Origin of the sequence: Chryseobacterium sp. ERMR1:04, from assembly GCF_001297705.1 — a bacterium.
GTDB lineage: Bacteria > Bacteroidota > Bacteroidia > Flavobacteriales > Weeksellaceae > Chryseobacterium.
Genome location: NZ_LIRF01000005.1, coordinates 57,672 through 115,342 on the forward strand (window position 1 = coordinate 57,672; position 57,671 = coordinate 115,342).

The 57,671-nt window shown below is 33.2% G+C and carries 52 protein-coding genes and 1 pseudogene (2 of these 53 cut by a window edge); 24 read left to right on the forward strand and 29 right to left on the reverse strand.

The genetic code is table 11. The features are described from left to right. Positions 1 to 193 carry the beginning of a choice-of-anchor J domain-containing protein gene (locus AMQ68_RS10755; RefSeq protein WP_054510647.1) on the reverse strand. Its footprint begins 629 nt before the window's first position, so 193 of the gene's 822 nt are visible here — the first part of the coding sequence; its start codon is at positions 191 to 193; its stop codon lies off the left edge, out of view. A 94-nt stretch (positions 194 to 287) separates the two neighbouring features. Here AMQ68_RS10755 and AMQ68_RS10760 point away from each other — a divergent pair, with 94 nt between their 5' ends. The 9 genes from AMQ68_RS10760 (at position 288) to def (ending at position 9,985) form a co-directional block, all read left to right on the forward strand. After that, positions 288 to 2,420 (forward strand): TonB-dependent siderophore receptor, encoded by a 2,133-nt coding sequence (locus tag AMQ68_RS10760; protein ID WP_054510648.1) that lies wholly within the window; start codon positions 288 to 290, stop codon positions 2,418 to 2,420. A gap of 10 nt (positions 2,421 to 2,430) precedes the next feature. Beyond that, a complete protein-coding gene (locus tag AMQ68_RS10765; protein ID WP_054510649.1) occupies positions 2,431 to 3,561 on the forward strand; it encodes an HmuY family protein in 1,131 nt (376 codons plus the stop codon). A gap of 24 nt (positions 3,562 to 3,585) precedes the next feature. Then, a complete protein-coding gene (locus AMQ68_RS10770; protein ID WP_054510650.1) occupies positions 3,586 to 4,464 on the forward strand; it encodes a hemin ABC transporter substrate-binding protein in 879 nt (292 codons plus the stop codon). Beyond that, positions 4,448 to 5,488 carry an iron ABC transporter permease gene (locus AMQ68_RS10775; RefSeq protein WP_054510651.1) on the forward strand — a complete coding sequence of 347 codons (1,041 nt, stop codon included), beginning with the start codon at positions 4,448 to 4,450 and terminating at the stop codon, positions 5,486 to 5,488. The genes AMQ68_RS10770 and AMQ68_RS10775 overlap by 17 nt, the downstream gene beginning before the upstream one ends. Continuing rightward, positions 5,488 to 6,258, forward strand: coding sequence for a heme ABC transporter ATP-binding protein (locus AMQ68_RS10780; protein ID WP_054510652.1), 771 nt, complete (start codon positions 5,488 to 5,490; stop codon positions 6,256 to 6,258). The genes AMQ68_RS10775 and AMQ68_RS10780 overlap by 1 nt, the downstream gene beginning before the upstream one ends. 2 nt (positions 6,259 to 6,260) lie before the next feature. After that, the gene (locus AMQ68_RS10785; RefSeq protein ID WP_054510653.1) at positions 6,261 to 6,911 is read left to right on the forward strand and encodes a class I SAM-dependent methyltransferase; all 651 of its coding nucleotides are present in this window, start codon (positions 6,261 to 6,263) and stop codon (positions 6,909 to 6,911) included. A gap of 5 nt (positions 6,912 to 6,916) precedes the next feature. After that, on the forward strand, positions 6,917 to 7,945 hold the full coding sequence (locus AMQ68_RS10790; protein WP_054510654.1) for a hemin-degrading factor: 1,029 nt from the start codon (positions 6,917 to 6,919) through the stop codon (positions 7,943 to 7,945). A gap of 294 nt (positions 7,946 to 8,239) precedes the next feature. Continuing rightward, a complete protein-coding gene (locus tag AMQ68_RS10795) occupies positions 8,240 to 9,112 on the forward strand; it encodes a ChaN family lipoprotein (protein ID WP_054510655.1) in 873 nt (290 codons plus the stop codon). Between the two features lie 243 nt (positions 9,113 to 9,355). After that, on the forward strand, positions 9,356 to 9,985 hold the full coding sequence (def, locus tag AMQ68_RS10800) for a peptide deformylase (RefSeq protein ID WP_054510656.1): 630 nt from the start codon (positions 9,356 to 9,358) through the stop codon (positions 9,983 to 9,985). Positions 9,986 to 9,988: 3 nt separating this feature from the next. Here def and AMQ68_RS10805 read toward each other — a convergent pair whose 3' ends face one another. The 6 genes from AMQ68_RS10805 to AMQ68_RS10835 all read right to left on the reverse strand — a co-directional run bounded on the left by AMQ68_RS10805 (position 9,989) and on the right by AMQ68_RS10835 (position 14,639). Further along, a complete protein-coding gene (locus tag AMQ68_RS10805; protein WP_123905670.1) occupies positions 9,989 to 10,615 on the reverse strand; it encodes a hypothetical protein in 627 nt (208 codons plus the stop codon). Positions 10,616 to 10,694: 79 nt separating this feature from the next. Next, positions 10,695 to 11,075 (reverse strand): hypothetical protein, encoded by a 381-nt coding sequence (locus tag AMQ68_RS10810; protein ID WP_123905671.1) that lies wholly within the window; start codon positions 11,073 to 11,075, stop codon positions 10,695 to 10,697. Positions 11,076 to 11,131: 56 nt separating this feature from the next. Further along, the gene (locus AMQ68_RS10815; RefSeq protein ID WP_071254779.1) at positions 11,132 to 12,253 is read right to left on the reverse strand and encodes a lactonase family protein; all 1,122 of its coding nucleotides are present in this window, start codon (positions 12,251 to 12,253) and stop codon (positions 11,132 to 11,134) included. A 42-nt stretch (positions 12,254 to 12,295) separates the two neighbouring features. Further along, entirely contained in the window at positions 12,296 to 12,922 is a 627-nt protein-coding gene (locus AMQ68_RS10820; protein ID WP_054510660.1) for a hypothetical protein, read from the reverse strand. Positions 12,923 to 13,098: 176 nt separating this feature from the next. Continuing rightward, entirely contained in the window at positions 13,099 to 13,518 is a 420-nt protein-coding gene (locus tag AMQ68_RS10825) for a hypothetical protein (RefSeq protein ID WP_123905672.1), read from the reverse strand. 515 nt (positions 13,519 to 14,033) lie between these two features. Then, positions 14,034 to 14,639, reverse strand: a complete 606-nt coding sequence (locus AMQ68_RS10835; protein ID WP_054510663.1) for a PDDEXK nuclease domain-containing protein — start codon at positions 14,637 to 14,639, stop codon at positions 14,034 to 14,036. Between the two features lie 262 nt (positions 14,640 to 14,901). Here AMQ68_RS10835 and AMQ68_RS10840 point away from each other — a divergent pair, with 262 nt between their 5' ends. Next, on the forward strand, positions 14,902 to 16,131 hold the full coding sequence (locus AMQ68_RS10840; protein WP_054510664.1) for a hypothetical protein: 1,230 nt from the start codon (positions 14,902 to 14,904) through the stop codon (positions 16,129 to 16,131). A 35-nt stretch (positions 16,132 to 16,166) separates the two neighbouring features. Here the strand turns inward: AMQ68_RS10840 and AMQ68_RS10845 are convergent, their stop codons facing one another. The 4 genes from AMQ68_RS10845 to AMQ68_RS10860 form a co-directional block, all read right to left on the reverse strand. Then, positions 16,167 to 16,796 carry a hypothetical protein gene (locus tag AMQ68_RS10845; protein ID WP_123905673.1) on the reverse strand — a complete coding sequence of 210 codons (630 nt, stop codon included), beginning with the start codon at positions 16,794 to 16,796 and terminating at the stop codon, positions 16,167 to 16,169. A gap of 447 nt (positions 16,797 to 17,243) precedes the next feature. Further along, positions 17,244 to 17,666, reverse strand: coding sequence for an organic hydroperoxide resistance protein (locus AMQ68_RS10850; protein ID WP_054510666.1), 423 nt, complete (start codon positions 17,664 to 17,666; stop codon positions 17,244 to 17,246). Between the two features lie 3 nt (positions 17,667 to 17,669). Next, positions 17,670 to 18,104: a MarR family winged helix-turn-helix transcriptional regulator gene (locus tag AMQ68_RS10855; RefSeq protein ID WP_054510667.1), complete on the reverse strand. Its 435-nt coding sequence runs from the start codon at positions 18,102 to 18,104 to the stop codon at positions 17,670 to 17,672. Between the two features lie 33 nt (positions 18,105 to 18,137). Further along, complete coding sequence (locus AMQ68_RS10860; protein ID WP_054510668.1) at positions 18,138 to 18,770, reverse strand: NAD(P)H-dependent oxidoreductase; 633 nt, start codon at positions 18,768 to 18,770, stop codon at positions 18,138 to 18,140. A 180-nt stretch (positions 18,771 to 18,950) separates the two neighbouring features. On the opposite strand from AMQ68_RS10860, the gene AMQ68_RS10865 reads away from it, so the two are divergent. Then, positions 18,951 to 20,171 (forward strand): MFS transporter, encoded by a 1,221-nt coding sequence (locus AMQ68_RS10865; RefSeq protein WP_054510669.1) that lies wholly within the window; start codon positions 18,951 to 18,953, stop codon positions 20,169 to 20,171. A gap of 279 nt (positions 20,172 to 20,450) precedes the next feature. On the opposite strand, the gene AMQ68_RS10870 is transcribed toward AMQ68_RS10865, so the two are convergent. The 16 genes and pseudogenes from AMQ68_RS10870 to AMQ68_RS25320 all read right to left on the reverse strand — a co-directional run bounded on the left by AMQ68_RS10870 (position 20,451) and on the right by AMQ68_RS25320 (position 33,476). Then, positions 20,451 to 21,092: a metalloregulator ArsR/SmtB family transcription factor gene (locus tag AMQ68_RS10870; RefSeq protein WP_054510670.1), complete on the reverse strand. Its 642-nt coding sequence runs from the start codon at positions 21,090 to 21,092 to the stop codon at positions 20,451 to 20,453. A gap of 498 nt (positions 21,093 to 21,590) precedes the next feature. Continuing rightward, a pseudogene (locus AMQ68_RS25930) lies at positions 21,591 to 22,630 on the reverse strand (serine hydrolase domain-containing protein). 102 nt (positions 22,631 to 22,732) lie between these two features. Continuing rightward, positions 22,733 to 23,032, reverse strand: a complete 300-nt coding sequence (locus AMQ68_RS10880) for a type II toxin-antitoxin system RelE/ParE family toxin (protein ID WP_054510671.1) — start codon at positions 23,030 to 23,032, stop codon at positions 22,733 to 22,735. Further along, on the reverse strand, positions 23,016 to 23,249 hold the full coding sequence (locus AMQ68_RS10885) for a hypothetical protein (RefSeq protein WP_054510672.1): 234 nt from the start codon (positions 23,247 to 23,249) through the stop codon (positions 23,016 to 23,018). The genes AMQ68_RS10880 and AMQ68_RS10885 overlap by 17 nt, the downstream gene beginning before the upstream one ends. Positions 23,250 to 23,290: 41 nt before the next feature. Next, complete coding sequence (gene lipB / locus AMQ68_RS10890) at positions 23,291 to 24,037, reverse strand: lipoyl(octanoyl) transferase LipB (RefSeq protein WP_054510673.1); 747 nt, start codon at positions 24,035 to 24,037, stop codon at positions 23,291 to 23,293. Positions 24,038 to 24,116: 79 nt separating this feature from the next. Then, positions 24,117 to 24,851 carry a tryptophan synthase subunit alpha gene (trpA, locus tag AMQ68_RS10895; protein ID WP_054510674.1) on the reverse strand — a complete coding sequence of 245 codons (735 nt, stop codon included), beginning with the start codon at positions 24,849 to 24,851 and terminating at the stop codon, positions 24,117 to 24,119. 179 nt (positions 24,852 to 25,030) lie between these two features. Continuing rightward, the gene (gene trpB, locus AMQ68_RS10900) at positions 25,031 to 26,209 is read right to left on the reverse strand and encodes a tryptophan synthase subunit beta (RefSeq protein ID WP_054510675.1); all 1,179 of its coding nucleotides are present in this window, start codon (positions 26,207 to 26,209) and stop codon (positions 25,031 to 25,033) included. Between the two features lie 15 nt (positions 26,210 to 26,224). Beyond that, positions 26,225 to 26,764, reverse strand: a complete 540-nt coding sequence (locus AMQ68_RS10905) for a GNAT family N-acetyltransferase (protein WP_054510676.1) — start codon at positions 26,762 to 26,764, stop codon at positions 26,225 to 26,227. Continuing rightward, positions 26,748 to 27,272: a hypothetical protein gene (locus AMQ68_RS10910; protein WP_054510677.1), complete on the reverse strand. Its 525-nt coding sequence runs from the start codon at positions 27,270 to 27,272 to the stop codon at positions 26,748 to 26,750. Before AMQ68_RS10910 ends, AMQ68_RS10905 begins: the two co-directional genes overlap by 17 nt. 160 nt (positions 27,273 to 27,432) lie before the next feature. After that, positions 27,433 to 27,864 carry an IS200/IS605 family transposase gene (gene tnpA / locus AMQ68_RS10915; protein WP_198408882.1) on the reverse strand — a complete coding sequence of 144 codons (432 nt, stop codon included), beginning with the start codon at positions 27,862 to 27,864 and terminating at the stop codon, positions 27,433 to 27,435. Between the two features lie 61 nt (positions 27,865 to 27,925). Continuing rightward, entirely contained in the window at positions 27,926 to 28,561 is a 636-nt protein-coding gene (locus tag AMQ68_RS10920; protein WP_054510678.1) for a phosphoribosylanthranilate isomerase, read from the reverse strand. A gap of 23 nt (positions 28,562 to 28,584) precedes the next feature. Continuing rightward, positions 28,585 to 29,364: an indole-3-glycerol phosphate synthase TrpC gene (gene trpC, locus AMQ68_RS10925; protein WP_054510679.1), complete on the reverse strand. Its 780-nt coding sequence runs from the start codon at positions 29,362 to 29,364 to the stop codon at positions 28,585 to 28,587. An 84-nt stretch (positions 29,365 to 29,448) separates the two neighbouring features. Continuing rightward, positions 29,449 to 30,435, reverse strand: coding sequence for an anthranilate phosphoribosyltransferase (trpD, locus tag AMQ68_RS10930; RefSeq protein WP_054511097.1), 987 nt, complete (start codon positions 30,433 to 30,435; stop codon positions 29,449 to 29,451). Between the two features lie 38 nt (positions 30,436 to 30,473). After that, positions 30,474 to 31,088: an aminodeoxychorismate/anthranilate synthase component II gene (locus AMQ68_RS10935; protein ID WP_054510680.1), complete on the reverse strand. Its 615-nt coding sequence runs from the start codon at positions 31,086 to 31,088 to the stop codon at positions 30,474 to 30,476. Between the two features lie 26 nt (positions 31,089 to 31,114). Continuing rightward, on the reverse strand, positions 31,115 to 32,542 hold the full coding sequence (locus tag AMQ68_RS10940) for an anthranilate synthase component I family protein (RefSeq protein WP_054510681.1): 1,428 nt from the start codon (positions 32,540 to 32,542) through the stop codon (positions 31,115 to 31,117). A gap of 481 nt (positions 32,543 to 33,023) precedes the next feature. Then, positions 33,024 to 33,476 carry a cupin domain-containing protein gene (locus AMQ68_RS25320; RefSeq protein WP_054510682.1) on the reverse strand — a complete coding sequence of 151 codons (453 nt, stop codon included), beginning with the start codon at positions 33,474 to 33,476 and terminating at the stop codon, positions 33,024 to 33,026. A 204-nt stretch (positions 33,477 to 33,680) separates the two neighbouring features. Between AMQ68_RS25320 and AMQ68_RS10950 the strand changes: the two genes are divergently transcribed. From AMQ68_RS10950 to AMQ68_RS10985, 7 genes are all read left to right on the forward strand, one after another. Continuing rightward, positions 33,681 to 33,905 (forward strand): hypothetical protein, encoded by a 225-nt coding sequence (locus AMQ68_RS10950; protein ID WP_054511098.1) that lies wholly within the window; start codon positions 33,681 to 33,683, stop codon positions 33,903 to 33,905. After that, positions 33,905 to 34,276 (forward strand): c-type cytochrome, encoded by a 372-nt coding sequence (locus AMQ68_RS10955; protein WP_054510683.1) that lies wholly within the window; start codon positions 33,905 to 33,907, stop codon positions 34,274 to 34,276. Before AMQ68_RS10950 ends, AMQ68_RS10955 begins: the two co-directional genes overlap by 1 nt. Before the next feature lie 2 nt (positions 34,277 to 34,278). Beyond that, positions 34,279 to 35,205, forward strand: a complete 927-nt coding sequence (gene rlmF, locus AMQ68_RS10960) for a 23S rRNA (adenine(1618)-N(6))-methyltransferase RlmF (RefSeq protein WP_054510684.1) — start codon at positions 34,279 to 34,281, stop codon at positions 35,203 to 35,205. Positions 35,206 to 35,326: 121 nt separating this feature from the next. After that, the gene (gene lysS / locus AMQ68_RS10965; RefSeq protein ID WP_054510685.1) at positions 35,327 to 37,027 is read left to right on the forward strand and encodes a lysine--tRNA ligase; all 1,701 of its coding nucleotides are present in this window, start codon (positions 35,327 to 35,329) and stop codon (positions 37,025 to 37,027) included. A gap of 115 nt (positions 37,028 to 37,142) precedes the next feature. Further along, on the forward strand, positions 37,143 to 37,967 hold the full coding sequence (locus AMQ68_RS10975; RefSeq protein WP_082384028.1) for an OmpA family protein: 825 nt from the start codon (positions 37,143 to 37,145) through the stop codon (positions 37,965 to 37,967). Between the two features lie 293 nt (positions 37,968 to 38,260). Then, positions 38,261 to 42,781 carry a glutamate synthase large subunit gene (gene gltB / locus AMQ68_RS10980; protein ID WP_054511099.1) on the forward strand — a complete coding sequence of 1,507 codons (4,521 nt, stop codon included), beginning with the start codon at positions 38,261 to 38,263 and terminating at the stop codon, positions 42,779 to 42,781. Then, the gene (locus AMQ68_RS10985; protein WP_054510688.1) at positions 42,781 to 44,217 is read left to right on the forward strand and encodes a glutamate synthase subunit beta; all 1,437 of its coding nucleotides are present in this window, start codon (positions 42,781 to 42,783) and stop codon (positions 44,215 to 44,217) included. Before gltB ends, AMQ68_RS10985 begins: the two co-directional genes overlap by 1 nt. Positions 44,218 to 44,233: 16 nt before the next feature. Here the strand turns inward: AMQ68_RS10985 and AMQ68_RS10990 are convergent, their stop codons facing one another. Together AMQ68_RS10990 and AMQ68_RS10995 are read right to left on the reverse strand one after the other, a co-directional pair. Continuing rightward, entirely contained in the window at positions 44,234 to 45,238 is a 1,005-nt protein-coding gene (locus tag AMQ68_RS10990) for a cytochrome d ubiquinol oxidase subunit II (RefSeq protein ID WP_054510689.1), read from the reverse strand. After that, positions 45,235 to 46,578, reverse strand: coding sequence for a cytochrome ubiquinol oxidase subunit I (locus tag AMQ68_RS10995; protein WP_054510690.1), 1,344 nt, complete (start codon positions 46,576 to 46,578; stop codon positions 45,235 to 45,237). Before AMQ68_RS10995 ends, AMQ68_RS10990 begins: the two co-directional genes overlap by 4 nt. Before the next feature lie 229 nt (positions 46,579 to 46,807). Here AMQ68_RS10995 and gyrB point away from each other — a divergent pair, with 229 nt between their 5' ends. The 6 genes from gyrB to AMQ68_RS11025 all read left to right on the forward strand — a co-directional run. Then, entirely contained in the window at positions 46,808 to 48,742 is a 1,935-nt protein-coding gene (gene gyrB / locus AMQ68_RS11000) for a DNA topoisomerase (ATP-hydrolyzing) subunit B (RefSeq protein WP_054510691.1), read from the forward strand. 152 nt (positions 48,743 to 48,894) lie between these two features. Further along, positions 48,895 to 49,764: a hypothetical protein gene (locus AMQ68_RS11005; protein ID WP_054510692.1), complete on the forward strand. Its 870-nt coding sequence runs from the start codon at positions 48,895 to 48,897 to the stop codon at positions 49,762 to 49,764. A 417-nt stretch (positions 49,765 to 50,181) separates the two neighbouring features. After that, positions 50,182 to 52,074 (forward strand): DUF3857 domain-containing protein, encoded by a 1,893-nt coding sequence (locus tag AMQ68_RS11010; protein WP_054510693.1) that lies wholly within the window; start codon positions 50,182 to 50,184, stop codon positions 52,072 to 52,074. A gap of 2 nt (positions 52,075 to 52,076) precedes the next feature. After that, positions 52,077 to 54,008: a transglutaminase-like domain-containing protein gene (locus tag AMQ68_RS11015; RefSeq protein ID WP_054510694.1), complete on the forward strand. Its 1,932-nt coding sequence runs from the start codon at positions 52,077 to 52,079 to the stop codon at positions 54,006 to 54,008. A 111-nt stretch (positions 54,009 to 54,119) separates the two neighbouring features. Then, positions 54,120 to 56,012, forward strand: coding sequence for a DUF3857 domain-containing protein (locus tag AMQ68_RS11020; protein WP_054510695.1), 1,893 nt, complete (start codon positions 54,120 to 54,122; stop codon positions 56,010 to 56,012). A gap of 2 nt (positions 56,013 to 56,014) precedes the next feature. Continuing rightward, positions 56,015 to 57,671: the 5' portion of a transglutaminase-like domain-containing protein gene (locus AMQ68_RS11025; protein ID WP_241775108.1), read on the forward strand. It continues 281 nt past the right edge of the window; the window shows 1,657 of its 1,938 coding nt (coding positions 1-1,657); the start codon lies at positions 56,015 to 56,017; its stop codon lies beyond the right edge, outside the window.

The window sequence follows — 57,671 nt, forward strand, 5'->3', positions numbered from 1 at the left end:
CAGCAACAATCATCCTAGGTGGTACTGGTGGGAATGAGTTTGTAGGGGCTGCAACAATTGCAGACCATCCATTTTGCGGGAAAGTGGTATTTCCAGAAGTAAAGTTGTTGAAGTTCTCATTAATCGTAGCTACTTGTGCATTAGCAGTCATAGCCGTAAGCATCAAAGTTCCAAAAAGTAGTCTTAATTTCATAATGTTATTATTATTTAGAATTATTCCACAAAAGTAGTAAATTATTTTTAATTGTTCTAAATAAAGCATTATATTTGTCGAAAATTTTGCGTCTATGAAGAAGAAAGTGCTTTCTATACTGTCGTTATCCACTGTTTTTTGGATCAATGCACAGCAAAAAGATTCTCTTAATCAGAAAAATATAGAAGAAGTTGTCATCACAGGGCAATATATGCAACAATCCATTAATAAATCTATTTATAAAGTTGAAGTAATTGATGCGCAGCAGATTAAAAATATGGCTGTAACCAATGCAGCTGAAGTTCTTAACCAAAATCTTAATATTTTAGTTCAGCCTAATTCAGGAACAGGAGACTCTAATGCTAATATCATGGGGCTTAGTGGTCAATATACTAAAGTACTTATTGATAACATTCCTGTAGTAAGTGATCAAGGGATGGGAAATCTTGTTGACCTTACAAAAATCAATGTTAATAATATTGAGCGAATTGAGATTGTAAAAGGATCTATGGGTGTTGAGTATGGTAATAATGCCGTAGCAGGTGTTATTAATATTATTACAAAGAAAAGTTATGTAAAAAAATTCACTGCATTAGCTTCTTTACAGGAAGAGACAGTAGGTAAGGATTATGACTGGTTCAAAAAAGGAAACGGTCGTCATGTACAATCTTTAAATCTAGGATATAGAATCAATGATAACTGGTCTGTAACAGCTGATATTAACCATAATGATTTCCAAGGGTATAAAGGGAAATACAACGGATATAAATACTTTAGTGAAGGTAATGACGGAAAGAGAGGTTACGAATGGCTTCCGAAGGATCAGTTGATTACCAATGCAGCAGTACGCTATTCTAAAGGGAAGACTTCCTTTTTTTACAAAGTAAATTATCTGAATGAAAAAATTAATAGTTATAATCAGATCATCACTCCAGATTATGATTCTGGAAGTAAGACTTTTATAGCTAAAGACAGAGATTATTTTACCAACAGATGGCTTCATCAGTTTAATATTCAAACACAACTAGGAAGAATAAATTATACCGGAGATTTCTCTTACCAGACACAGGAAAGGAAATATCAGGATTATGACTATGATGTTCCTAACCGAAAAATAAATTCAAAAGCTCCCGAGCTTACTTTTTACGAATCAAAAGTATTATATTCTAGAGGAATGTTTAGTAATTTCCTTGATAATGAGAAAATCAACTTTCAGTTAGGCTACGAATTAGACAGAACGAGCGGATATGCAAATTCTGTAACATTTGAATCAAACAATAACGGAAAAAGTATTGAGAGAACAATATTTAATTATGCTAATTTCTTATCAGCAGAGTGGAAGGTCAATAATTGGTTTTCATTACGTCCAGGGGCAAGATTGGCTTTAAGTGATAAATTTGATTCACAATATAACTACTCGGTAACCGCAAGATTCAATACTTCTCAAAAATCTGATATACGTGCGGTGTTTGGTTCTGCCAATAGGTTTCCAACTTATGATGAGCTTTACACTTTCGTAGTAGATAACAACCATGATATTAGGGGAAATGAAAATCTAAAACCTGAGACAGGTTATTCTGCAGGATTATTCTGGGATTATAATACAAGTTCTTCAGGTGCATGGAAGTTTAATCTGAGCTTGTCGGGAATGTATCTGGATGTTAATGACAGAATTGAAAGTGTTATTATCAATCTTGAGCCATTAAAATATACATTCTTAAATGTAGATAATTATAAATCTATATTATTGGGTGGAGGTTTGAATGTGAGCAAAGATAATTTCTCCTTAAAAACAGGGGTTTCAGTAATGGGTATTTCTCAAGCACTGAATACCGGACAAATTACTTCACCTGATGACTACAATTACTATTTTGAAGCAAACTTAGGGGCCAATTATACATTAGAAAATACCAAAACACTTTTCGCTCTGTATTATAAATATACAGGAAAAAGAAAACAGTATACCTATATTCCTTCCAAGAGTTTAAGTACAGATCCGGGAAAATTTATATTAGGCGAGGTTCAGGATTTTAATATGCTAAATTTTACCGTGAGTCAACCATTCTTTAAAAACCATTTTGAAGTAAGTCTTGGTATTAAAAATATTTTTGATGTTTCAAGTATTAGAAATACAGTTACTTCTGGTGATGGACATAATGCTGCTACAGGAGATCAAAATTTATTCTATGGTAGAAGCTATTTTGCCAGAGTAAACTACAATTTTTAAAATTATTACAATGAAAAAAATACTATTTTATCTTTTAGTGGGGACATCCTTGATAGCCCAGTCTTGTATTAATGATAATGAAGACCCAGTAGCTGTTCTCCCTTCTAACAGTATTATTGCAGATGCTAATGTTGGTGGGCCTACACAGCCAAACCAAGTTTGGGTAGATCTTAGTGATGTTACTACAGTTAATGGTAAAGAGGTACCAAAAGAAACTCTTACAAAAAGAACAGATTGGGATATTGCATTGTATTCGGGAAGTTCTTTCAAAGTTGCAATCAATTCATCAATTATGATGGCAGCCGGAAAAATTCCAAATGCAACGGATATAGATTTGGTTAAAGATTCTGATGTAACAGCATTGAAAAATCAGGTTCAGGTAGCGAATTTTAATCCTTCTAATGTTGCTTATATCGACGATGTTAACGGTAATTTCCCAACAGGGTCTACAGCGATAGGAGAGGTTAAAACAATTGATTCCGACAATGCAATTTACCTTGTAAATATGGGTAAAGAGCTATACACAGGGAGTGTTCCTGTAGGATCTGTTATGACAGGAGGAGATAGCAGAGGTTGGATGAAAGTTCAGGTAGTAAGATTGGCTGATGGTTATAAAGTAAAATATGCAGAGCTTAATGCAACTTCTCATAAGGAATTAATTATTTCTAAAAATGCAGCTTACAACTTCAATTTTGTAAGCTTGAAAAATAATAAGGAAGTATTTATTCAGCCTGAAAAAAATAAATGGGATATAAGCTTTACAGTATTCACAAATACAATTGATGGAGCGGGCAGTTACGTTTATGCAGATTTTGTAACTACTAATATTGTAGGAGGTGCAGGTTCATATGAAGTAAAAGTTGCTGCTGATGTTGCAGCGCAAACCTATAATGATTTTAAAGCATCAAATGTAGATGCTTCTAAGTTTATATATAATGATCAACGTTCAATAGGGCCAAATTGGAGAAATCCTGTAGGTGTAAATGGTCTGGAAGTATATGGAGATAGGTTTTATGTTCTAAAAGATCCTGCAGGAAATTACTTTAAACTTAAATTCACAAGAATTACAAAAAGCAAAACAGATGAAAATGGGGTCTCTGGTGAACGTGGTTTTCCTCAGTTTGAATACAAAGCTTTATAAAAATAAATCAAATAATAGTATATCATGAAAAAATTCATTCTTGCGGCTTCCATGCTTGTTGCAGTATATTCTTGCAAAAAAGAGGAAGGTGCTAAAAAAGAAAATACAACAGAAGCAAGTTCAGAGGCTCCAAAAACGAATAATAAAATCGTTACCCTTAATGGAGGAATTACAGAAATCGTAGCTGCTTTGGGTCACGAAAAAGAGATCGTAGGGACAGACGTTACCAGTACCTATCCTGAATCATTAAAAGCGACGGCTAAAGATTTAGGTCACGTAAGATCAATTACAATCGAGCCTATTATGGCGGTGAATCCTACGTTGATCTTAGCTTCTGATAAAGATATCAACCCGGAATTAATGGGTAAAATCAAGTCTTCAGGAATTAAAGCTGAGGTTTTTAAACAGGAATTTACGGTTGACGGAACTAAAAAGTTAATCGCAGACGTAGCAAAAGCAATTGGTAATACAGATTATCAAAAGCTAAACGATAAAATTGATGCTGATTTAAAACAAATTCAGACTATCGCTAAAAAACCAAAAGTATTGTTCATCTACGCAAGAGGAAATATGTTGATGGTTTCAGGTAAAAATACGCCTATGGCTGCTTTGATCAACCTTGCAGGAGGTGAAAATGCAGTGAATGATTTCGAAGATTTCAAACCTTTAACACCGGAAGCGGTAGTAAAAGCAAATCCGGATGTATTGTTCTTCTTCTCTACAGGATTACAAGGTGCAGGAGGAAACGAAGGTGCATTGAAAATGCCAGGTGTTTCTCAGACAAACGCTGGTAAAAACAAGAAGATCATTGCGATGGATGGAGGCCTGGTTTCAGGTTTCGGACCAAGATTAGGAGAGGCTGCTGTTGGATTAAACAAACTTTTAATTGAGAACACAAAGTAAACTATACTTTTACCTTACAATAAGTACCATACTGCTTTTCATCATAGCAGTATGGTCTCTTAATACAGGGGTTTACGACTTTGGGGGTAAATCTGCGTTTGAAGTATTGGGAAGAGTGATAAAAGGAGATACGAGTTTATCATTAAGTGATAAATATGTAGTGTGGGAGGTAAGAGCATCCAGAATTATTATGGCGATGTTGATCGGAAGTATGCTTGCGGTTTCGGGAACGAGTTTACAGGGATTATTTAAAAATCCATTGGCGACGGGGGAAGCAATAGGTCTTACTTCGGGAGCGACATTACTTGCAGCAATTGCAATTGTTTTAGGAGGGCATTTTAAGCAATACCTTCCTGAGATGGTACAATTTTCATTAGTAGGTATCTCAGCTTTTGTGGGAGCTTTGTTAGCGATGATGTTGGTATACAGAATTTCAACAAGTGCAGGTAAAACAAATGTTGTCATGATGTTGTTAAGCGGTGTTGCCATTACCTCAATCGGGTTTTCAATTACCGGATTTCTGATCTATATTTCAAAAGATGAACAGCTAAGAGATCTTACGTTCTGGAATATGGGAAGTCTTGCCGGAGCAACATGGACAAAAAATGCTGTTTTAACCGTAGTTATCATTATTTCTTACCTGATTTTACTTCCAAAAGGGAAGGCATTAAATGCAATGATGTTAGGAGAAAGAGATGCTCAGCATTTGGGGATCAATGTAGAAAGACTGAAAAAACAGATCGTTATTATCACCTCTTTAATGGTGGGAACCTGCGTTGCCTTTTCAGGAACGATTGGTTTTGTAGGGCTTATTGTGCCTTACATTTTAAGGCTTTTATTTAAATCCAATTATACTTTTATTTTACCGTTATCAGCGGTGTTGGGAAGTATTTTATTGTTGATTGCCGATACATTCAGCAGAAGTATTGTTGCTCCTTCAGAATTGCCGATTGGGATCTTAACCTCGTTAATTGGAGGCCCTATCTTTATTGCTATTTTAATTAAATTCAAAAAATCATTGTAATGATAAAGGCGCATCAAATCAGTTATAAGCATAAAGAATTCCATATTTTGGATGGGGTTGATGTCTCTTTGGAATACGGTGAATTTTTAGCAATTGTTGGCCCGAACGGAGCAGGAAAATCAAGTTTATTGAGTGTTCTGGCGAATGAAGTAAAATCAAAGCAAAAAATTGTATTTAAAGATAAAGAATTGAATGACTGGGAAGTAAGGGAATTGTCAAAACATAAAGCAAAATTCTCCCAGCACAACAGCAATGATATTACCCTTGAGGTGAAAGATGTTGTCATGATGGGAAGATATCCTTATTTCGATGCACAACCCAGACAGGAAGATGTGGATGCTACCAACGAGAGAATGCACGAAACTGAAATTTTTCATCTGAAAGACAGAGAATACAATACGTTGTCTGGGGGAGAAAAACAGCGTGTACACCTTTCAAGAGTAATGTCACAGTTGGAAAATGAAATTACCCATAAATTGGTTTTTCTTGACGAACCTTTGAATAATCTTGATGTTAAACATCAATACAAAGCATTGGAAATCATTAAAAAATTCACTCAGAAAGCCAATTCTGCAATTGTTGTTTTGCATGATTTAAATCTTGCGGCTCAGTTTGCCGATAAAATATTATTAATGAAATCTGGAAAGGTTTCTGCTTATGGAACGCCACAGGAAGTTTTTACGGCCGATACAATCAGTGAAGCTTATAATTTCCCATGCACCATTTGCGAGCACCCCATTACCAATAACCCAATGATCATTTTTGGATAACCATGGAAAAAGATGAACTGAAAATTCTGGCTCAAAACCTTGCCAATCCACAAGGAGAAAAAGGAAAAGAGATTGGTGAAATGATGAATGCCACCAATATCGGAATGACATTAGAAAGTATTACAACACTTTTAATAGAAGACGATGAACACATTCTGGAGATAGGACACGGAAATGCAGGACACCTGAAAAGTATTTTGAATATTGCCAATAATTTAAAATACACAGGAATCGACATTTCCGAAACCATGCAGAATGAAGCTAAAGATTTAAATAAAGAGTTTAAAGATCAAGCAGATTTTGTCTTATACGAAGGGAAAAAGCTTCCTTTTGAAGATGAGGTTTTCGATAAGATATTTACCGTAAACACGGTCTATTTCTGGGAGGAGCCTGTTGAATATTTAAATGAGATCTATAGAGTATTGAAAGATAAAGGAACCTTCGTTCTCACTTTCGGACAAAGAGATTTCATGGAAAAATTGCCTTTCACTCAATTCAATTTTACATTGTATAATACGGATGAAATGGAAGAAACAGTTTCCAAAAGCCATTTTAAAAGAATGAAGATCTCTGAAAAAGAAGAAGAAGTAAAAAGTAAAACAGGGAACGAAACCATAACAAGAAATTATACAGTTTTAACCATAAAAAAATAAAATAAATGAGCACATTAATTAACGATCTAAAAGGAAAATGGGACGCTCTAAAAGCAGAAAATCCACATGTAAGAATTAGAAATGCTGCTGCAGAACTAGGCGTAAGCGAAGCTGAATTATTAGTAACCAACGTAGGGGAAGGCGTGACTGTTCTAAAACCTGAGTTTCAAAATATTTTAACTGAAGTAGAGCAGTTAGGAAAAGTAATGGCCCTTACGCGTAACGACGAATGCGTTCACGAAAGAAAAGGAACGTACCTGAATGGAGATTTCAGCAGTCCTCATGCTCAACTTTTCGTAGGCGAAGATATTGATCTGAGAATTTTCCTTAATCACTGGAAATTTGCTTTAGCAGTGGTAGAAGGTGATAAAAAAAGTCTTCAGTTCTTCGGAAAAGACGGATTGGCATTGCATAAAATTTATTTAACAAAAGACAGTAACGAAGCTGCTTTTGATAGTATTGTTGAAAAATTCAAGGCTGAAGATCAAAATCAGACTTTTGAATTTGAAGCGGTTGCTCCTAAAGCTCCTGAAAAAGCAGATGCTGACATTGATGCTGAAGGTTTCAAAAAAGCTTGGACAGAATTAAAAGATACTCACGATTTCTTTATGATGACAAGAAAATTCGGAGTAAGCAGAACGCAAGCGCTGAGATTAGCTCCTGAAGGATATGCTAAAAAAATAGACAATGCTAAAGTGGTAAATGTTCTTGAAGATGCTTCAGAAAAGAAAATTCCAATCATGGCATTCGTTGGAAACAGAGGTCTTATTCAGATCCACACAGGAGAAGTGAAGAAAACACTTTGGCACCAACAATGGTTTAACGTAATGGATCCTGATTTCAACTTACACTTGGATGTAACGAAAATCACAGAAGCTTGGATCGTGAAAAAACCAACGGAAGACGGTGAAGTAACAGCGATTGAAGTATTCAACAAAGAAGGTGACTTTATTGTTCAGTTCTTCGGAAAAAGAAAACCAGGAATTCCTGAATTACAAGAGTGGAAAGACCTTGTAGCGGAATTAGAAAAATAATAATTAGATGATTTTGAATGAGGCCGTTTTGTTTTTTCGTAATTCAAAGCGGTCTTTTTTATTTGGCAAATAAGCATTTATGCAGAATTGTTTTAAACCACAAAAGGCACAAAAGATTTAAGCTTTTCACTTTGTCATTCCGTAGGAATCTAGACAGTATATTTAAAATTTAGCAGTTGAGATTCCTACGGAATGACAAACAGTCTTTTTAAAATTTGTGATTTAAAATTAAGCGTATAAATTTGCGATATTTGTGTAAATCATTAGTGTAATTCGTGTTTAAATTAAAATAAAATGAAAAATATTTTCATAGCCATATTATTGATAAGTTTCGGTGTTTTCAATGCTCAAAACGTAAAAGCATATCAATTTTATAATCAAAAAGGAAAGGAGGTTACTACCGATCAATTAGCCAAAGAATTGGCTGAATATGATGTGGTATTCTTTGGTGAAAATCATAACAGTTCCATCAATCACTGGCTTCAGTTAAAGATTACGGAAGCTTTATATCAACAGAAAAACGGACAGCTTATTTTAGGAGCGGAAATGTTTGAAAGAGACAATCAATCTCAATTAAACCAATATTTAAACGGAACGTTTGATGCTAAAACATTAAAAGATTCAGCGCGTTTATGGAATAATTATGCTACCGATTATAAGCCGTTGGTTGATTTTGCTAAAGATAAAAAACTGAGTTTCATTGCAACGAATATCCCAAGACGATATGCTTCTCAAACTTCAAAAGAAGGCTTGGAGTCTTTAAATAAATTGACGACAAAAGAGAAAACCTACATCGCTCAATTACCGATCAAAGTAACATTAGATACTCCAGGTTATCCTGAAATGAAAAAGATGATGGGCGATCATGCGGAAGAAATGAAAGTGATGAACTTTATTTCTGCACAGGCTACCAAAGATGCAACGATGGCAGAATCTATCTTGAAAAATATCAAATCCGGAAAAACATTCGTTCATTATAACGGAAATTATCACAGCAAAGAATTTGGAGGAATTTATTGGTATATCAAACAGAAAAACCCAACCCTGAAAATGGCAGTGATCTCTGTTTTCGAATCTGAAACTCCTGAATTGAAAATCCTTGAGAAAGACTATATCCCATCAGAATTTAATCTGATTATTCCAGCGGATATGACGAAGACTTTTTAATTTTTTGTACACTAATACGAGGCTTCGACTACGCTCAGCCTGACAACATTAATACTATCCGTAATATTATCGACTGTCAGGCTGAGCGTAGTCGAAGCCTTTTTTTATGCACAATGTTTGTCATTTTGAACGAAATGAAATGGAGTGAAGAATCTACTTTACGAATATAGATTCTTCCTTCGTCAGAATGACAAACTCTGTGTTTGAAAGACATTAGCTATATTTGTTTTATAATATTCAAAAATGAACAAAATATCTTTTCTATTCATACTTTTCATAGGTTTAATCAACGCACAGAAATTAACAACCAACGAAATTTCCATCATTAACCAAGGCGATGTCAATTCTGCATTACCCATTTATCAAACGACTGATGAAAATCAGCATAAAACTTTGTTAAGCCTTTCTACAGAAATTGATGCTAAAGATCCGAACACGGCAACGTTGGTTAAAAGAATGAAAGAATCTTTACTTTCCACAGATGGTGGAGTAGGAATTGCAGCACCACAAGTCGGTATCAATAGAAAAATCATCTGGGTTCAACGCTTTGACAAACAAGATGAGCCTTTGGAGTATTTCATTAATCCTGTCATTGTTTGGAGATCAGAATTGCAAAATCTAGGTCCGGAAGGAGATTTATCCATCCCTGAATTCAGAGATCAATTTTACAGAAGTAAGGTAATTCAATTAGAATATGTGGATTTAAAAGGTCAAAAATATTCAGAAATTGTAGAAGGTTTTACCGCAGTAATTTTCCAGCATGAAATCGACCATCTTTTTGGAATTTTAATTTCAGATAAAAAAGAGAAAGAAAAAAATGATGCTTATAAATCGGTTGATGCTTTTAAAAAAAGTGATTCTAAGACGAGGTAATACCTATTTTTTTCTACAATTATTAACTTTTACTGTTGTTAACGAATCAAGCTTTGTATTGCTTCCAAAAAAATTATATTGAACAGAACTTCCATTATTAATATAAAGGTCAATATATTTTGTATTGTTTTTTTCAATGAATCCAATCAGTGAAACGCTAGGGATAGGTTTTTTATTCTCAGTAAGGTCAACTTGGGGAATTTCAACTTTTTCGCCATTTTTATTCATGTAAAAATAATGATGATTAAGTCCTCCGTCTTCTTTTGCAGATAGTATTAAAATTCCATCCTGTGGAAATTGATACGTTTTATTTTTCTCATTTAATTTTTCGCCGCAGTTTTCTTCATAAATAATTCTTAGCGGACCTGAGTAATTTGTAGGAACTATAAATTCTTTTCTTTTGAGGTGTTTATAAATTTCTAATTGAAGAGAATTTGCGGGTATATATAAAGCTAACGGTAGTATTATACTGAATATCTTATATATAATTTTTATCGGAGAAATAATAACAAAAATACTTCCAATACAATACATTGGGATGGTAAAGAAAAATAAATAAAAATTATATGTACTGAGAATAAAACTTATTATAATTAAAATTATTCCAATGTAAAATTTATTGACTTTCATTCTTTGTTTATGATTAATACTGTTTAGTTTGAAGTAAGAAATAAATTGAGGGGTTGAGTTTTTGTATTTTGGTTTGGCTTTAGTTTCGGATGATCTTCTTTATTTTAAATTTTTTGTAATCAGGGAATTTATTTTTATTCAATACAAAATCAACCATAATACCTGCTACTCCAAATCTTCTTTCACAATCAGGATCTTTTTTACTCAAACCAAAGTTGAAGATAATCGTATCATTTACGATTTTAATGTTCATTTTTTCAGCATTAGGAATGTCACATGCCGCACCTTTGAAATAAGTTGTATAAATTAATGTGTCATTTTTTAATTCCCGCCATTTACCGTTGATATCATTTAAACTTTTAAAGTTGTGATAAGTTGATTTTCTCACAAAATAGTCAAAATGGTCTGTCTTAGTTTGTGAATGTAGTTTATTATAACCTATTAGAATTATAGTATACATTATTATTGATAAAATGGGTGTACTTCTCATTCTTTAAACAATAAATAAGTTTTCAATTAATACTCTTTAATCTGCACACAAGAAACACTTTTTATTTTAATCTTTTTACCCACCTTTTTTAATAATCCAGTTTCAGGGTTTCTTTTAAATACAACCACATCGCCACTTCCTGCATTGGTGGCAATCAGAAATTTTCCTGTGGGATCGAGGCCAAATACTCTCGGGTGTTTTCCTTTGGTAGATTGATAACCAACGGTTTTTAGTTTTCCATCTTGTTGAATGGAAAATATAGCAATATTATTCTCAGATCCACGATTCGAAGCATATAAAAATTTTCCATCAGGGGAAATATGAACATCCGAACTTTCAAAATCATCTTTATATTTTTCAGAATGGGTATTGATTCTTTGCAGATTATTCAGTTTTCCATTTTCGTAAGAATAGACGCTTACTGCTCCGCCCATTTCTTCAATGCAATACGCAAATTTTCCGTTGGGGTGAAAAGTAAAGTGTCTTGGTCCGCTTCCTAATGTTGTTTTTGTAAAAGGAATTTCAGCCTCTTGTAACGGTTGATTTTTTTCATTTTCAAATCGATACGTTCTGATTTCATCGGCACCTAAATCTGGTAAAAAGAGATAATCAAAATTAGGCGAAAAAATGGTGGAGTGGATATGTGAACGATCTTGTCTTCCCTGATCTATACTTCCTTCTGTATATTGAAAGTTTTGAACATAGGGCTGTATCGTTCCGTTTTCTAAAATAGGATATACGGAAACACTTCCTTCAGTATAATTTCCATTTACCAGCCATTTGCCATTTTTATGAACGGTTAAATAAACAGGGTTTTCTCCGCCACTTTTTTGCTTGTTGATAAAGGTGAGTGATTTATTTTCGGGATTAAACTTAAAACTACTTACACTTCCTCCGTTCGGGGTTTTACTTTCTGTACAGGCAAAAACATATTTCCCATCTGGCGATAATGTAAGGAAAGACGGATTTAAAATACCTGTAAAAGTGGTTACTTTTGATAAGTTTCCACTCATCATATCTAATTGATAAACATAGATTCCTTCGGTATTTTTATCTCTATTAAATGAACCAAAAAAGGCATAGGTGTTTTGTGAATATAAATGAATGAAAGTACAAATGGTAATAGTGAATGCAATGAGTTTTTTCAATTTTTTAAGGTTTAGTGATTTTATATTGAGGTGATTAAGGTCTTATTTTTCAATTCTATTTTTTACAATTTCGATCAGTTCTTCTTTGGTGATAAATGTATTCAGGAAATCTTCGAGATTTCCTTCGTTGGTAACTTCTCTAAAATATTCTTCATGATCAGTTCCAAACAAAGTCGGATTTTCAGGATTTGGGTCAGATAAGCAGATATAGTAATGATCCGGGAAGCCATAACTGTAAAATATTTCAATAAAATCGGGTGTTTTATCATGAGTTACTTTTATAATTTCACTCAAATCAATATCTTCATCTATAAATTCTGAATTCCATTCTTCGAAATCTTCAGTTCCATCTTTAAAGGGCGTGAAAAGTTTGGGTTGCCAAAATACTTGCCCATAACCTTCATCTGTCAATCGAAAATACGTATCGATTATTTTATTATAGAATGCTTGTTTATCGGTTTTGAAAAGCTCTTCGTTTTTGTTGATGAATTCTCCAATTCCATAGATGGGTTCTGCATCTTCTGCTGTTTGCCAAGGTGTATCTTCTGTTCTTGGGTAAAGAACCGTATTAAAACTAATAGAAAGGATATCGTCTGATAATGAATTCCCTTTTACGTGGTCTATATTTCCTCCAAGTTGTTTAATTTTTTCTAAAATTTCCTTTTTCATATGGTTGTACGTTTTTTAGAGATCTTGCTCTGCATTCTTTAAAGTTTTAATCAATTCTTTGAGTTCATCTTTATTAAATTCAACTAAGTTTTGATTGTAAGCACTGGAAGTTAGTTCGATATAATTGCTCCAAATTCGTATATTTTGTTTATAAATAATTTTAGATATATCACTTTTTAGCGATACAATTTAATTTTATCCAATTTATTCGAACAGTTTTTATTTGTTTCAACATATAATAAAGAATCTTTTTTAATAGTGAATTTTGTATGATAAAATGTTTTGAAAAATTTCTCTATAATATGAGGTTGGCAATCTTCAATAGTATAGATTATTTTTTCTTCTATGATAATATCAGTTCGATTACAATAGCTTCCAAATCTAGATGTATAAAAGCATTCTTTTGGCATGATAGAGTTCAAAATTAAAGTATCATTTACTATTTCCCATTTTCCATTTGAAAAAGACTTTATTCCTTCACCCATGTTTTCATATTTAAATGTTTTATTAGAATTAAGAACTAAATATTCATTTATATTAGAACTGCGGTCAATTCTCCACTGACCATATAATTGTGAAAGTTTTGCAGGACTCATTTTTTCTTTTTCTTTACAATTAAGAAAGAGTAAAAAAAATAATAAAGGAGAAAATTTATATAGCATTATTGTTTTAGTCTTTAAATAGGATGGAAGTAGATTTGCTTAATAAAAAGCTCGATGTAACAAATTTTGTCTGAAATTTCTTTTTCATTTATTAGTTTTCACTAGTTCATATTCATTCATTATACGAATTGTATATAATTTCATTTTATTGTTTTCCATAAAACGTATGATATTATACATTGTGGAACCTTTTAAAGTGTCATTCTTTAGCGCAAAAGAAATATTTAATGGATTTTGATTTTCAGAATTTACAATAGCTTTTTGATTTTGTTGTAGAATTTTAATTTGAGAAGAATACCTCTTGGCTTGCTTCAGAATCATAAGATGAAAAGTAAATAGTTTCTCATAAAACTAAAAATAGGATATCTTCCATTGAAATAACTTTGGACTATACCTTGGAAGCTATTTCCGATGCTCTTATAGAGTTTATCAAGTAGCTTAATCAGTAATTATTTAATCAATTTTTTTTCTTCAAAATTAAATGATAAAGTATATTTAATTAGTACTACATTTTGAAGTTCTTCTGCTGCATGTAATGTCCTTTTTTCAAAATCTGATGCAACAATAATTCCTCTAACATTCTCAGCTTTTTTCTTTGATTTAATTGCATTTATATAACCAAGAATTTGTCCTATAACAGAATCTTTTGCTTTTCCTGCTTTTAGCTCGATTACAACAAAATTATTTTCTTTATCTTTTGCTAATAAATCAATAAAACCTGCTTCCGTTTTATATTCAATTCCATTATCAACTAGGTCAAGCCCAATTTCAATTTCATCAAGTTTAGTAGAAAGAAATGCAAGTAGATCTCTTTCTAATGATAAGCTAAATGCTTCAGCTTCTTTAATCTCAATGTTGTCTAATGAAATTTCATCTTTTACTTTAAAAAAATTATTCTTAACTTTAGATTTATACCAAGAATAATGAGTTTTTTTCCATTTACTATTTGGAAAGTATTTTTTTACTTGTTGTTCTAGGTACTTTTCTTCTGGAAAACTATTATTTTTTTCTATTTCTTTAAGTACAAGTTCCTTTATTGTTTTAGGCTTATTCATTCGTTTTTTTATAAATAGTAACAATACTGCGCTTGGCACTATGTATTACTGTTAACTAATTTTTCCCTTAAAAATAAATAATTTCACGTAGAAGGGAAAGTAAATACAATATAAATCTTATTTAAACTGAGTTATAAAAGAAATAGTTGAGTGAGTTTTGATGAATTTGTAGAATTTACAGGATCATTTTAAGATTTATTTAAAACAATCTTTAGATTTAAATAAATAGTTTTACAAATGAAAATATCAAGATCAATGAATCATGGAAAATATTTCTGAAATAGTAGCTCATTTTAATTTTACTCAAACAAGAAAATCAAAGCAATATTTACTGTCATTTTTCAACCAAAAATCCTTCAACAAGAATCAGACATTGTACGTTCAGCAAAAATTAAAACTATTCTCGGAGAATTTTCAGATGATTGATTCTTTCCAAATTAGAGAAAATAGAATTTCTGCAATTCAAAGGTTTTTGGATGAAATTGATGCTAGCCAGTATAATTATTTAACGAGCTTTACGTATCGTGAATATTTTAAAGAAATCAATACCAATATTTCTCTGTTAATCGACTTCTTTTATCATTTTGAATTGCTATTGAAAAATTTGCAAAAGAAAGAGATCTGTTTAGAATATTCTTATGAAATTAAAAAGATGATTGCATTCATCAACTCCTTGTCCATCATTGATTTTTATAATAAAGAGCTTGATTTCAAGCAAAGAAAAAATATTCTTCTCAAGATTACACCCGAAATTGAGGCGGGAAATTTTGACTTATTTTGGGATTTCTTCTACATGTTTGATGTATATTTTAGCATTGCGAAGGGAATTAAGCTGAACAATTTGGTATTTCCTCAATTTAATGTTGAAAATACTTTTACGATTGAGAATTTTTATCATTTAGACTTGAAGGATGCTGTTAAAAATACTTTAGATGTAAAGGATAAAAATACAATTGTTTTTAATGGAGCCAATATGTCGGGAAAATCTACGACTATGAAATCGGTCAGTATCATTGTCCTACTTGCTCACTTGGGAATTGCAGTTCCGGCTGAACATTGTAATATTCCTTTTTATGACCGTATTTTCCTTTACTTTTCTGTTAATGATAATCTGAAAGAAGGGTATAGCCATTTTGCTCAGGAAATTATGAATGTAAAAAGTGTTTTACTAGAATTAAAATCTAAAAATTGTTTCGTAGTGCTTGATGAAATATTTAGTGGAACTAACATCAATGATGCAGCGCAAATTACTGTTACTACAGTGAATGGTTTATCTAAATTTAAAAATTCTCTTTTTATTTTTTCCACACATTTAAATCTCATCGAAAATAATTTGACTGAAAATAAAAATGTATTGCTGCTGAATTTAGAATGTTTTTTAGAAAATAATGAACTCACATTTACATATAAACTGAAAGAAGGCTGGTCTAAACTTGAAATCGGAAAGCTATTATTCGATCAATATGGGCTCAATGAACTTTTAATAGGCTAAACCAAAGTCTACATAACAAACCTTATCTCAACTTTTTAATACAAGTTTTTATCAGAAAACTTGACATCCTGAATTTTCGGTAAGGGCTTAATTAAAACTATTTTTTTTCTTTTATCTAAGGGTTTCTTTGCACCATATACTTCATCAGTTTCTGTTTTCAGGCCTGTAATTAAGTTAAATTTAGTTTCTGTAAATACTGTATTTTCGTCAATATACCCTTTGGTTGCATTATTGGTTAACTTATTGACATTAATTAGTTCAAAATTCCCTTTGTTATATTTAAAATCATAAGAAATGTTTCCTCCTTTAATTTCAGTCCACATGGTTAGAATTCCTTTTTCAATAAAGAAATTGGAAATTTGATACCCATTAAATTTCCCATGGTTTTCAATAGGATATTGTGGTTCAATTATTTGAGTTGAAGAGACGGCTAATGCTAATTTTCCATTGGGTTGAGATAAGAAAATTTGTAATCGTAAGGGCCTTGTTTCGTTTATGGTATCCATTTCTACTATGATCTTGTCTATTTTACCATCATTATTTAAGTCGCCTTGTTCTTCTCTTACTTGATAATTATAAGCGTCTTTATTTGTAACTTTTTGAGCAGATAGATTCATTTGAAATAAGATCAAAATGAAGGTAAGGTATAGATAACTGTTTTTCATGATTTTAAGTTTAGTTATTTTAAACTAACAACTACTATTTGGAAGAATATATTGCATCAATTCCAATTCTATTTTCAATCCTTTTTAAACTAATTAAAGCATTAAACTACAAAAGGTACAAAAGCTATTATTGAATCATTTAAAGTTCGGCTATTTTTAAAACAAAGCTTGCAAAAGATTAATATTTCGACTCCGCTCAATAGGCAAAGATTTTTAAAAACTGATGTGTTCTTATTTCCAGTTTAATGATCAACTTTAAATATTAATGTATTAATCTTTTGCTTCTTTTGTGGTTAAAATAAAAAGTTAAAAAAAGTTCATCCTTAAAATTAGATAATTTCAATGAAAGCTGAGAAAAAGATAAAGAAACTTATACGAATATGCAGTAAACAAAAAAATCTGCTTCCAAAGGAAACAGATTTTGAGGTATGTGTAAAAGAAATGAACTTAGTTATTGGTAACTGAAAGTTTCACTTCAATATTATTTCTTGTTGCGTTAGAATAAGGACAAATTTGATGAGCCTGATCCGTTAATGCCTGAGCTTCTTCAATAGATACTTCCGGAATATTCACATCCAGTTCCACAGCTAGTCCAAATCCTCCGTTTTCAATTTGTCCGATGCTTACCTGAGCTGTTACTGTAGTTTCACCCGTAGTTGTTTTACTTAAACTGATCACTCTGTTCAAAGCACTGTCAAAACACGCTGAATATCCGGCTGCAAAAAGCATTTCAGGGTTGGCAGAATCATCATTCGCACCTCCTAGGGCTTTAGGCATTCTTACTTCAATATCCAAAACTCCGTTTTCACTTTTTACTTGTCCGTTTCTTCCCCCTTTAGCGGTAACGCTGGTTGTATATAATGTTTTCATATTTTATTTTTCTATTTTGTTTAATATTCTTTGGATGCTTTCTTTTAGCTGTATCAAATCTTCAGGTTGCACATCAATCTTTCGCTGAATTTTACCTGGGATTTCACATGCTTTTTGCTGCAGTTGTCTTCCAACGTCAGTTAGAAAAGCTTCTACAACTCTTTCATCTTCTTTTTTTCTTTTTCTTGTGATAAAGCCTTTTCCTTCCAATCTTTTAAGAAGTGGGGTAAGGGTACCGCTGTCCAGAAACAGTTTATCTCCGATGTGGCTCACAGTAAGTCCATCATTTTCCCAAAGTACCATCATCACTAGATATTGAGGATAGGTGATGTCGAGTTCATCAAGGAAAGGACGATACAATCCTGTAATCTCTTTTGCAATCACATAGAGCGGAAAGCAAATTTGATTTTCTAATATTGGCGTTTTTGGGGTTTCCATAAGTAAGATTGAATGAGAAAGCGTTGGTAATAATTATTTTTTAATGATGAATTCCTCCATAGGAACACGTACTTTTTTCATGGTAGACAGCCAGTCTTTTTCTGCATCTCGGTATCCAAGATATAGAAGGCTTACACTTTTTAGACCTAATTCTTTAAGGTTAAGAATTTCATCCACCACGTCATTACTGAAACCTTCTGCCGGTGTACTGTCGATTTTCAATTCGGCAGCCTGAGCCATTGCGAATCCTAAAGAAATATAAGTTTGGCGAGCTGTGTGTGCAAAATGTTCTGCAGGAGTCTGTGCCCCATAGATTTTTTTCAACATATCGGTGTAACTGTTGAAACGTCCCTGTGGTAGGTCCCTCACATCCGTATGATGATCATATACTTTATCAATTTTTTCGTTAGAATAGCTATCCCAAGCAGCAAATACCAAAACGTGTGAGCTGTCTCTCATTACTTCAGGGTTTAATGCACCTTGCACCATTTTTTCTTTCAATTCCTGATTTTCTACGACAACGATACGGAATGGTTGAAGTCCTGATGAAGTAGGAGCCAATCTAGCAGCTTCTAAAATGGTGTATAAATCTTCTTGTGATACTTTTTTTGATGGATCGTATGCTTTTACTGCATGTCTCCAGTTTAAATCTTCTATTAATGACATTGTTGTTGTTTTAAATTATGGTACAAATATATAACAAAATTAAATTGCACACAATTTAATTACGAAAAACAACATTGTTTAACTTTTTTAACATTTAATTTTATATAAAACAACCTTATGGTTGTTTTATTATTTCGTTTCTTATATCTTTGCCTACGTAAAATATGTTAAGTATTGAATATGGAAAATAATTGGAGAAAAAAGTTCGCTATTTTATGGACAGGTCAGTTTTTCTCATTGATAAGCAGTTCGGCAGTAGGGTTCGCCATTATTATCTGGTTGAGTTTAGAAACAGGATCCGCAGAGGTTCTTGCGTATGCTGCGATTGCCGGATTATTGCCTCAAGCTTTGATCGGACCATTTGCCGGAGTATATGTTGACCGCTGGGATAAGAAAAAAACAATGATTTTAGCGGATGGTTTTGTTGCTGTATGTACATTGATGATGTCTCTCGGTTTTTATTTTGGATATCAAAACTTAGAATTTATTTATATTATACTTGGTCTCCGGTCTGTAGGATCGGCTTTTCATATGCCGGCAATGCAGGCTACGGTTCCTTTATTGGCGCCAAGATCAGAATTGTTTCGGATCGCAGGAATTAACCAAATCATTAAATCTGTTTCTAATATTGCGGGACCGGCGCTAGGAGCATTGGCGATAGGAATGTTATCTATAGGAAATGTATTGCTTCTGGATATTGCAGGGGCAATAATGGCTATCGTTTCTTTACTTTTTATTCATATTCCATCTCCTGTGAAAGAAACTAAAAATCAGACAAGCTTACTCTTGGTTTGGGAAGATATGAAGAAAGGCCTGCATGAAGTACTTAGAAATAAGGGGTTGTCGTTTCTATTTTTATATTCTATAATAGCAGGATTTTGTTTGATGCCTATTGGTGTATTATTTCCTTTAATGACGATTGAACATTTTAAAGGAGGGAAATTTGAAATGAGTATTATTGAAACCGTGTGGGGTGGTGGAATGTTAGTCGGCGGAGCCATATTAGGCATCTGGAAACCCAATATTCATAAGGTCATCATCATTAATATATCCCATGTATTAATTGGAATTGCTTTCGCGTGGGTAGGTTGGCTATCTGCTCAAAGTTTTATATTCTATACGTTACTTACGGGAATTGCAGGAATTGCAGCTTCTTTTTACAGTGCAGGATTTACAGCTTTGGTACAGGAGGAAATTCACGAAAGTCTTTTGGGGCGTGTATTTGCCATGTACTTTAGCATAGAAGTATTGCCCACTGTCTTTGGACTGATCTGTACAGGATATTTGGCAGATGCTATAGGGGTAAATGTTACTTTTATCGTATTAGGATTGGTTATTTTCCTTGTGGGAATCGCTTCTTTTTTAACGCCTTCTTTAATGAATTTAAGAAAAAAGGTTTGAAAAGACGGTGGGATTAAATAAAACTCTGTTTAAACTAATTAAAAATTTAACCACAAAAGGGACAAAAGCTATTATTGAACTATTTAAAGCTTAGTTATTTTGAAAATATAAGCTTACAAAAGAATAATATTTCGACTTCGCTCAATAGGCAAAGATTTTTTAAAACTTATGTGGTTCTTGTTTACAGTTCAAAATTAACTTAAATAATGTGCAATTCTTTTGACTCTTTTGTGGTTAAAAATAAAAAGTTTAAACAAATTATTAAGATAATGAGCAATACTAAGATATAACAGGCTGTATTATTTGATCAATTTTATACATACAGCGTTTTCCGCCTTCAATAATATATTCTACTCTTTTTATATCAAAGTCTGAACCTATAAGTTGTTTGAAATTATTAAGCTCCGAGCGACAAAAACCTTGGCATTCTGTTGCGGCAGCACATATTGGGCAATGGTTTTCAATAAGGAAATAAGAGTCGTTTTCTTTTTTCCATTCGGCCATATAACCTTCTTCCGTTCGTTTTTGTACAAGAATATCAAGTTTTTCTTCAAAGGTTGTAGCAGTGTCCATCATTTGTGCGTATTTGGTATACAGCTCATTTTCCCGATCGTTAATTAAAAGATCCAAGGCATTTTCTCCCAAGAGTTTTTTTACTGATTTAATGAGTTGTACACTCACTTCTGCATGTGTATCTGGAAATTTAGAGAATCCCTTTTCTGTAAGAGCATAATAAGTGGACGGGCGGCCCACCCCTTCACTTTTCACTTCTGCTTTTACCAATCCTTCTGAAGCGAAATTTAGCAAACGTTTTCTAACACCTTCTTTAGTGATACCCAATTCTTCAGCAATGAGTTGTGAGGTAACTTCACCTCTCATCTTCAACAACATTAATATTTTATCTGACGGATTTTTTTTCATTTAGCAACTACAAGTTGTTTTATATAAGTTGTAAAAGTACTAATTCTTTATCATATCTTAAAATCATCCTTTTTAGAATGTTTTCATTACCATTCAATACGATGTTTTTATTTAACCACAAATCGAAGATTATCTCCTTTTAGTCGATGAATGATATTTCGACGGAGTCAAAAGGTACAAAAGATTAGATAATATAAAGCTTATTATTAAACTGAAAAAAAGAAAACATTAGCCTTTAAAAATCTTTACCTATTGAGCGGAGTCGAAATATTATTCTTTTGAGAACTTTTAGTCATCCAACTTGTTTAAATTTTTTTTTAACCGCAAAAGTGACAAAAGATTAAACCATTGGTCACTTTAAGTTGAGCATTAGTGAACCAATAAGAGCACATAAGCTTTTAAAAATCTTTGATTTTTATTCTTTTGCTTACTCAATAACTAATCCTTAAGAAATCAACGATAGCTTTTGCCTCTTTTGCGGTTAAATTTAAAATTAGTTTAAACAGACTTTTTGTGAAGAGACTGTAATACGATATCCTTAATTAAAGTTTCAAAATAATAATATAAATTACTTTCCTCACTCATCTGATTTTCTAGAACAATAATGCTCATATCATAGGCCGGGATATAAATATTTAAAGAAGCAAAACCGTCTCCTAATCCTGTATGACCTAAATATTCAATGCCGTTGTCTTTTACAATTCTGATATTATACCCATAGCCCATTTTTTCTTTTCCGAAAACATCATGCTGGGACATCGCCGATGCAGTGGTCATTAATGCATAGGTTTTTGGGTTCAATATTTTACCATTATGAAGGAGGTTGTCCCAGATGGATAGATCTTTAGCAGTTGTAATAACGCCGTCTGCAGGTAAGTTTTCATCATTAATGAAAGGATCCTGTACAACGGTAAGTACATTATCTTTATTGATATGGCCAGATACAAGGTTTCTTCTGTCGGTTTTTGAATAGCAAAATGTATTTTTCATTTTAAGTTGCTTGAATAATGCATTGGCCAACTGAGTGTAAGATTTCTTAGAGGTATTTTCAATGATTTTTCCTAGAAGAATATTAGACAAATTTCCGTATTTAAAATCAGAACCAGGTTTGAAGAGTAAAGGTTTTTCAGTGTCTACAATTCCATGCGTATGATTCAACAACTGATGAACGGTAACCGAATCTGCCCAAGGCTGAGTTAAATTGGGAAGGTATTTTTTATAGGCGACTGAAGATCTATTTTGCCTTTTTCAACTTCTTTTAAAACCAAGACGGATGTGATTTGCTTGGTGTTTGACATGATCTCAAATTGGTCATCCATTTGTAAAGGAAGCCTCGTTTTTATATTTTCAAAACCATAGGCTTTAGAATATTTATCCTGACCATGTTGGGTGATTAGTACGACACCATTGAACGGGCGAGGACTTTTATTTCTTATTAAACTATCTATTCTATTTGCATAGTCAGGTTTATTTTGTCCATAAAGAGCTGTGAAAGATAAAAATGAAAGTGCAAGACACAACAGGTTGATAAGCTTCATTGGGTTGAAAAGTTTTTGGAATTGAAAATTGTTTTAAAAGAATTAGAGATTACCCAAAGATAAAATTAAAAATCATTTTGAAAGCTCAAAATGATTTAGTTTTTATATTTTTAATCTTTTCGGATTCTGTCTATTAGAAAAAAATGATAAAATTTCAATATTATTTTTTATCACCCTGTAATACATTGTATTAAACTTTAGGATCGTAGCTCTGTAAATGTTTTTATATTCAGATTTAGGATAGATCGTTGGATTTTGAGATATTAATTCAATAGTACTTTCAATTTTTGTAGCAAGTTTCTGAATTTCTTTATCGGTAAAATTATTTTCAAGATATTCAATGGTTTGCTTAAGATCATCTAGCGCATTTTGAGTCCATAAAACATTATAACCACTTTTCATATAATTTTCTTGCGTCTGAATGAGATTTTAAATCATTGTTTTCAGAATCGATAATTCCTTTTTCAATAGATGTTTTTTCTTCTTCAGAAATAGTAGTCCACCAGTCTTTAGTTTCTTCTTTCCTGAAATTGATTAATTTTTCAATGATAGCCTTATCTTCCAAAGTGGATAACCATTGGATTAATTCAAGTTTTTTATGTAGAATTTGAGCTTCCATTTTACTTTATTTATATAATATCAAATGTATACATTTTTATTTTAATCAATAGTATGTGTCTCTTTAAAAGTGAGTTCCGCTTCAAAAACATCCGCAAAATGTTTTCTGATTTTCGCTTTAATATCAATCATTTCTTCCGGCGTTAATTCTCTTTCCAATTCCCTTTTTAAAGAAGTCACCTGTTTGTCTTTGATACCACAAGGAACAATGTATTCAAAATAACGCATGTCTGTATTGATATTCAAGGCAAAACCATGTAGGGTAACCCAACGGGAAGCTTTTACCCCCATTGCACAGATTTTTCTTGCATAAGGTTTCCCAACATCTAGCCAAACACCTGTTTCACCAGGAGAACGCTCACCTTTCAGGCCATATTCATTGATGGTGCGGATGATCACTTCTTCAAGATTTCGCATGTATTTGTGAATATCTGTAAAGAAATTTTCAAGGTCTAAAATAGGGTAGCCAACAATTTGTCCATACCCGTGATAGGTAATATCTCCACCACGATTTACTTTTACGAAAGTAGCGTCGATTTCTTTTAATTGATCTATTCCCGCCAACATATTTTCTTCATGCCCACTTTTCCCTAACGTATAGACGTGAGGATGCTCTACCAAAAGAAAATGGTTGGAAGTGGTGATATGTTGCTCAGCAGGTAAATCGCGGTTTTTTATTTTGGTATCAATAATAGCTTTCATCAGCTTTTCCTGATAGTCCCAAGAAGGTTGATATTCTTTTACGCCAAGATCTTCAAATTCTACTACTTTATTTTGATTTGTATTCATGTGTGGATGTCGATTTTCTTGTAATGATATAGAATCACGATTTCATACCATTTTTATTGACATACAAATTTAGTGAATTTTAATTTTTTACGGAATTAATAAAATCTATGGCTTTTATCTTCCAATCTTTATTTTGTAAAAGGATATTTACAAACGCAGTCCCGATAATTCCGCCATCAGCTTTTTCAGTAACGTTTTCAAAATCTTGCTTTGATTTTATTCCAAAACCAATCATAACAGGATTTTTCAATGGAAGAGAAGCTAATCTGGAAAGATAATCTTCATTTTTTAATACGGCATTTTCTTTTCCTGTTGTAGAAGAAGAACTTACGGCGTATAAAAATCCTGAACTTAAAGAATCCAGATATAATATTCTTTCGTCAGCAGTTTCCGGAGTTACCAAAAATGTGAAATTCAAATTGTATTTTTCTAAAATTTTCTGATAATTTTTTTCGAATTCAATAGGCGGGAGATCCGGAATAATTAATCCCGAAACGCCACTTTCAGAACATTCTCTACAGAAGTTTTCGAAGCCAAAACTTAAAACCGGATTGATGTATCCCATTAAAATAATAGGAATTCGGATTTCATTTTTAATCGATTTTAACTGGGATAGAAGCTTTTCGATGGTCATTCCATTTTTTAAAGCGAGCTCATGAGCTTGCTGAATAACAGGTCCGTCTGCAACAGGATCAGAATAAGGCATCCCGATTTCCATCATATCTGCTCCGGAATCCTGGATGAGTTGTATAATATCTGCAGTATCTTCCAATGCTGGAATTCCTGCGGTAAAGTATATGTTTAGTTTCTTCATTTAAATTGTTTAAAAAATTAAAGAAAAATAAGTTTTAAGTTAAAATTTTATTTCCCGAAAAGGGTTTTGAAATAACAAAAGTTGTTTTTGAATCCTACCATGCGATCCGGCTTGAACGGAGCTCTTTTTACGAAGTAAAAAAGCGGGAGTGGAAGACGGAATTTATCGCCAAAATCAGTTTATAAATTCTTCAGATAGGTTTCCATATCCTTGTCACCACGGCCGCTCAGGCAGATGACAACAATATCATTTTCATTGAATTTCTTTTTATCTAAAACCGCCAACGCGTGAGCACTTTCTAAAGCAGGAATGATGCCTTCTAATTTGGTCAGTTCAAAAGCACATTTTAAGGCTTCATCATCATTGATACTGAAAAATTCTGCACGGTTTTCTTTGAATAAATGCGCATGGAATGGCCCAATTCCCGGATAATCTAATCCTGCGGAAATAGAATGAGGCTCGATAACCTGTCCATCTTCTGTTTGCATCACTAAACTTTTGCTTCCATGCAAAACGCCTAAAGTTCCAAGGAAAGTTGTTGCGGCTGATTTTCCTGAATCAACTCCTAAACCTCCTGCTTCTGCGGCGATAATTTTAACTTCTTTTTCATTCACAAAATGATAAAAAGTTCCTGCTGCATTGCTTCCACCTCCAACACAGGCAATGACGTAATCGGGATTTTGTCTTCCAATTTGTTCGTTTAGTTGCTCTCTGATTTCTTTTGAAATAATACTTTGAAATCTCGCTACCAAATCCGGAAAAGGATGCGGACCCACCACACTTCCAATCACATAATGAGTGGTTACTGAATTATTAATCCAGTCTCTTAATGCTTCGTTTACAGCATCTTTTAGCGTTTTCGACCCTGAAGTGGCAGGAATAACGACTGCACCCAGCATTTTCATTCTGGCAACATTGGGAGCCTGTCTTTGAATGTCAACTTCACCCATGTAAACAATACATTCCAAGCCCAATAAAGCACAGGCGGTAGCGGTAGCCACACCATGTTGGCCGGCTCCTGTTTCTGCTATAATTCTGGTTTTACCCAAACGTTTTGCCAATAAAACCTGCCCCAACGCATTGTTTATTTTATGAGCTCCGGTATGATTTAGATCTTCTCTTTTCAGATAGATCTTGGTGTTGTATTTCTGACTTAAATTCTTGGCAAAATAAAGTGGAGTAGCACGTCCCACATAGTTTTTCAAGAGATCCTGATATTCAGTCTGAAAATCTTCTGATTCTATGATTTCGAGATAGTTATTTTGTAATTCTTCTACATTTGGGTAGAGCATTTCCGGAATAAAAGCACCTCCAAATTCTCCATAATATCCGTTTTCATCGGGGTTTTTATAATTCATTTCTTTCTTCTTTTTTTATTGTAATAAATAAGCGTTGTTTTCAGAACTTAATTGATGCAAAAGTTCCTTTTTTTCTTCAGATAGATTAAAAATTAAAATATCGTCATCATCGGATGGCATCCATTCAGAGCCGCTTTTTTCTTTAATATATTTTGCTTTATCGCGTAAAATGGGGATCTCACATTTGTCATAGAAAGGTCTTAACTCAGATAAACAAAAACCGATACTTTCCAGGTTTCTTTCGCCAACATTTTCAATAATATATTTAATTAATTGTTTACCATATCCTTTTTTCTCGTATGCAGAAACCAGCCCGACCGCTTCGGCAAAATGATATTGCTGATTGGAAATTTCTAAAACGAAATCAAAATTAAGACGCATAAGAGCTACTATTTCTTCCTCAGAATCAATAAGAAAATGAAATTCAGAGTCTTTAAAAAAAGAACGGAAATACGAAGGTTCCATAGCATCCCATTCTGAAACATCCCAAAGATTCAATATAATTTTTATTTCATTTTCTGTTAATTCATCAGGCTTTTTAATGTGATACTTCATCTTTTAAGCGATTAATAAAAGCAATGTTGTAATTGTATTGCTGCTTGGTTATTAGTTTTTTATGGTGTAGTAAATTTATTTTACTGATTAAATCAATTAATGTGGTTAATTCTAATTTTGAGTCGTACATCGTAATGGCAATCTCCAGATTATCAATTAAAAAATAGGAATCAAAATTTTCATAGGACAAAAAGATCTTGCTATAAATGTTTCCAAAATCATAGGTAACATTTGATTTTACTCTATTATCTAAAAATTTATCAGAAATAATAACAAGGTAATAGCTGTTCCATAAATTTATTTTATCAAAAAAAGCTTGGGTGTCTTTTTCATCATAAATTTTAATGATGTTGATAAAATCAGTTAATAATCCATCTAATTCCCAATGCTCAAAATTATTGTCATTTTTAGATATAAAATTGTATAAAGTCTGAATCCTTTCATTCCCAAATTTGGGTGGAAACAATCTTTTATAGAAATTTTTTCTTATCAAATGTATGTTTATCATTTTTGTCTTTTTTATCTATTCACTTTAAATGATTCTGTTGACTTAAAGTTATTAATTTATTTTAAATGAGTCCCAAAAGGGACGATTTAACAAAAGATAGGATGTAGTCCTATAATTTATCCAATTTACATACGAATATTAGTCCCATAAGTATTTTTCATCATATCGTATTTTGTTTTTTTTTCAATATTCCAATCATTTCATCTTTAAAGTTTTGATCCTGATGATACTGACGTTGATTTTTAATATAATTAATGGTAGAATAAATATTTTTTTCACTAACCGAAAATGCCCCGTATCCATCTTGCCAAAAGAAATTTTCATATTTTTTTCCTTTTGTCTTTATCCATTTTGATGAATGTGATTTTATTTCCTGAACCAAATTCATCAAAGCAATTTTTCTAGAAAGTAAACAAAGAATGTGGATGTGATTATCCGTACCACCAATTTGTAATGTGTTACTTTCAAAACTTTTGTATAGTGTAGCAATGTTAGCGAATACTTCTTTTTCAATATTTTCATCAATAAAATTTTCTCTATATTTTGTACTGAAAATAATATGGATGTAATTTTTAACTAATGATTGTGGCATTTTTTGTGTTTTTATTAATTGGACTTTATCCAATTCTCGGTTAAATCGTCCCTTTGGGACTTCATCCGTATAAAGTTTTGAATTTTTTTATTTTTTCTACATCTTTAATCCCCGCTTCTAACTCAAACTTTGAATTAATATCTAAAGCAAATGGGGGTTGATTTAAATTTTTAATATTAGTAACGTTATCTTCTGAAATTCCGCCACTTAAAAAATAAGGGAGGCGGATTTTAAATTCATTTAATAAAGCCCAATCAAATTGTTTTCCTGTTCCACCAAATGTTTTACTGTCTGTATCGAATAAGAGATACGTTATGTCATTCTGAATGGAATCCTCATCTTTTGATAGAACAGAATTTGGACCGATTCTTATCACTTTAATAATTCCAGTTTCAGGATTCAGTTTTCCTTTTAATTCCGAAATAAAATTTTCACTTTCATCACCGTGAAGCTGTATAAAATTCAGTTTAGCTTTTTGTGCTATTTCTAGTATTGTATTAATTTCTTCATTCACAAAAACACCCACTTTTCCTTGATGGTTAATTTTTGAAATATCATCTAAGCTCAAATGATTCAGAACATATCTCGGTGATTTTTCATAAAATATAAAACCAAGAAAATCTGTATTCATGGAAATTAATTCCTGAATCTGATCAAGCTTTGTTAATCCGCAGACTTTTAATAAAGGAGTGTTCATTATTTTATTTAATTGAAATGTTGCTAAGTAGTTACATTCGATATAAACTCTTCAAACGTATTTGCAGGGTTTTTATTTTTCATAAAATATTCGCCCATTAAAAAACCGTCAAATCCTTTTTCTTTTAAATAGTTGAAATCTTCAAGATTATAAATTCCACTTTCTGCAACAGATAAGACGTCTTTTGGAAGTAGGTTTTTTAAATTGACAGAATGCTGAAGATCCACTTTAAAATTTTTTAAATTTCTATTGTTGATGCCAACCAAATCAATTTTTGAGTTGAAATGGTTCAATTCTTCTTCCGTATGAATTTCCAATAAAACTTCTAAACCTAATTCATGAGACAATGCTGTGAATTCCTGAACCTGATTCGTTGAAAGGCAAGAGGCGATTAATAAAATAACATCAGCACCCATACTTTTTGCTTCATAGAATTGATATTCATCTACCATGAAATCTTTTCGTAGAATAGGGATGTTGATATGATTTCTTACCTGTAAAATATCTTCAAAACTTCCACCGAAAAAATCTTTATCTGTCAAAATTGAAATTCCGCTTGCTCCGAATTTTTCATATGCTGAAGTAACCTCTAAGGGAGAAACCTGATCATTAATAATTCCTTTTGATGGAGATTGCCTTTTAAACTCGGCAATAATTCCGCTTTTATTTTGCACAGATTCTTTTAATGAAAAACCTTTTCTTCCAAAAAACGGTGAATCTTTCAATTCTCCAATAGAAACTTTTGATTTTGAAACCTTAATTTCTTCTTTTTTTCTTTCTATGATTGTATCTAATATTGTCATTGTATGCATGTTAAAATAGATTCTTCACTACGCTTTGCTTCGTTCTGAATGACAGATAGGAAGTATTAAAAGTGAAACTTAAAACTATCCCAATAATAATTCCAAGCTTCTCAATGCTTTTCCACTTTCTAAACTTTCTTTTGCCAATAAAAGGCAGTCGTCATAACTTCCGAATTTATGAGTATGATGTAAGGCAACCGAAGCATTAGCAAGTACTACCGAGTTTTGCTGTTTTGTACCTCTTCCTTCTAAAATATCTCTGAAAATTTTCGCAGATTCATGAGTCGTTTCTCCTGCTTTTATGCTTTCATGAGAAATAGAATCAAAACCTAGATCTTCAGCAGAGTAAATTTCTTCGCCTTTTTTGGTGATAATTTTACTGTCGTGGGTCAAGCTTATTTCATCATATCCGTCTAAACTGTGAACCAAAATAAAATCTCGATCATCTTTTTGCAATAGATATTGATAAATTCGGGCGATTTCAAGATTATAAACTCCAATCATTGAAAATTGTGGCTTAGCAGGATTTACCAATGGTCCTAAAAGATTGAAAAACGTTCTTAGTCCAAGTGACTTTCTTAATAATCCAACAGATTGAAGGGCAGGATGAAAATAAGGAGCATGTAAAAAACAGATATTAGCCCTTTCAAGATCTTCATTTAATTTATCAGAATTATTTTTGAATTCATAGCCTAATTCTTCTAATACATTGGAAGAACCTGTGGTGGTAGAAGCCCCGTAGTTTCCATGTTTTGTTACTTTTTGGCCGGCTCCTGCAACTACAAAGCTGGTTAATGTTGATATATTGATGGTGTTTTTCCCATCACCTCCTGTACCTACGATGTCTATAGCATCATCAGAATTTATATTTATAGGAACTGCCATTTGTAGGAGAGCTTCTCTAAAACCTTCCAATTCTTTCAGGGTAATATTTCGCATAAGAAAAATAGTAATGAAAGCAGTAACTTCTGCTGCATTAAATTTATTCTGAGCAATCTCAATCATAATGGCCTTAGCTTCAGATTTGGATAAGGTATGATGATTAAATAAGTATTCAAGGATTTCTTTCATTTGTGGAGTTTTTATCGTTGAGGGAGATTCTAATGTTTTCAATGTAAAAGGAAATTTTTAATGATGGCTTCTCCATCGGGGGTTAAAATACTTTCAGGGTGAAACTGAACGCCATGCACATCATACGTTTTATGTTGTAGCGCCATGATCATTCCGTCTTTGTCTACAGCGGTAATTTCAAGTTCTGTCGGGAAATTATCAGTATTTACAGCCCAACTGTGGTATCTTCCAACTTCTAAACCACTTTCTATATTTCTAAAAAGTTTAGTGTCGTTTTTTACTAATTCTGCCGAAGTTGCTACTCCGTGGAAGATTTCAGAAAGGTTAATTAAACTTCCTCCAAAGGCTTCTGCAATGGCTTGCTGACCAAGGCAAACACCCAGAATACTTTTTGTAGGAGCATATTTTTTAATGACATCTAATAAAATACCTGCTTCTTCAGGAATTCCCGGCCCTGGTGAAAGAATTATTTTATCATATTGATTGATCTCTTCCAAAGAGATTTGGTCATTTCTTACCACATCAACTTCTTGATTCATTATCCTTTCGATGATTTGAACAAGATTGTACGTAAAGCTATCGTAGTTATCAAAAACTAATATTTTAGTTGGTGGCTGATTGTTTATGGTGGATTCTTTTATAGTATTTTCCATTTTTTGTTTCTTCTGTTGGAGGTTAATTAGAAATTATGAACTAATTTTTCTGCTTTTTCAACTGCTTTTTTCAAGGCGTTCAACTTATTGTTGACCTCTTCCAGTTCGCTTTGAGGGTTGGATTTTGCAACCAATCCGGCACCTGCCTGATAATATAAGGTGTTGTTTTTGCTTAAGAAAGTTCTGATCATAATGGCTTGATTACAGTCTCCATTTAACCCAATCATTCCGATGCAACCTCCATAATAACCACGTGAATCTTTTTCATATTGATTGATCAGTTGAAGCGCTCTGTGTTTGGGCGCCCCGCTTAATGTTCCTTGTGGGAAGGTGGTAGCAACCATTTCAAATGGATTTGTATTTTCACGCAAATCTGCAGTAACTTCACTTACCATATGGATAACATGGGAGAAAAGCTGAATTTCTTTTAATTTGGTAACCGTTACATTTTTACCCAATTTCCCAAGATCATTTCTTGCCAAATCTACCAACATGGTATGTTCTGCATTTTCTTTGGGGTCAGCTTTTAATTCTTCAATCGACTGAAGATCAGTTTCAAAATGTCCCGTTCTTTTGAATGTTCCGGCAATTGGGTGAATGATGGCTTTGTTATTTTTGATAATTAACTGACTTTCTGGGCTTGAGCCAAATAATTTATAATTTCCGTAGTCGAAAAAGAATAAATAAGGAGAAGGGTTGATGTTTCTCAATGCACGATATACATTGAATTCGTCACCTTGAAATTTCTGTTCGAATCTTCTGCTCAACACCAATTGGAAGACATCGCCTCTCATGCAGTGCTTCTGTGCTGTTTTTACCAATTCAAGATATTCTTCATTTGTAATATTGGAAGTTTCCTGTCCGTTTTTCTTGAAAGGGTAGACTACTGAATTTTGATTTTTAAGGATATTTTCTAATAAATAAAGCTCAGATTTTACATTATCAATTTGATTTTCAATAATATGCATCTCATCATTGTAATGATTAATGGCAATCACATATTGATACAATCTGTAACGGAGAATCGGGATTTCAACTTCGGGGCTTTGTGGTTTAAAACTTACATTTTCAAAAAACTGAACAGCTTCAAAACTGGTGTATCCAAAAAGACTTTGAGCGGTTTGCTCAATAGAGTCATTTGTTTTTTCGCATTCAAAATTTTTGGTGAAATCTTCAAAGATATTAGCTACCTTATGATCTATAATAAATTGTTTTATAGGATCTTCTCCCGGAAGTTTTATTTCAAACTCATTCAGGTTTTTAATTTCAATTCCTGCAACAGCGTTGATGGCTATAAAGGAGAAATTATTATCAATTTTTTTAGAATCTGAACTTTCCAAAAGAATCGTATCTCTGAACTTATCACGGATCTGTAGATAGATATTCATCGGAGTTTGTAGATCTCCTAATGTTTTTTTAGAAACGGTTTTTATTTTTATTTTTTTGCTAAACATTTGCAGTTTTATTTTTTTTGAATTGATTTTAAATAAAAAAAAGACTTCAACGAAAATCGTCAAAGTCTATATATTGTTGTATATTATTTCTGCTGTTGATCTAGCAACATGATAATAACTTCAGACCCGACGAAGAGTTTGAAAGCCACCACCAAATATTGTTGCTCATATTAAACATATGACAAATTTAGAAAATTTTTTTAATATAAAAATGAAAAAAAAGAGAAAATAAAAAAACTTAAAATAATTAGAGTTATTTCAGTTGATTGATTATTTCTTTAATTATCCTGTTTTGATTTATAATTTTCGTAGTCGTAGGATTTAGCTTATGTTTTATAAAGATAAAATACGTTATTTGATGACTTTTCACTAAAATCTTACCGGTGAAAATTCAAGATAACTACAATAAAAAAGGTAGATTCTCTATAAAAGATGAAATTCTAAGATCTAAACAGACTCTAAATGGTGTTGAAAAAATATTCTAATTTACGGGCTCTGATAATGGAATATCAGTACTGCCACTATAAAATACAATAAGCGTAACCCCCTTTTCGCCGGTTTTTCCTCTGTGGGGAACGTTGACCATTTCCGGAAGTACCTGCCCCTGTCTGATCCATTGTTTTTTACCATCACTTTTTCTTTCAATTTCAATTTCTCCTTTTTCTACATAGGCTGCATTGATGACAGGATGTTTGTGCCAAGCTAAAGCTTGATGAGGAGGAACTGAAATTTTTAAAACTGAAATTTCCGGTTGCCCGTCCGGATATTTTTCATACAATGTTCCATCCCATGATTTTGTTGTTTTTAATATGGTTACAGATTCTATTTTATCAGAATATCCTGTTTCAACGGTAGGTGAGGAGTTATCACAGGAAAGGGATACTGTGAAAATAGAGAGCAAAAATGCTGTTGTTAAATTTGTTTTTCTGGTCATTAGTTTTGTTTTTGATTATTGATATTTGTGTGAAAATATTATATAAAAATAATGATTTCACTTATAAATATCTCTATATGATGAATTATTTTCTCATTATTAATTGGTTTGATGAAAACTTTAGAAAAAAAATATCTTTTAAACTGGGGATTTGTCATGAGATTGAAAGTTTATTTTTTATATTTTTGCTTTAAATTAGAAAAAATGAAAAAAGTATTAGCAATTGCATTTATCGGAGGTTTATTGGTTGTAAACTGTTCAAAAAAAACTGACCATTCTTTACAAGACAGTAACACCATGTTAGAAGAGCCAACAGCAACAACTGTAGCTGCTGATTCTAAGGCGAAACCTGCTGCTGCACCAGCTGCAACTCCTACAGCAACACCTGCTCCTGAAGCTGCTAAAACAGATTCTACAGCGAAGAAATAATGAAGAAACTATTTTTAACAGGATGTATAAGTGTACTTATTTTTTCCTGTTCTAAAAAAGAAACTCCAGTGGATGCCACATCTTCTGAAACAACTGCTGTTTCGGAACCGGCAAAAACTAATCTTTCTGGTGATCAGATCATAGAAACATTAGATTGCTCAGGGTGCCACAGTGTTAATGAAAGAATGATAGGACCTTCTTATAAGGAAATAGCAGAGAAATATTCTGAAAAAGATATTGAGCTGCTTGCTTCAAAAATTATAGAAGGCGGAAGTGGAGTTTGGGGAGGCGTTCCAATGTCTGCTCATCCTCAGGTGTCTAAAGAAGATGCCAAGAAAATGGTAGAATATATTTTAAGTCAGAAAAAATAAATATGACTACTGAAAAACTCAGTCTGCACGCAAGAAATCTACATCGTAATCCTTATGATTTTGATCAACTTATTTCTTGCGTGCCGGAACTGAAGCAGTTTGTTTTCCTTAATGCTTATCAAACGATGACCATTAATTTCAGCCTTCCAAAGGCGGTTAAACTACTCAATAAAGCCTTATTGCTGCATTTTTATGCGGTTCAGAATTGGGATATTCCTGATTCTAATCTTTGTCCTCCAATTCCTGGAAGGGCAGACTATGTGCATTATATTGCCGATTTATTAGCTGAAGGAAAAAAAGAGATCCCTACAGGAATTTCTGTAAATGGTTTAGATGTAGGAACAGGTGCAAATCTTGTGTATCCTCTTATTGCGCACAGTTCTTATGGGTGGGAAATGTTGGGAACAGATATCAACAAAGATTCTTTGGGAAATGCCCAGAGAATTTTAAACAGTAATCCGGATTTATCATCTGTTATTCAATTAAAACAACAAGCTGACGCTCAATTTATCTTCAAAAATATTCTAGGTCCAAAAGATAAATTTACATTTTCCATGTGCAATCCGCCATTTCATGATTCGGAAGAATCTGCCATGAAAGGAAATCTTAGGAAAACAAAAAATCTTAATAAATCGAAGGGTAAGAAACCTTTGCTTAATTTTAGTGGACAACAGTCTGAATTATGGTGTGAAGGAGGTGAAATCGCTTTTATCTCAAAAATGATTATAGAAAGTGTGTTGTATTCTCAACAAATTCTCTGGTTTACCTGCTTGGTTTCTAAAAAAGATAATTTACATAAACTAACGAGGCTTTTAAAGAAGCTTAAAGTTGTTGATTTTAAAATCATAGATATGGCTCAAGGGCAAAAAATAAGCAGAATGCTGGCTTGGACATTTATTCTTCCAAAAGACAGAAAAGATTGGTTCTGATAAATGAAGCCTAACTCTATCTGGAATTGAATTTTATATGAAATAAACTATATTTCTGAAAAAAGGCATTGACCATCAATTCAAAAATCACTAATTTTGCACGTTATTTTAAATGAATATAATGCAATTATCAGAACAAGAAATCATTAGACGAGAAAAGCTTACGAAGCTTGGTGAAATGGGGATTAATGCTTTCCCTGCGGATGAATATACAATCACAGACACTACAGAGTCTATAAAACAGGATTTCTCTGAGAATAAACAGGTGAAGATTGCTGGTAGATTGATGTCCCGTAGGATTCAAGGGAAGGCTTCTTTTGCTGAATTGCAGGATTCTACAGGTAAAATTCAGGTATATTTCAACAGAGACGAAATCTGTACAGGAGAAGATAAAACTTTATATAACGAAGTATACAAACATCTTTTAGATATCGGTGATATTATCGGTATTGAAGGAGATTTGTTTACCACTCAGGTTGGTGAGAAAACAGTTTTGGTTAAAAACTTTACGCTTCTTACCAAAGCTTTACGCCCTCTTCCTCAGGCTAAAACTGATGATAATGGAGTAGTGCATGATGCATTCAACGATCCTGAGATGAGATACAGACAGCGTTATGTAGATTTAACGGTAAATCCACACGTAAAAGAAGTTTTCGTAAAAAGAACAAAATTGTTCAATGCGATGAGAACTTTCTTTAATGATGCAGGATATTTTGAAGTGGAAACTCCAATCTTACAGTCTATCCCTGGTGGAGCAGCTGCAAGACCGTTTATGACCCATCACAATGCATTGGATATTCCATTATATTTAAGAATTGCGAACGAATTGTATCTGAAAAGATTGATCGTTGGTGGTTTTGACGGAGTATATGAATTCTCTAAAAACTTCAGAAATGAAGGGATGGACAGAACGCACAACCCGGAATTTACAGCAATGGAAATCTATGTAGCGTATAAAGACTACAACTGGATGATGGATTTCACAGAAAAGCTATTAGAATTCTGTGCAACGCAGGTAAACGGTACAACTCAGGCAAAATTTGGTGAGTATGATATTGACTTCAAAGCACCTTATCCAAGAGTTTCTATGACAGAAGCAATCATAAAATTCACAGGTTTTGATATTACAGGAAAAACTGAGCAGGAATTGTTCGATTTTGCTAAATCTATCGGAATTGAGGTGAACGAAACAATGGGTAAAGGGAAATTAATTGATGAGATCTTTGGTGAAAAATGTGAAGGAAACTTCATTCAGCCAACTTTCATTACAGATTATCCGATTGAAATGTCACCTCTTACTAAAAAACACAGAAGTAAAGAAGGTCTTACAGAACGTTTTGAATTAATGGTTTGTGGTAAAGAAATAGCAAACGCTTATTCTGAGCTGAATGACCCTATTGATCAAAGAGAGCGTTTTGAAGAGCAGTTGAAATTATCTGAGAAAGGGGATGATGAAGCGGGTCAGTTCATAGACGAAGATTTCTTAAGAGCCTTAGAATATGGTATGCCGCCAACTTCTGGTTTAGGAATTGGAATGGACCGATTAATTATGTTCTTAACCAATAATGCATCTATTCAGGAAGTATTATTCTTCCCTCAAATGAAACCTGAAAAAGCAGTAGTTCAAATTGAATTAGGAGAAGATGAAAATGCAATCCTTGACATTCTAAAAACTCAGGAAGAGCCGTTTTCTTTAGCTGAAGTGAAAGAAAAAAGCAAGCTTTCAGGGAAGAAATGGGACAAAGCTTCTAAGACTTTAACTAAAAATAATTTGGTAAAAGTAGAAAAGATTGACGAAAATGTTTTCATGAAACTAGTGTAAAACGTGATAACATCATCAAATAAATAATAAGAAATCCTGAAATTATTTTCAGGATTTTTTTGTTTTTATGAACTATAAATTGGTATTTTCCGTTTTCTAAAAAACTTTCCAACTGATGAAATTTATTCTTTTTTGCCTTATGCTTTTCTCTTTCATCAGGATTGATGCACAAATGCTGGCTTCTGTCTATTTTAAACATAACCGATATGAACTGAGTTCTGAATCTAAACAGAAATTAGATAGTTTGGCTCGCTTAGACAACAATCTCACGTTTAGAATTTTTGGAAATTGCGATCCTTCAGGAAGTGCTGGCTATAATAAAGTACTATCGGAAAAAAGAGCCAACGCAGTCAGTAAATATTTACAGGAAAAAATAAAAAATAGGAACAATTTACAAAGTACGGCGGGGCTGGGTGATGAAAAACAAATTAATGATAGCAGTACAGAAGAGCTGCGCGGGAAAAATAGAAGAGTAGATGTATTTATTGAAAAGGCATTTGCTCAAGGCGAAAAAATTTCGCAGAAAGCATTTGCAAGTTTCTTGAGCGTACAAATCTCTCAAATGAAAATTAAAGAAACTTTTTCCCTGCCTGATGTTAATTTTATAGGAAATCGTCATGTTTGGCTTCCAAACGGTAATCAAAGTCTTACTCAACTTTTTAACATATTAAAGGATAATCCGACCTTAGAGATCGAGTTGCAGGGACATATTTGCTGTGATTACGATAACTTTGACGGTAGAGATATTGATTCTGGAACCTTTAATCTTTCGTGGACAAGGGCCAATGTTATCAAGGAGTTTCTGCAAAACCAAGGAATTGATGCTGCCCGAATAAAAGCAGTAGGGCTTGGTCATCTTAATCCTTTAATTTATCCTGAACGTACAGAAGAAGATCGGATTAAGAACAGGAGAGTTGAAGTAGTTGTACTAAAAAAGTAAAAATTCAAAGAATAGGAAAGATTGAAGATTTCTTAGAGAAGGTTTCTCTAGATAGATTCATACAAGCCCTATTAATTAGTTAGATTTATACCATTGAAAGATCATTAATGATAATTTTATTTTGAATTTATTATTTATTTGTTAAAATTTTATTTAACGTGTGTATTTTGTAATTTATTTAACATTAAATTATGTTTTAATTAAGTTTACTAATGTTTAAGTGTAATTAATGTAATTTATTTTGTTTGAAGTTATTCTTTTCATTACATTTGAATATGATGATGAAAAAAATAATGAAAAAAGCCCCCGATAATTCCCCGAAAAACTATGGACTCTATCAACCTGAATTTGAGTTTGATTCCTGTGGAGTTGGCTTTGTAGCCAATATAAAAGGAGTAAAGAGTTATAAAATTATAAGTGATGCCATTACCATGCTCGAAAATATGGAGCATCGTGGTGCTACAGGATATGAAAGCAATACAGGCGATGGTGCCGGAATTCAGATTCAGATCCCACATGAGCTTTTGTATGATGAAGCATTAAATTATGGAACCGATTTGCCGGGACCTGGTTATTATGGAGTAGGAATGTTATTCTTTCCTCAGAATAATTTTATCAGAGAAGAATGCAAAGAAATCATAGCACAATCAGCCGAAAAACTAAATCTTAAAATCCTAGGATATCGTCCGGTTCCGGTAAATAATATAGAATTGGGTGATTTGGCAAAAAGCGTTGAACCTGTAATGGAAATGTTATTTGTAGAACGTCCTTTTGATATTGAAACCGAAAAAGATTTTGAACGGAAACTTTTTGTTTTCAAAAATTATATTTCTCACCAAAGTACAAGCGTTACCAATAATGATCCTATAGGCTTTTATGTAGCTTCGTTTTCCTGTAAAAAACTGATTTACAAAGGTCAGTTAAGAAGTATTCAAATCAGAAATTATTTTAAAGATCTTACAAATCCTAAAATTCGTTCTGCATTTGGAATGGTACATTCACGCTTTGCAACAAATACGTCGCCCACTTGGGGGTTGGCGCAGCCCTTTAGATTTTTGGCCCATAATGGGGAAATTAATACCATTGGGGGAAATCTTAATTGGCTAAAGTCTTCTGAAAAAGTATTTACAAGTCCGTTGTTTACTCCACAAGAGATGGATATGATTCTTCCTTTAACAAAACCGGGGCAATCTGATTCTTCCTATCTTGACAATATGGTTGAGTTGCTTTATCATTCCGGACGATCCCTTCCGCATACGATGATGATGTTGATTCCCGAAGCATGGGATGGTCATACTCAAATGGAGCAGTATAAAAAAGATTTCTATGAGTTTCATGCCTGTTTAATGGAACCTTGGGATGGTCCGGCCTCTATATCATTTACGGATGGAGATATTATTGGAGCCACTTTAGATAGAAACGGATTGCGCCCTTCAAGATATTGCGTAACCTCTGATGATTTGGTGGTCATGGCTTCAGAATCTGGAGCGTTGTCTGTGGATCCTAAAAAAGTAATTAAAAGAGGCCATCTTCAGCCCGGAAAAATGTTCTTAGTCGATTTAAAAAAAGGAAAGATTATCAGTGATGATGAGCTGAAAAAAGAGATTTGTACTTCTCAGCCTTATCATGAATGGTTGGACAAAATGAAAATCAATATTGATGAATTACCCAATCCTAAAATCCGGTTTAATAAACTCGAGTCTGAGGATATTTTTAAGAGTCAGAAAGTATTTGGATATTCACGGGAAGACCTTGATGTAGTCATTAAAGAAATGGCTTCTAATGGTAAAGAACCAATTGGATCTATGGGGTTTGATGTGCCTTTAGCGGTGTTGAGTGAAAAGCCTCAGCATTTAAGTTCTTATTTTAAACAGCTATTTGCACAGGTAACCAATCCTCCTATTGATCCGATCCGTGAAAAGTTGGTGATGTCTTTAAAAACCATTATCGGTGGAAATGGAAATCTTTTAAAAGAGGATAAAAATTTCGCCCATTCTATTAAGCTGGAAAATCCGATTATTAATAATAAACAACTTGAAAAATTAAGAAGTGTAGATACCGGAAAATTTCAAGCGAAAACCATTTTTACGTATTTTAATGCTGACGGTAAACAAGGAAGTTTGAAAAAAGCGGTGGACCGACTTTGCAGATATGCCGTGGATGCCGTAGATGATGGTTTTGAAGTGATCATTCTTTCCGATCGATCATTAGATTCTCAGCATGCTGTGATTCCTTCTCTGTTGGCGTGTTCGGCGGTTCATCACCATTTAATCAGAAAAGGAATTCGTAGAAAAATTGGCCTGGTGATGGAAGTAGGTGATGCTTGGGAAGTTCATCATTTTGCAACTTTACTTGGGTTCGGCGCAACGGCAATTAACCCGTATCTGGCGTTGGCAAGTATTCGACAGATGTTTAATGAAGGAGCATTTGGAGAAAATAACGACTTGGAACAACTGAAAGAAAATTATAAAAAAGCAGTCGGAGATGGACTTTTAAAGATATTTTCAAAAATGGGAATTTCTACATTACAGTCTTATCACGGTGCTCAGATCTTTGAGATTATAGGATTGAATAAATTAGTAGTAAGTACTTGTTTCACAGGAGCCGTTTCGAGAATTGAAGGAATTGGTTTTGATGAAATTGCAAAAGAAGCTTTGATTAAACATCTTGATGCGTATGGAAAAGATGCGGTAAAGTATATTTTAGATACGGGAGGAATTTATCAATGGCGGCATAACAGTGAATACCACCAGTATAATCCCCAATCCGTTCATTTTTTACAACAGTCTACCTGGAATAATGATTATAGTATTTTTAAAAAATATTCAAGGCTTATTAATCAGCAAACAGATAATGCATCGGTATTGAGAGGGTTGTTGGAATTTAAAAATGATAGAGAAGCCATTCCTTTGGAAGAAGTGGAATCTGTTAAGAATATTTTAAAACGCTTTGCCACAGGAGCGATGTCTTTTGGTTCTATTTCTTGGGAAGCACATACAATGCTGGCCATTGCGATGAACAGAATCGGTGCTAAAAGCAATACCGGAGAAGGCGGAGAAGATGAAGATCGATATATTCTTAATGAAAATGGGGATAATTTACGGTCAGCCATTAAGCAGATTGCTTCTGGAAGATTCGGAGTGACGGCTAGATATCTGGCTGAAGCAGACGAAATACAAATTAAAATGGCCCAAGGAGCAAAACCTGGAGAAGGTGGGCAATTACCTGGAGATAAAGTTGATTCATGGATTGGTAAAACGAGACATTCAACGCCGGGAGTTGGGCTGATTTCGCCACCACCACATCATGATATTTATTCTATTGAAGATTTAGCACAGCTTATTTTCGATTTAAAAAATGCCAATCGTGAGGCGGTAATTTCGGTAAAGCTTGTCTCAAAAGCAGGCGTAGGAACAATTGCTTCGGGAGTAGCTAAAGCAAAAGCAGACCATATTTTAATCTCAGGATATGATGGTGGAACTGGTGCTTCTCCGTTAGGCTCTATGCGCCATACAGGTTTACCTTGGGAGTTGGGGTTGTCTGAAATGCATCAGACGTTAATTAAAAATAAGTTGAGACAGCGAGTGACAATTCAGGCAGACGGGCAGGTTAAAACAGGTAGAGATCTAGTGATAGCCACATTATTGGGAGCAGAAGAATGGGGGATTGCCACCTCAGCACTTATTGTGGAAGGTTGTATTTTGATGAGAAAATGTCATTTGAATACATGTCCTGTAGGGATAGCCACTCAAAATAAAGAATTAAGAAAAAAATTCAATGGAAAGGCGGAGCATTTGGTGAATTATTTCACTTTTCTTGCCATGGAAGTTCGCGAGATTATGGCGAGCTTAGGTTTCAGAACGATTGATGAAATGGTGGGGCAGTCGCAATGCCTTGAGAAAAAATCAGATATTAAATTCTGGAAACATCAGCATATAGATGTAAGCAGGCTTCTTCAAAAAATAGAAACAGATTTACCGATTATTAAATCTGAAAAACAAGATAAAGATTTAGATACTTCGATCTCTTGGAAAATGTTGGAAGCAGCTCAGGAGGCTCTTCAAAACAATACTACAATGGAAAAAGGGTTTGAAATTAAAAATACCGACCGTACCGTAGGAACCATTCTTTCTCATGAACTGACCAAGATTTATAAATCTGAAGGAATGAAAGATGATTCTTTAAAGTTTAGCTTTAGAGGAACAGCTGGGCAAAGTTTTGGAGCCTTCTGCAATAAAGGAATCACAATGATGCTGGAGGGAGATGCCAATGACTATTTCGGAAAAGGACTTTCAGGAGCGAAGTTGGCTGTTTTTCCAGATAAAGAAGCAATCATTAAAGCTCATGAAAATACGATTATTGGAAATGTAGCACTGTATGGAGCAACTTCAGGGAAAGCATTTATCAATGGAATGGCAGGTGAGCGTTTTGCCGTTAGAAATTCTGGTGCAATTGCCGTAGTTGAAGGAATTGGAGATCATGGGTGTGAATATATGACAGGAGGAACCGTCTTGGTTTTAGGAAGTGTCGGACGAAATTTTGGAGCAGGAATGAGCGGTGGTATTGCCTATGTTTGGGATACATCTAAGGTGTTAAAGAAGAACTTCAACCCTGATATGGCCGATTTGGAGGAGATTACCAAAGAAGATGAAACACTGATTCTGAGTTTGATTCAAGAGCATTTTGAAAATACCGGAAGCCAGTTAGCAAAATATTTATTGAGTGATCTGGAAAATAATGTTAAATATTTTATCAAAGTATATCCTAGGGATTATAAAAAAGTAATTGAGAATCAGCTAAATATTGTTAAGTAATGGGAAAGACAGATGGATTTTTATTGTATGAGCGGGAGCTTCCTTCTAAATTAAAAGCCGAAGAAAGGGTAAAGAACTATGAAGAATTTATTCAGAAACCTTCAGATGATCAACTGAATTGTCAGGGAGCGAGATGTATGAATTGTGGGATTCCCTTTTGCCAGAGCGGTTGTCCTCTTGGAAATTTGATTCCGGAGTTTAATGATGCGGTGTATCAAAAACAATGGGAAAAAGCATATAATGTTTTAATATCAACCAATAATTTTCCTGAATTTACGGGGCGGGTTTGTCCGGCTCCATGTGAAAGTTCATGTGTTTTGGGAATTAATGATGATCCGGTAACGATTGAAGAGATCGAGAAAAATATTATTGAAATTGCTTTTGAGAAAGGATTTGCCAAACCAAGAATTCCGGAATTTCGAACAGGAAAGAAAGTGGCGGTTGTTGGTTCAGGACCTGCGGGTTTAGCAGCGGCGTATCAATTAAATCAATTAGGGCATTCGGTTACTGTTTTTGAGAAAGATCCTGAAATAGGAGGATTGTTAAGATTTGGAATTCCTGATTTTAAATTAGATAAACATATTGTGGAACGCCGTGTTCAATGGATGAAAGAGGAAGGAGTAAAGTTTCGTACGAACGTAAATGTAGGAGCAGACTATTCTGCAGAACAATTGAATCGTAGTTTTGATGCGATTGTTCTGGCCTTAGGAAGTACGGTTCCTAAAAAACTCTTGATTCCTAATTATGATGCTAAAGGAATTTACTTTGCAATGGATTTCTTGAAACAAAGTAATAAAAAAGTAAGCGGAATTTCTTTTGATGAAGAAGAGATCAACGCAAAAGGAAAAAAAGTAGTCGTAATAGGAGGTGGTGATACCGGATCTGATTGTATAGGAAACTCTAATCGCCAAGGTGCTGAGGTGGTGTACCAAATTTATTATAAGCCTATGCAGCCAACAGAAAGAGACGAAACCATGCCTTGGCCAACATATCCTGCTCTTTTACAGATTACCTCATCGCATGAAGAGGGTTGTGATCGTAAATGGTCGGTAAATTCTAAAGAGTTTATAAAAGATGAACAAGGAAATTTGAAAGGGGTTCGTCTTGTTGAAGCAGAATGGACAAAAAATCCAGACAGTGGCAATTGGAATCTATATACTGAAAAGCCAAATTCTGAATTTATAATTGAATGTGACCTTGCGTTTATAGCATTGGGATATACCCATGTAGAACATAAAGGGCTTGTAGAAGCCTTGGATATTCATCTGGACCCAAAAGGTAATCTTATAGGTAACGATAAAGAATATAGAACCAATCAGAGCAAAGTTTTCTCTTGTGGTGATGCCAGAAAAGGTCAAAGTTTGGTAGTTTGGGCCATCGCGGAAGGAAGACAATGCGCTGAGAAGGTCAACGAATTTTTAAAAATAGAATCTTGAGGTTTACTTCAAGATTCTATTTTCTCAATTTACTGAATGAATACATCAGATAAAACAAAAACGGAAGAATAAACAATGAGCCCAACATCAATGCCCAGCCCAAGGCTGAAATTGTTTTTGGTGCTGCTACATGGTATAGTAAAGACAGATGATCACCGTTTCCTAATAAAATAATATTCGGATTATGTTGATAGGTTGCTGCAACCAAAATCATAATAATTTGAAATCCTGCCAATGCTCTTACAGGAAGTAGTTTTCTGCTGTTCATAGCACGTAAGATCAATCCCAAAGCAACCGTTGCAAAAAAGATCGCCATAATTCCCAGAGGCTTTGAGAAAACCCAAGTCACCAACGGAATATTTGAAAGATGAGCGGTTAAAAATACCAATGCTCCGGTAATAACCACAAAAATCATTGTCTGTTTTGATTTTTTGATCATTAAGCCTAATTCCAGTCTGTCTGTCGTTTCTCTTAATGCGAAAACGGAAGCCAGATACGCACACAATGAAATGGTGAAAAATCCTACTGCGACTCCAAACCAATTAAGCCAGCTGAAGATATATAAATCTAAAAATGTTGTAGCATCAGGATTAATAGATCCGGAAACTGTTGCAGCAGCAATTAATCCCAAAAAGAAAGGGGTTAAAAAGCTGGCATAATAGAAAATATGAGTATACAGCACCTGCCATTTGTCTTGTACCGCATCGTAATGTCTGAAAGTAAATGCAGTTCCTCTTGCAATAATTCCTAAAAGAAGTAATACTAAAGGAATATGAAGGTAGGTAGAAAGGGTAGTGTAGATTTCTGGAAACCCTACGAAAAGAATTACAATAGCAATAATCAACCACATATGATTGGCTTCCCAAACCGGTGCAATAGATTCATACATGATTTCTTTCGTTTTATGGCGGGCTCTTTTTTTGGTGAAAAGCTCAACAATTCCTGCCCCGAAATCAGCACCACCTAAAATTACATACAAGCAAATGGATAGCCAAAGAAAGCCGATTACAACGTAGATCATGATTTGTTATTTTTATCGTTAAACTGAGCGTCGGTAGGGTCATACAATTTCGGAACCATGTGGATCTGTCTTTTCAAAAGAAAGATGATAATTAATGATAAAGACACAAAGATGGCCGTAAAAAAGTAAAATGAATATTGAATTCCGGGCATCGGCGTTACGGCGTCTACTGTTTTCATAATTCCGTAAATAATCCAGGGTTGTCTTCCTACCTCAGTAACTGTCCAGCCCGCTTCTAAAGCGATATATCCGAAAGGAGTGGCGAAGAAAAATGTTTTTAACAGCCAGTTTTTAGTCAGCCATTCTTTCTTGAAGAAAACAGCATATAAATAAACCATACCTATACAAATCATCACAACTCCGAAGAAAATCATAATCTGAAATGCATAGTGAACAACAGCAACCGGAGGCCATTCATCTCTTGGGAAATCCTTCAGACCTTTTACTTCCGAATTAAAATCATTGCTTACTAAAAAGCTCAGTACTTTTGGAATTTTTAACGCATATTTCACTTCGCCTTTTTCTTCATCAGGAATTCCTCCCAACACAAATGCGGCTCCTTTTTCTGTTTCAAAATGAGCTTCCATGGCGGCTAATTTAATGGGCTGTCTTTCTGCAACAGATTTAGCAGCAACATCACCTGTTAAAGGAGCACCAAAAGCACCAATCAATGCAAATCCTGCTGCAATTTTAAAAGCTTTCGTATGGAATTCAACATTTTTCTTTTGCATGATTAAATAAGCATGCACTCCCGCTACCACAAAGCCTGTGGCACAAAATGCGGCAACGGTCATATGGAGCGCCTGTGGAAACCAAGCATCATTAAACATCGCTTTTATAGGATCTATGTTTACATATTGTCCGTTAATATAATCAAAACCTGAAGGAGAATTCATCCAGGCATTGGCGGCAACTACCAGAATTCCTGAAGCCAATCCGCTCAATCCGACTAAAAATCCGCAAAACCAGTGAAACCATTTGTTGAATTTATCCCAACCATACAGGAAAAAACCAATCGCAATGGCCTCGATAAAAAAGGCGGTTCCTTCAAGAGAAAAAGGCATTCCGAAAATAGGTCCGGCATGTTTCATAAATCCGGGCCATAGAAGTCCTAATTCAAAAGAAAGCATCGTTCCTGAAACGGCGCCGGTAGCAAATAAGATCGCAACCCCTTTGCTCCAGGCTTTGGTGAGCCCTTTATAGATTTCATTATTGGTTTTTAAATATTTCCAGTGGGCAAAAGCCATTAAGAAAGGCATCACCATACCTACACAGGCAAAAACAATGTGAAAACCTAGGGATATGGCCATTTGGGCACGAGCTGCAAGGAAGTCGTCCATAATAAACAATTTTTGAATAAATAAATTTACGTATAAATTATGGATGTTTGATATGATTTAAAACAGTTGAGGTTCTGGAAATACATTTTAACTTTGATTTTTTCAATTAAAATTTTACGTAATAAACGCTTTAAAATTCTACGTTTTTTGACACTTTTTAACTTTGATAAATCGAAAAAAATCACGATATTTGTAGGTCTTTGCATATAGCAAGATTTTAACATTTAATATGAGTCAAAAACAATATACAGCTAGTAGTATCCAAGCCTTAGAAGGGATGGAACACGTTCGATTAAGACCATCTATGTACATTGGAGATGTAGGAGTAAGAGGTCTTCATCATTTGGTTTATGAAGTAGTAGATAACTCTATTGATGAGGCTTTGGCAGGGCATTGTGATACCATTAAAGTAACCATTCATGCTGGAGAAAGCATCTCTGTAAAAGATAATGGTAGAGGTATTCCTGTAGATTTTCACGAAAAAGAACAAAAATCTGCTCTAGAAGTTGTAATGACTAAAATTGGAGCCGGAGGAAAATTTGATAAAGATTCTTACAAAGTATCCGGAGGTCTTCATGGAGTTGGGGTTTCTTGTGTGAATGCACTTTCAACTTTATTAATAGCTACGGTAAGCCGTGATGGAAAATTATATCAACAAAAATATTCAGAAGGTAAAGCATTAGCAGATGTTGCTGAAATAGGAACTACCGATGAGAGAGGAACTGAGGTTTTCTTTCAACCGGATGGAACAATCTTCCAGGAGCTTGTTTATAACTACGATACGCTTGCTACAAGATTAAGAGAATTGGCTTTCCTTAATAAAGGAATTACCATTACACTTATTGATGAAAGAGAGCCTAACGAAGACGGATCATTTCCTTCGGAGATTTTCCATTCTGAAGGGGGATTAAAAGAATTTGTTGAGTATATCGATGGAAACCGTGAGTCTATTATGGAGCACGTAATTTTCATGGAAGCAGAAAGAGATGATATTCCTGTAGAAGTTGCAATGCGTTACAATACTTCATTCAGCGAAAATCTTCACTCTTATGTTAATAATATCAACACGCATGAAGGAGGTACTCACTTAGCAGGTTTCAGACGTGCTTTAACGAGAACTTTGAAGAAGTATGCGGATGATTTAGGAATTCCGGCTAAAGAAAAAGTAGAAATTACAGGAGATGACTTCCGTGAAGGATTAACAGCCGTGATTTCTGTAAAAGTAATGGAGCCTCAGTTTGAAGGACAAACGAAAACGAAATTAGGAAACTCTGAAGTTTCTGGTGCGGTTGATAAAATTGTAGGAGAAATGCTTTCTAACTTCTTGGAAGAAAATCCTAACGAGGCTAGAATTATCGTTCAAAAAGTTGTTTTAGCAGCAAAAGCTAGACAGGCAGCGAAAAAAGCCCGTGAAATGGTTCAGAGAAAATCACCAATGGGTGGTTCTGGTCTTCCGGGGAAATTATCTGACTGTTCATCTAAAGACCCCGCAGAATCTGAACTGTTCCTAGTGGAGGGAGATTCAGCAGGTGGAACGGCAAAACAAGGCCGTGACAGACATTTTCAGGCTATTTTACCTTTGAGAGGTAAGATCTTGAATGTTGAAAAATCAATGCTTCATAAAGTATATGATAACGAGGAAATCAAGAACATTTATACCGCTCTTGGAGTTTCTGTAGGTACAGAGGAAGATAGTAAGGCATTAAATATCGCAAAATTAAGATACCACAAAGTGGTGATCATGACCGATGCTGATATTGACGGTTCTCACATTTCAACTTTGATTCTTACCTTCTTCTTTAGATTTATGAAAGAGCTTATTGAGAACGGATATATTTATATTGCTCAACCTCCTTTGTATTTATTAAAAAGAGGAAACAAGAAAGTATATGCTTATAACGAAAAAGAACGTGAAGAGTTTACATTGGAAATGTCTCCGGATGGTAAAGGGGTAGAGGTTCAGCGTTATAAAGGTCTTGGAGAGATGAATCCTGAACAACTTTGGGAAACAACTCTAAACCCTGAACACAGAATCTTGAAGCAGGTAACAATTGATAATGCAGTAGAAGCAGACAGTGTATTCTCTATGTTGATGGGAGACGAAGTTCCACCAAGAAGAGAATTTATCGAAAAGAATGCAAAATATGCTAAGATTGATGTTTAATTAATTTTTAGCGATAGAAAAATAGAAAGACTTCAGAAATGAAGTCTTTTTTTTGTTTTTGTTAATGTCTTATTAAAAATGTTAAATTATAGAAAAACATTTCTTGGATATGTGAAAAAATATATATTTGTCTCATAAAAATACAAATAGAAATGAAAAAATTATTCATGCTTGCCTCTATGGCAGGATTGTTTACTATTGTAAACGCACAGATTGGTATTAATACTTCAGCCCCACAAGCTTCATTAGATGTTACAGGGAAACCTGCTACTCCTTCAAGTTTAGATGGAATTATTCCTCCAAGAATTACAGGAAACCAGTTAAGAGCTAAGACTTATACTGCTGCTCAAACAGGAGCGCAAGTATATGTAACAACAGCGGATTCTGCTCCGGCAGGACAAACTGTAAACGTTACTACTGCAGGGAATTACTATTTTGACGGAACAGTTTGGAAACATTTGGTAGATGCTATTAATACGTTACCCAATGGTACCGGAAGTGTTATTATGATTAATGGGGTATTGCAGGTAGCACAGGAGATGTCTATGAGACTAGCTAATGACTGGACTATTCCTACAAGCTCAGATAATCCTACAGGAGCCACAAACCGAAATCCAATTGGACAAATGACGGTTAAATTAATTGATAACTATAATACTTTTACAGGTACTACTTCTACAAATTCATTCACTGTAAAGAACGATGGAACGTATTTAATAAGTATGAACTTTCCCATACAGGTGCAAAGTGGAGGGCCATTAAGTGGGAATCTCTATTACGGAATATTTAATGTTACGGATAATACATGGAATGCTTTCGGCTTAGATACAGTAGTTAATTTGGGTGTTGGACAAGTAAAAAATTACAGCTATTTAGTATCTATGGATTTATTAGCTTCTAAGACTTACTCATTTTATATAGGTCAACAAACAAGTAATACGGCTACTTTATTAATGAGAGGATTGTCAACGATAAACGGTAATAATTCATTAACCTTCTTTTCTGTAAAACGACTAAAATAAAATACTTTTACTATAAGCTTAAAAAGACTTCAGTAATGGGGTCTTTTTTTTTTATTCATACTTTATGAAATGAGTTAGTGTAGATATAAGTGTTTTTATTTATAGTTGATGAATAGGACTGCAAATTCATTCACTGTAAATCATGATAGAAATTATTGAATCAAGAATCAAACTGAATGAACATTAAGGGGATGCTATTTTTATCAGTCAATAAAAGGCTAATTTTCTGCTTATTAAGGAGAAGACTATATATCATAAACAGTAATAACTCGTTAAACTTATTTTTTGTAAGACTCGCCAAGTAAAACAGGGATTATTATGGATCAAATACACGATTATTGAGGTATTTTTTTTATGATTATAAATTAATTTTAACACTTATTAAGATTTCACTACTTTTGCATAATTTTAATAACCATGATGAAAATATTCTGTATTGGGGCTTTCTCTATCGCTTCCCTGTACTATGCGCAAACGTATCCTGCTTCGGCAATACCGGAGAATTTAAAGAAGAATGCGAATGTTGTTGTCCGAAAAGATTTTACAACGATTCTGATCAATAAGATTGATGAAATAAAATACCAGTATAACAAAGTGACAACGGTTCTCTCCAAAGATGGAGATGAGAAAGCCATTGCTTATATTCCTTATGAAAAAGGCGATCAGATCTCGGATGTGAAAGTTATTGTGTATGACGAATCCGGGAAGAAAATAAAATCATATTCAAAGTCTGATTTTGGTGATTTTGCGAATAATTCACAAGGCGTTTTTTATTCCGATAATAGGTTTTTAAGTTTAACATATACTCCGGTTCAATATCCGTATACTATTGAATTTTCTTATCAGATTTCGGATGAAAACACCGTTTTTATGCCAGATTTTATTCCTTTTTCCACGATCAATACTTCGGTGGAAGAAAAACAGGTGAAGATCATTAATAAATCGGGTATTGATCTTAGAACAAAGATTTATCCTTCAAAATATAATTACACTTCAGTAATAGAAAATAATTCCGGAACAGAAAAAACATATACCTACAAAAATGTTTTAGCAATTGATGAAGTTAATTTAGTGCCGCAACCTGAAAAAATACTTCCGAAAGTAAGTTTTGCATTGGCAAAATTTAATCTGGAAGGAAAACAGGGGAACCTCACCACTTGGTCCGATTTCGGTTCTTGGTATTATAATAGTATTTTACAGCCTGTTTCTGTTTCTACACCGACTATTAAAGCTGAGGTTACAAGCCTTAACCTACAAGGTTCTACAGAAGAGAAAGTGAAAAAACTCTATCAATATATGCAGGCGAAAACAAGGTATATATTTGTTGCATTAGGAATTGGAGGCTGGCAACCCATGCTTCCTGATGAGGTGCATAAAAAAGGATATGGAGATTGTAAAGGATTGACGAATTACATGAAAATTCTTCTTGATGAGGCGGGCATTCCTTCCTATTACTCAGTAATTAATTCTAGCTCTTCTGATATTTCTTTTGATCCTGATTTTCCTAAAATGGGAGGGAATCATGTTATTTTAATGGTGCCTACAGAAAAAGGAAACATCTGGCTTGAAAATACGTCTCAACAAACCGCTTTTAATCATTTAACGTATAGAACAACAGACAGAAATGTTCTTTCGATCAAAAAGAATGGGATAGAATTGATGAATACACCTAGTTCTTCAGCTGATAAAAACAGAGAAAAGCAGATATTAAAAGTAAAGGTTAATGAAGATAATAGCCTAACGGGAGAAGGTGAATTTTCTTATACCGGAAGTCAATATGATTTCAATTTAGGTTTTGCCAATCTATCTCCAAAAGAAAAGAATGAAGCGGTAAAAACACGATTAAGTGCATTGAATTTTGAGAAAGTTGAAATGAAAAACTTTGTGAATGATCGTGATCATGCTGTTGCTACCTACAACTTAGATTTTAAAGCGAACAATTATTCTAAAAATGCGGGAAGCAGCATGATATTCAGAGCGGTACCGATATTTTCTAATGCTGTTTATAAAACAGAAGAAAATAGAGAGCTTCCTTTTGAAATAGGACAGTCTTTTGAAGATGAATATGAAATTAATTTTGCGATTCCTACTAACTTCAAAATAGATGAGATTCCTAATGATGTTACTTTCAATTCTGAGTTTGGAACGTATGCATTAAGTTTTGTAAAGAACGGAACCCAGCTGAAGGTGAATAGAAAAATTCGTATTAATAAAGGTATTTATCCAAAAGAGAAGTATAACGATTATATCAGTTTCAGAAAAAAAACAATAAACAACGATAACTCAAAAATTCTAATTACTAAGATCTAAGCATGAAAAAAATAGTGTTAATTGCCTTTTGCACAATAAATTTAATATTTATTGATGCTCAAAAGCATGAATTTCTAAATCCTCCAAAGTTTAATGATGCAGATTTATCCAAGCAAAAATCAGGATTGGATGAAAATGCTCCCGCTGAAATTTTATATAAATCTCAGCATTTTATGATTGATACCTCTACGGGACTTCTTTATAAGAAAGCTTTTTACAGAGTTAAGATCTATGATAAAGATAAGGCGGAAGATTGGTTGAATTTAGAAATTCCTCTTTATAAAAACGGAAGTAGCGAAGAAAAACTGAATAAAATAAAAGCGTTTACCTACAATTTAGAAAATGGAGTGGTAGTACCCACTAAAGTAGAGAAAAGTTCAAAATATAAAAGTAAGGAAAGTAAATACCTTTCCATAACCAAATTCGCATTTCCGAATGTGAAAAATGGATCTGTTATTGAGTATCAGTATGAAGTTGCTTCTCCATTTTTATTTGCTATTCCTGAAATAATTATAGAAGGAGATACCCCTTCATTATATACAGAATATGTTTTGGAGAACCCTCTAAATATTTCTTATAATATTAATTATACTGGTTCATTGAGTCCTAAGCATAGAATTATAGAAGAAAAAATTTTATATGGAACGCAATATAAAACCTACAGATTTGGATATGAGAATCTCAAAGGTTTTAAAACTGAAAAGTTTGTTAAAAACGATAAAAACTATAGAACGAAAGTAAGTGCAGAATTAAATTCTACAAATTTTAAAGAACTAAAACTCTATTCATCTTCTTGGGAAGAGATAAAAGAGAGACTGTATCAGAATGAAGATTTCGGCGGAGAGTTGAAAAGATCAAAGCTGGCCAAAGAAAATATGCCGGCAGGAATTGCGGACTTGAAAACGGATGTAGAAAAGGCAAATGCTATTTTTAATTATGTACAAAAGACTTTTACATGGAATAATGACAGAGGAATTTATACAGAAGATGGAATAAAAAAGATGTTGGAAACCAAAACAGGAAATGCTGCAGAAATTAATCTATTCTTGGTCATGATGCTTCGTGAGGCTGGTGTTAAGGCAGATCCGGTTCTTATTTCTACGGTAAATAAAGGATTAATTAATTTGATTTCTCCTAATGTTTCTAATATGAATTTTGTGATTGTCGCGATTGAGACTAAAGAAGGATTACATATTTATGATGCTACTTCAAAGCAGTCTTCTATGGATCAGTTGCCTCCAAGAGATTGGAATCAGTATGGAATTTTATTATCAAAAGATAAAGTAAAACAAATGCAAATGGTGAATGCTAAACCTAGTTTTACTTACCTTACAGCCAATGCAAAGATCAATGAAGATGGAAGTATTTCAGGAACCTATTCTGATAAAGATACCGGAACCTTTGCTATGTTCGTAAAAGAAAATTATGATGACAATAATGAAAAATATAAAAAGCAATACAAAGAAAATTATGCGATAGATTTTACAGACATTGATTCTAAAGTATTGGAAAGTGGAGATTTTGAAAGTACCATGAAGTTTTCTTCGGATAATTTAATAGACAGGGTAGGAAAGAAGATGATTATTAACCCGATGCTGTTTTTAAATAAAAATTCAAATGAGTTTGATCAAACAGAACAAAGAAAATATACGATTGATTTTATCTCTCCCTATACAAAAGTAAAAAAAGTGGTGTTAGAGATTCCTGAAGGATATAGTATCGAGGAACTTCCAAAAAGCAAGAAAATTGTTACTGAAGATAAAGAGATCTCCTATAATTATGTAGTTGAGCAAAAAGGAAATACGCTTGAAATTATCTCAACAACAACAGTGAATAGTGCAGATTATCCTAAAGAATATTATCCTGCGTTTAAGCAAATTTGGGGAGTCGCTTCAAAAACTGAAAATCAGGTAATAAGTTTAATTAAAAAGTAAGATTATTATATAATTTTGTAAACTCCAGATGAATATCTTAAATAGTATATCAAAATAAAAAACTTGAAAAAGTTATTGATATTTTACTATTTTTGTTAAATTTTAATAACCATGATGAAAATATTTTGTATTGGGGCTATTTCAATAGCTACGATGCATTATTCACAGACCTTTCCAGTGAATGGAATTCCAGAAAGTCTTAAGAGAAACGCAGATGCGGTTATCAGAAAAGATTTTACTATTGTACAAATTAACAAGATCAATGAAATTAAATATCAGTATAATACGGTAACTACTGTATTGAATAAAGACGGAGTAGCCCATGCAATTGTATTTATTCCTTATGAAAAGGGAGATCATGTATATGATGTAAAAGTTACAGTATATGATGAATTTGGGAAAAAAGTTAAAAATTTTTCTAAATCTGATTTCAAAGATTTCTCTAATAATTCACAAAGTTCATTTTATTCTGATAGTAGAATTTTAATTTTACCCTATGTTTCAGTGCAATATCCCTATACTATAGATTTTTCATATAGTACAATTAATGAGAATACGGTTTTTATTCCAGATTTTGTGCCGTTTTCAACAATTAACACTTCGTTGGAAGAAGCTCAATTTAAAATTATTAATAAATCCGGAATAGAACTTCGAACAAAAATATATCCTTCTCAATATAATTACTCTGCTGTGATAGAAAAAAATGATAGCGAAGGAAAAGAATATATGTATCGAAATATAGCTGCTATTGATGAAGTTTCCTTACTTCCTCAACCAGTTAAAATACTTCCTAAAGTAAGTTTCTCTTTAGCTAAGTTTAATTTGGAAGGTAAAGAAGGGGATATAAATAGTTGGAAAGAATTTGGGATATGGTACTATAATAATATCTTGCAGCCTGTTTCAATTTCTACTCCTTCAATTAAAGCAGAAGTAACTTCTCTTAATTTGCAGGGCTCAACGGAAGATAAAGTAAAAAAATTGTACCAGTATATGCAAACGAAAACAAGATATATATTTGTTGCATTAGGAATTGGAGGCTGGCAGCCGATGCTTCCTGATGAGGTACATAAAAAGGGATATGGAGACTGTAAAGGATTGACGAATTATATGAGAATGTTATTAGAAGAGGCCGGTATACCTTCTTACTATTGTGTTATCAACTCAAGTCCTTCACAAGTTTCGTTTGACCCTAATTTTCCTAAAATGGGTGGAAATCATGTTATTTTAATGGTGCCTACAGAAAAAGGAAATATCTGGCTTGAAAATACCTCTCAGCAGATAGCTTTTAATCATTTAAGCTATTCTACAACAGATAGAAATACACTTCTAATAAAAAAGGATGGGATAGAGTTGATCAATACGCCGAGTTACTCTGTAGAACAAAATAATGAAAAGCAGGTATTGACTGTGAAAATTAACGAAGATAATAGTATTGATGTTGAAGGAGTAATGTCATTTACAGGAAGTCAATATGACCATGTTTTTGGATATATAAGTTTATCGCCAAAAGAAAAAAATGAAGTACTAAAAAAGCAGTTTGATGTTTTAAATTTAGAAAAAGTTGAAATGAAAGACTTTATAAATGACAGAGATAAGGTAATAGCAAAATTCCAAGTTAATTTTAAGGCATTAAATTTTTCAAAAAAGGCGGGAAATAGTCTGATGTTTAGAGCTATTCCTATTTTTTCAAGTACAATTTATAAATCAGATGAAAATAGAGAGCTTCCATTTGAAATAAACCAATCTTTTGAAGATGATTATGATATTGATTTTGTTATTCCTCAAAATTATAAAATAGAAGAAATTCCTGAAAACTTTAGTACTACTTCAGAATTCGGAGAGTATTCTTTGAAAATTGTAAAAAATGGTGACTATTTAAAAATCCAACGAGTTATAAAAATAAACAAAGGAATATATACAAAAGATAAATATAATAGCTATGTGAATTTCAGAAAAAAGATAATCAACGTTGATAACTCAAAGATTTTAATTACTAAAATATAAATATGAATATTAAGAAAATAATATTGCTTCTCTGTAATTTAATAATATTTAATGCTATGACTGCTCAAAAGCATGAATTTCTTAAAATACCTAAGTTTAATGAGGCTGACTTATCGAAACCTAAATCTTTAATTGATGAAAATGCTCCAGCAGAGTTTTTACATAGATCGTCAGATTTTGTAATTGATGCAAAAACTGGTGAATTGCATAAAAAATTCTTTGCTAGAATAAAAATATATAGTAAAGAAAAAGCTGAGAAATGGCTTAGTTTGGAAATTCCGCTTATGGAGGTTGGTAATAAACATGAATATGTCACGTTGAAAGCAATTACTTATAATATTGAAAATGGGAAAGTTATTTCAACGAAAGTAAGCAAAGATTCAAAATATAAAAGCATAGAAGATAAAAATATAACAATAACTAAATTTGCTTTTCCTAATGTGAAAGATGGGTCAATTATAGAATATCAGTATGAAATTGAATCCCCCTTTTTACTTTCAATACCTGAGGTATTCATAGAAACTGAAATTCCCTCTGTTTACACTGAGTATGTATTAGATACTCCACAGAGTATTTTGTTCAGTATGAATTATTCTGGATCAATAAATCCAAAATATACACTGAGTCAAGATGATAGTTTCTATAATATACCTTATAAGACCTATCGTTTCGGATTTGAAAATGTAAAAGGTTTTAAAACTGAAAAATTCGTTGGAAATGATAATAATTACAAGACCAAAATAAAAGCTGAGCTTAATTCAATAAATTTTCTGGGACGTTTTGAACAATATAATTTAACGTGGGATCAAATTATGAAAAACCTCTATGAAAATAGTCATTTTGGAGGAGAGTTGGGCAAAGCTAAAATAGCAAAAGAAAATATGCCTATAGAAGTTTTAAGTGCAAAGAGTTTGCAGGAAAAAGCGGATATAATCTTTAATTTTGTGAAAAATCAATATACTTGGAATAAAGAAAGAGGAATTTTTACATCTAACGGTATTAAAAAACTTATAGAATCTAAAACTGGAAATGCCGCGGAGATAAATCTTTTGTTAATAGCAATGCTTAGAGAGATAGGTATAAAAGCAGATCCGCTTCTTATTTCAACCGTAAACAATGGAATAATTAATATGGCTTTTCCAAGTACTTATAATGTAGATTTTATTATAGCAGCGGTCGAAACTAAAGATGGATATCATTTATATGATGCTACATCTAGGCAGTCTTCATGTAATGAATTACCTCCAAGGGATTGGAATCAATTTGGTATTTTGCTTTCAAAAGATAAAGCTAAGCAATTGGATATGATTAATTTAAAGCCTAGTTTTAAATATCTTACTATAGAAGCTAAAATAAATGAAAATGGTAGTATTTCTGGAAGTTATTCAGATAAAGATAAAGGAACTTTTGCCATCCTTTCCAAGGAAAGTTATGATGACAATGCAGATAAATATAAAAGACAATACAAAGAAAATTTTTCGACAAATTTTTTAGAGATTAATTCAAAAATTCTTGAAAATGGAGAATTTGAAAGTACGATGAAATTCTTAGAAGATAATTTAATTGATAAAGTAGGAAAGAAAATTATTATTAATCCTATGTTGTTTTTAAGTAAGAATAGTAATGAATTTGATCAAGTAGAGCAAAGAAAGTATAGAA

Excerpts from the sequence above, each read along its gene's own strand:
- AMQ68_RS11010 (WP_054510693.1), top strand. The coding sequence starts at position 50,182 with ATGATGAAAATATTCTGTATTGGGGCTTTCTCTATCGCTTCCCTGTAC.
- AMQ68_RS10950 (WP_054511098.1), top strand. The coding sequence starts at position 33,681 with ATGAAAAAAGTATTAGCAATTGCATTTATCGGAGGTTTATTGGTTGTA.
- AMQ68_RS10940 (WP_054510681.1), bottom strand. The coding sequence starts at position 32,542 with ATGTTTAGCAAAAAAATAAAAATAAAAACCGTTTCTAAAAAAACATTA.
- AMQ68_RS10780 (WP_054510652.1), top strand. The coding sequence starts at position 5,488 with ATGATAAAGGCGCATCAAATCAGTTATAAGCATAAAGAATTCCATATT.
- AMQ68_RS10790 (WP_054510654.1), top strand. The coding sequence starts at position 6,917 with ATGAGCACATTAATTAACGATCTAAAAGGAAAATGGGACGCTCTAAAA.
- AMQ68_RS10975 (WP_082384028.1), top strand. The coding sequence starts at position 37,143 with ATGAAATTTATTCTTTTTTGCCTTATGCTTTTCTCTTTCATCAGGATT.
- AMQ68_RS10855 (WP_054510667.1), bottom strand. The coding sequence starts at position 18,104 with ATGGAAACCCCAAAAACGCCAATATTAGAAAATCAAATTTGCTTTCCG.
- AMQ68_RS10765 (WP_054510649.1), top strand. The coding sequence starts at position 2,431 with ATGAAAAAAATACTATTTTATCTTTTAGTGGGGACATCCTTGATAGCC.
- AMQ68_RS10770 (WP_054510650.1), top strand. The coding sequence starts at position 3,586 with ATGAAAAAATTCATTCTTGCGGCTTCCATGCTTGTTGCAGTATATTCT.
- AMQ68_RS10795 (WP_054510655.1), top strand. The coding sequence starts at position 8,240 with ATGAAAAATATTTTCATAGCCATATTATTGATAAGTTTCGGTGTTTTC.
- trpC (WP_054510679.1), bottom strand. The coding sequence starts at position 29,364 with ATGACAATATTAGATACAATCATAGAAAGAAAAAAAGAAGAAATTAAG.
- AMQ68_RS10920 (WP_054510678.1), bottom strand. The coding sequence starts at position 28,561 with ATGAACACTCCTTTATTAAAAGTCTGCGGATTAACAAAGCTTGATCAG.
- AMQ68_RS10805 (WP_123905670.1), bottom strand. The coding sequence starts at position 10,615 with ATGAAAGTCAATAAATTTTACATTGGAATAATTTTAATTATAATAAGT.
- AMQ68_RS10785 (WP_054510653.1), top strand. The coding sequence starts at position 6,261 with ATGGAAAAAGATGAACTGAAAATTCTGGCTCAAAACCTTGCCAATCCA.
- lysS (WP_054510685.1), top strand. The coding sequence starts at position 35,327 with ATGCAATTATCAGAACAAGAAATCATTAGACGAGAAAAGCTTACGAAG.
- AMQ68_RS10840 (WP_054510664.1), top strand. The coding sequence starts at position 14,902 with ATGGAAAATATTTCTGAAATAGTAGCTCATTTTAATTTTACTCAAACA.
- AMQ68_RS11015 (WP_054510694.1), top strand. The coding sequence starts at position 52,077 with ATGAAAAAAATAGTGTTAATTGCCTTTTGCACAATAAATTTAATATTT.
- AMQ68_RS11005 (WP_054510692.1), top strand. The coding sequence starts at position 48,895 with ATGAAAAAATTATTCATGCTTGCCTCTATGGCAGGATTGTTTACTATT.
- trpA (WP_054510674.1), bottom strand. The coding sequence starts at position 24,851 with ATGAAGAAACTAAACATATACTTTACCGCAGGAATTCCAGCATTGGAA.
- AMQ68_RS10850 (WP_054510666.1), bottom strand. The coding sequence starts at position 17,666 with ATGAAAACATTATATACAACCAGCGTTACCGCTAAAGGGGGAAGAAAC.
- AMQ68_RS10910 (WP_054510677.1), bottom strand. The coding sequence starts at position 27,272 with ATGATAAACATACATTTGATAAGAAAAAATTTCTATAAAAGATTGTTT.
- lipB (WP_054510673.1), bottom strand. The coding sequence starts at position 24,037 with ATGAATACAAATCAAAATAAAGTAGTAGAATTTGAAGATCTTGGCGTA.
- AMQ68_RS10885 (WP_054510672.1), bottom strand. The coding sequence starts at position 23,249 with ATGGAAGCTCAAATTCTACATAAAAAACTTGAATTAATCCAATGGTTA.
- AMQ68_RS10865 (WP_054510669.1), top strand. The coding sequence starts at position 18,951 with ATGGAAAATAATTGGAGAAAAAAGTTCGCTATTTTATGGACAGGTCAG.
- AMQ68_RS10955 (WP_054510683.1), top strand. The coding sequence starts at position 33,905 with ATGAAGAAACTATTTTTAACAGGATGTATAAGTGTACTTATTTTTTCC.
- AMQ68_RS10905 (WP_054510676.1), bottom strand. The coding sequence starts at position 26,764 with ATGAAGTATCACATTAAAAAGCCTGATGAATTAACAGAAAATGAAATA.
- gltB (WP_054511099.1), top strand. The coding sequence starts at position 38,261 with ATGAAAAAAGCCCCCGATAATTCCCCGAAAAACTATGGACTCTATCAA.
- gyrB (WP_054510691.1), top strand. The coding sequence starts at position 46,808 with ATGAGTCAAAAACAATATACAGCTAGTAGTATCCAAGCCTTAGAAGGG.
- AMQ68_RS10870 (WP_054510670.1), bottom strand. The coding sequence starts at position 21,092 with ATGAAAAAAAATCCGTCAGATAAAATATTAATGTTGTTGAAGATGAGA.
- AMQ68_RS10825 (WP_123905672.1), bottom strand. The coding sequence starts at position 13,518 with ATGAGTCCTGCAAAACTTTCACAATTATATGGTCAGTGGAGAATTGAC.
- AMQ68_RS10810 (WP_123905671.1), bottom strand. The coding sequence starts at position 11,075 with ATGTATACTATAATTCTAATAGGTTATAATAAACTACATTCACAAACT.
- trpB (WP_054510675.1), bottom strand. The coding sequence starts at position 26,209 with ATGAATTATAAAAACCCCGATGAAAACGGATATTATGGAGAATTTGGA.
- rlmF (WP_054510684.1), top strand. The coding sequence starts at position 34,279 with ATGACTACTGAAAAACTCAGTCTGCACGCAAGAAATCTACATCGTAAT.
- AMQ68_RS10860 (WP_054510668.1), bottom strand. The coding sequence starts at position 18,770 with ATGTCATTAATAGAAGATTTAAACTGGAGACATGCAGTAAAAGCATAC.
- AMQ68_RS10845 (WP_123905673.1), bottom strand. The coding sequence starts at position 16,796 with ATGAAAAACAGTTATCTATACCTTACCTTCATTTTGATCTTATTTCAA.
- AMQ68_RS10835 (WP_054510663.1), bottom strand. The coding sequence starts at position 14,639 with ATGAATAAGCCTAAAACAATAAAGGAACTTGTACTTAAAGAAATAGAA.
- trpD (WP_054511097.1), bottom strand. The coding sequence starts at position 30,435 with ATGAAAGAAATCCTTGAATACTTATTTAATCATCATACCTTATCCAAA.
- AMQ68_RS10760 (WP_054510648.1), top strand. The coding sequence starts at position 288 with ATGAAGAAGAAAGTGCTTTCTATACTGTCGTTATCCACTGTTTTTTGG.
- AMQ68_RS10985 (WP_054510688.1), top strand. The coding sequence starts at position 42,781 with ATGGGAAAGACAGATGGATTTTTATTGTATGAGCGGGAGCTTCCTTCT.
- AMQ68_RS10935 (WP_054510680.1), bottom strand. The coding sequence starts at position 31,088 with ATGGAAAATACTATAAAAGAATCCACCATAAACAATCAGCCACCAACT.
- def (WP_054510656.1), top strand. The coding sequence starts at position 9,356 with ATGAACAAAATATCTTTTCTATTCATACTTTTCATAGGTTTAATCAAC.
- AMQ68_RS10820 (WP_054510660.1), bottom strand. The coding sequence starts at position 12,922 with ATGAAAAAGGAAATTTTAGAAAAAATTAAACAACTTGGAGGAAATATA.
- AMQ68_RS10995 (WP_054510690.1), bottom strand. The coding sequence starts at position 46,578 with ATGGACGACTTCCTTGCAGCTCGTGCCCAAATGGCCATATCCCTAGGT.
- AMQ68_RS10990 (WP_054510689.1), bottom strand. The coding sequence starts at position 45,238 with ATGATCTACGTTGTAATCGGCTTTCTTTGGCTATCCATTTGCTTGTAT.
- AMQ68_RS25320 (WP_054510682.1), bottom strand. The coding sequence starts at position 33,476 with ATGACCAGAAAAACAAATTTAACAACAGCATTTTTGCTCTCTATTTTC.
- AMQ68_RS11020 (WP_054510695.1), top strand. The coding sequence starts at position 54,120 with ATGATGAAAATATTTTGTATTGGGGCTATTTCAATAGCTACGATGCAT.
- AMQ68_RS10880 (WP_054510671.1), bottom strand. The coding sequence starts at position 23,032 with ATGAAAAGTGGTTATAATGTTTTATGGACTCAAAATGCGCTAGATGAT.
- tnpA (WP_198408882.1), bottom strand. The coding sequence starts at position 27,864 with ATGCCACAATCATTAGTTAAAAATTACATCCATATTATTTTCAGTACA.